This window comes from Agrobacterium leguminum, assembly GCF_005144435.2.
GTDB classification, from domain to species: domain Bacteria; phylum Pseudomonadota; class Alphaproteobacteria; order Rhizobiales; family Rhizobiaceae; genus Agrobacterium; species Agrobacterium leguminum.
The window spans coordinates 2450172-2506850 of the sequence record NZ_CP120211.1 but is presented as its reverse complement, the minus strand read 5'-3'; the positions used below and the strand labels follow the sequence as shown (position 1 = coordinate 2506850).

The 56679-nt window shown below is 59.7% G+C and carries 51 protein-coding genes (2 of these 51 running past the window's edge); 37 read left to right on the top strand and 14 right to left on the bottom strand.

What is annotated here, in order from left to right:
- Positions 1 to 529: the 3' portion of a class I SAM-dependent methyltransferase gene (locus CFBP4996_RS12050; protein ID WP_080853025.1), read on the top strand. The gene continues 116 nt to the left of window position 1, outside the view; only the last 529 of its 645 coding nucleotides appear in the window; its start codon lies off the left edge, out of view; the stop codon is at positions 527 to 529.
- Between the two features lie 53 nt (positions 530 to 582).
- Here CFBP4996_RS12050 and CFBP4996_RS12045 read toward each other — a convergent pair whose 3' ends face one another.
- Positions 583 to 963: a hypothetical protein gene (locus tag CFBP4996_RS12045; protein WP_162935966.1), complete on the bottom strand. Its 381-nt coding sequence runs from the start codon at positions 961 to 963 to the stop codon at positions 583 to 585.
- Between the two features lie 306 nt (positions 964 to 1269).
- Here CFBP4996_RS12045 and sdhC point away from each other — a divergent pair, with 306 nt between their 5' ends.
- The 17 genes from sdhC to CFBP4996_RS11960 all read left to right on the top strand — a co-directional run bounded on the left by sdhC (position 1270) and on the right by CFBP4996_RS11960 (position 18543).
- A complete protein-coding gene (sdhC, locus tag CFBP4996_RS12040) occupies positions 1270 to 1662 on the top strand; it encodes a succinate dehydrogenase, cytochrome b556 subunit (protein WP_003523506.1) in 393 nt (130 codons plus the stop codon).
- Positions 1663 to 1673: 11 nt separating this feature from the next.
- Positions 1674 to 2054, top strand: coding sequence for a succinate dehydrogenase, hydrophobic membrane anchor protein (gene sdhD, locus CFBP4996_RS12035; RefSeq protein WP_020811956.1), 381 nt, complete (start codon positions 1674 to 1676; stop codon positions 2052 to 2054).
- A 7-nt stretch (positions 2055 to 2061) separates the two neighbouring features.
- A complete protein-coding gene (gene sdhA / locus CFBP4996_RS12030) occupies positions 2062 to 3903 on the top strand; it encodes a succinate dehydrogenase flavoprotein subunit (protein WP_080853027.1) in 1842 nt (613 codons plus the stop codon).
- A gap of 2 nt (positions 3904 to 3905) precedes the next feature.
- Positions 3906 to 4241 (top strand): succinate dehydrogenase, encoded by a 336-nt coding sequence (locus CFBP4996_RS12025; RefSeq protein ID WP_080853028.1) that lies wholly within the window; start codon positions 3906 to 3908, stop codon positions 4239 to 4241.
- A 9-nt stretch (positions 4242 to 4250) separates the two neighbouring features.
- Positions 4251 to 5030, top strand: a complete 780-nt coding sequence (locus tag CFBP4996_RS12020; RefSeq protein ID WP_003523509.1) for a succinate dehydrogenase iron-sulfur subunit — start codon at positions 4251 to 4253, stop codon at positions 5028 to 5030.
- A 205-nt stretch (positions 5031 to 5235) separates the two neighbouring features.
- Positions 5236 to 5778: a protease inhibitor Inh/omp19 family protein gene (locus CFBP4996_RS12015; RefSeq protein WP_080853029.1), complete on the top strand. Its 543-nt coding sequence runs from the start codon at positions 5236 to 5238 to the stop codon at positions 5776 to 5778.
- A gap of 92 nt (positions 5779 to 5870) precedes the next feature.
- A complete protein-coding gene (gene zapE, locus CFBP4996_RS12010; RefSeq protein WP_035263522.1) occupies positions 5871 to 7034 on the top strand; it encodes a cell division protein ZapE in 1164 nt (387 codons plus the stop codon).
- A 178-nt stretch (positions 7035 to 7212) separates the two neighbouring features.
- Positions 7213 to 8175 carry a malate dehydrogenase gene (mdh, locus tag CFBP4996_RS12005; protein ID WP_003523512.1) on the top strand — a complete coding sequence of 321 codons (963 nt, stop codon included), beginning with the start codon at positions 7213 to 7215 and terminating at the stop codon, positions 8173 to 8175.
- Between the two features lie 31 nt (positions 8176 to 8206).
- The gene (sucC, locus tag CFBP4996_RS12000) at positions 8207 to 9400 is read left to right on the top strand and encodes an ADP-forming succinate--CoA ligase subunit beta (RefSeq protein WP_080853030.1); all 1194 of its coding nucleotides are present in this window, start codon (positions 8207 to 8209) and stop codon (positions 9398 to 9400) included.
- A gap of 17 nt (positions 9401 to 9417) precedes the next feature.
- Positions 9418 to 10320, top strand: coding sequence for a succinate--CoA ligase subunit alpha (gene sucD, locus CFBP4996_RS11995; protein WP_003492390.1), 903 nt, complete (start codon positions 9418 to 9420; stop codon positions 10318 to 10320).
- Between the two features lie 178 nt (positions 10321 to 10498).
- Positions 10499 to 13495 carry a 2-oxoglutarate dehydrogenase E1 component gene (locus CFBP4996_RS11990; protein WP_035263524.1) on the top strand — a complete coding sequence of 999 codons (2997 nt, stop codon included), beginning with the start codon at positions 10499 to 10501 and terminating at the stop codon, positions 13493 to 13495.
- Between the two features lie 53 nt (positions 13496 to 13548).
- The gene (odhB, locus tag CFBP4996_RS11985; RefSeq protein WP_080853031.1) at positions 13549 to 14784 is read left to right on the top strand and encodes a 2-oxoglutarate dehydrogenase complex dihydrolipoyllysine-residue succinyltransferase; all 1236 of its coding nucleotides are present in this window, start codon (positions 13549 to 13551) and stop codon (positions 14782 to 14784) included.
- A gap of 23 nt (positions 14785 to 14807) precedes the next feature.
- On the top strand, positions 14808 to 15218 hold the full coding sequence (locus CFBP4996_RS11980) for an MAPEG family protein (protein WP_003523517.1): 411 nt from the start codon (positions 14808 to 14810) through the stop codon (positions 15216 to 15218).
- Positions 15219 to 15228: 10 nt separating this feature from the next.
- On the top strand, positions 15229 to 15873 hold the full coding sequence (locus CFBP4996_RS11975) for a LysE family translocator (protein WP_121490289.1): 645 nt from the start codon (positions 15229 to 15231) through the stop codon (positions 15871 to 15873).
- Positions 15874 to 15940: 67 nt separating this feature from the next.
- Positions 15941 to 17347, top strand: a complete 1407-nt coding sequence (lpdA, locus tag CFBP4996_RS11970) for a dihydrolipoyl dehydrogenase (RefSeq protein ID WP_065656960.1) — start codon at positions 15941 to 15943, stop codon at positions 17345 to 17347.
- Between the two features lie 127 nt (positions 17348 to 17474).
- A complete protein-coding gene (locus tag CFBP4996_RS11965) occupies positions 17475 to 17975 on the top strand; it encodes a cytochrome b (RefSeq protein WP_078052379.1) in 501 nt (166 codons plus the stop codon).
- 79 nt (positions 17976 to 18054) lie between these two features.
- Positions 18055 to 18543, top strand: a complete 489-nt coding sequence (locus CFBP4996_RS11960) for a DUF2867 domain-containing protein (protein WP_080853032.1) — start codon at positions 18055 to 18057, stop codon at positions 18541 to 18543.
- On the opposite strand, the gene CFBP4996_RS11955 is transcribed toward CFBP4996_RS11960, so the two are convergent.
- Both CFBP4996_RS11955 and CFBP4996_RS11950 read right to left on the bottom strand, forming a co-directional pair.
- Complete coding sequence (locus CFBP4996_RS11955; RefSeq protein ID WP_078052381.1) at positions 18527 to 19624, bottom strand: TraB/GumN family protein; 1098 nt, start codon at positions 19622 to 19624, stop codon at positions 18527 to 18529. The two genes, CFBP4996_RS11960 and CFBP4996_RS11955, sit on opposite strands and share 17 nt — an antisense overlap.
- Before the next feature lie 80 nt (positions 19625 to 19704).
- Positions 19705 to 20652 carry a tyrosine recombinase XerC gene (locus CFBP4996_RS11950; protein WP_080853033.1) on the bottom strand — a complete coding sequence of 316 codons (948 nt, stop codon included), beginning with the start codon at positions 20650 to 20652 and terminating at the stop codon, positions 19705 to 19707.
- 121 nt (positions 20653 to 20773) lie between these two features.
- Here CFBP4996_RS11950 and CFBP4996_RS11945 point away from each other — a divergent pair, with 121 nt between their 5' ends.
- The 8 genes from CFBP4996_RS11945 to fdhD all read left to right on the top strand — a co-directional run bounded on the left by CFBP4996_RS11945 (position 20774) and on the right by fdhD (position 29904).
- On the top strand, positions 20774 to 22990 hold the full coding sequence (locus CFBP4996_RS11945) for a primosomal protein N' (RefSeq protein ID WP_080853308.1): 2217 nt from the start codon (positions 20774 to 20776) through the stop codon (positions 22988 to 22990).
- An 80-nt stretch (positions 22991 to 23070) separates the two neighbouring features.
- A complete protein-coding gene (locus CFBP4996_RS11940; protein ID WP_035221626.1) occupies positions 23071 to 23457 on the top strand; it encodes an AGROH133_08824 family phage infection protein in 387 nt (128 codons plus the stop codon).
- A 261-nt stretch (positions 23458 to 23718) separates the two neighbouring features.
- The gene (locus CFBP4996_RS11935) at positions 23719 to 24285 is read left to right on the top strand and encodes a F0F1 ATP synthase subunit delta (RefSeq protein WP_170988551.1); all 567 of its coding nucleotides are present in this window, start codon (positions 23719 to 23721) and stop codon (positions 24283 to 24285) included.
- Positions 24285 to 25814 (top strand): F0F1 ATP synthase subunit alpha, encoded by a 1530-nt coding sequence (gene atpA, locus CFBP4996_RS11930; protein ID WP_004443771.1) that lies wholly within the window; start codon positions 24285 to 24287, stop codon positions 25812 to 25814. Before CFBP4996_RS11935 ends, atpA begins: the two co-directional genes overlap by 1 nt.
- A gap of 30 nt (positions 25815 to 25844) precedes the next feature.
- Positions 25845 to 26723, top strand: coding sequence for a F0F1 ATP synthase subunit gamma (locus CFBP4996_RS11925; RefSeq protein WP_035263533.1), 879 nt, complete (start codon positions 25845 to 25847; stop codon positions 26721 to 26723).
- A 23-nt stretch (positions 26724 to 26746) separates the two neighbouring features.
- Positions 26747 to 28201 carry a F0F1 ATP synthase subunit beta gene (atpD, locus tag CFBP4996_RS11920; protein ID WP_003523533.1) on the top strand — a complete coding sequence of 485 codons (1455 nt, stop codon included), beginning with the start codon at positions 26747 to 26749 and terminating at the stop codon, positions 28199 to 28201.
- 130 nt (positions 28202 to 28331) lie between these two features.
- Positions 28332 to 28742, top strand: coding sequence for a F0F1 ATP synthase subunit epsilon (locus tag CFBP4996_RS11915; RefSeq protein ID WP_003492358.1), 411 nt, complete (start codon positions 28332 to 28334; stop codon positions 28740 to 28742).
- Positions 28743 to 29088: 346 nt separating this feature from the next.
- Positions 29089 to 29904 (top strand): formate dehydrogenase accessory sulfurtransferase FdhD, encoded by an 816-nt coding sequence (fdhD, locus tag CFBP4996_RS11910; RefSeq protein WP_080853034.1) that lies wholly within the window; start codon positions 29089 to 29091, stop codon positions 29902 to 29904.
- Between the two features lie 45 nt (positions 29905 to 29949).
- On the opposite strand, the gene CFBP4996_RS11905 is transcribed toward fdhD, so the two are convergent.
- From CFBP4996_RS11905 to CFBP4996_RS11885, 5 genes are all read right to left on the bottom strand, one after another.
- On the bottom strand, positions 29950 to 31725 hold the full coding sequence (locus CFBP4996_RS11905) for a methyl-accepting chemotaxis protein (RefSeq protein WP_080853309.1): 1776 nt from the start codon (positions 31723 to 31725) through the stop codon (positions 29950 to 29952).
- A 331-nt stretch (positions 31726 to 32056) separates the two neighbouring features.
- Entirely contained in the window at positions 32057 to 32533 is a 477-nt protein-coding gene (locus tag CFBP4996_RS11900; RefSeq protein ID WP_003504949.1) for a chemotaxis protein CheW, read from the bottom strand.
- 266 nt (positions 32534 to 32799) lie between these two features.
- Complete coding sequence (locus CFBP4996_RS11895; protein WP_080853035.1) at positions 32800 to 36960, bottom strand: translocation/assembly module TamB domain-containing protein; 4161 nt, start codon at positions 36958 to 36960, stop codon at positions 32800 to 32802.
- Between the two features lie 45 nt (positions 36961 to 37005).
- Positions 37006 to 38931: an autotransporter assembly complex protein TamA gene (locus CFBP4996_RS11890; RefSeq protein WP_080853036.1), complete on the bottom strand. Its 1926-nt coding sequence runs from the start codon at positions 38929 to 38931 to the stop codon at positions 37006 to 37008.
- A gap of 175 nt (positions 38932 to 39106) precedes the next feature.
- The gene (locus CFBP4996_RS11885; protein WP_003504940.1) at positions 39107 to 39358 is read right to left on the bottom strand and encodes a YMGG-like glycine zipper-containing protein; all 252 of its coding nucleotides are present in this window, start codon (positions 39356 to 39358) and stop codon (positions 39107 to 39109) included.
- A gap of 370 nt (positions 39359 to 39728) precedes the next feature.
- Between CFBP4996_RS11885 and hemA the strand changes: the two genes are divergently transcribed.
- On the top strand, positions 39729 to 40946 hold the full coding sequence (hemA, locus tag CFBP4996_RS11880; protein ID WP_003521261.1) for a 5-aminolevulinate synthase: 1218 nt from the start codon (positions 39729 to 39731) through the stop codon (positions 40944 to 40946).
- A 35-nt stretch (positions 40947 to 40981) separates the two neighbouring features.
- Here the strand turns inward: hemA and dxr are convergent, their stop codons facing one another.
- Positions 40982 to 42175 carry a 1-deoxy-D-xylulose-5-phosphate reductoisomerase gene (gene dxr, locus CFBP4996_RS11875; protein ID WP_080853037.1) on the bottom strand — a complete coding sequence of 398 codons (1194 nt, stop codon included), beginning with the start codon at positions 42173 to 42175 and terminating at the stop codon, positions 40982 to 40984.
- Positions 42176 to 42363: 188 nt separating this feature from the next.
- Here dxr and CFBP4996_RS11870 point away from each other — a divergent pair, with 188 nt between their 5' ends.
- Positions 42364 to 43065 (top strand): phosphatase PAP2 family protein, encoded by a 702-nt coding sequence (locus CFBP4996_RS11870; RefSeq protein ID WP_080853038.1) that lies wholly within the window; start codon positions 42364 to 42366, stop codon positions 43063 to 43065.
- Positions 43066 to 43096: 31 nt separating this feature from the next.
- Positions 43097 to 44350, top strand: coding sequence for an FAD-dependent oxidoreductase (locus CFBP4996_RS11865; RefSeq protein WP_080853039.1), 1254 nt, complete (start codon positions 43097 to 43099; stop codon positions 44348 to 44350).
- A 6-nt stretch (positions 44351 to 44356) separates the two neighbouring features.
- Here CFBP4996_RS11865 and CFBP4996_RS11860 read toward each other — a convergent pair whose 3' ends face one another.
- From CFBP4996_RS11860 to CFBP4996_RS11845, 4 genes are read right to left on the bottom strand one after another with little or no spacing between them, the layout of a single operon-like run.
- Positions 44357 to 45283 (bottom strand): ROK family protein, encoded by a 927-nt coding sequence (locus tag CFBP4996_RS11860; RefSeq protein ID WP_080853040.1) that lies wholly within the window; start codon positions 45281 to 45283, stop codon positions 44357 to 44359.
- A 3-nt stretch (positions 45284 to 45286) separates the two neighbouring features.
- Entirely contained in the window at positions 45287 to 46459 is a 1173-nt protein-coding gene (nagA, locus tag CFBP4996_RS11855; RefSeq protein WP_080853041.1) for an N-acetylglucosamine-6-phosphate deacetylase, read from the bottom strand.
- A complete protein-coding gene (locus tag CFBP4996_RS11850) occupies positions 46456 to 47478 on the bottom strand; it encodes an SIS domain-containing protein (RefSeq protein WP_080853042.1) in 1023 nt (340 codons plus the stop codon). Before CFBP4996_RS11850 ends, nagA begins: the two co-directional genes overlap by 4 nt.
- A gap of 28 nt (positions 47479 to 47506) precedes the next feature.
- The gene (locus tag CFBP4996_RS11845; RefSeq protein ID WP_003521268.1) at positions 47507 to 48259 is read right to left on the bottom strand and encodes a GntR family transcriptional regulator; all 753 of its coding nucleotides are present in this window, start codon (positions 48257 to 48259) and stop codon (positions 47507 to 47509) included.
- 153 nt (positions 48260 to 48412) lie between these two features.
- On the opposite strand from CFBP4996_RS11845, the gene CFBP4996_RS11840 reads away from it, so the two are divergent.
- From CFBP4996_RS11840 to CFBP4996_RS11815, 6 genes are all read left to right on the top strand, one after another.
- Complete coding sequence (locus CFBP4996_RS11840) at positions 48413 to 48595, top strand: hypothetical protein (protein WP_059759935.1); 183 nt, start codon at positions 48413 to 48415, stop codon at positions 48593 to 48595.
- A 115-nt stretch (positions 48596 to 48710) separates the two neighbouring features.
- On the top strand, positions 48711 to 49892 hold the full coding sequence (locus CFBP4996_RS11835) for a Gfo/Idh/MocA family protein (protein WP_059759936.1): 1182 nt from the start codon (positions 48711 to 48713) through the stop codon (positions 49890 to 49892).
- Positions 49893 to 49904: 12 nt separating this feature from the next.
- Positions 49905 to 50789: a carbohydrate ABC transporter permease gene (locus tag CFBP4996_RS11830; protein WP_003521273.1), complete on the top strand. Its 885-nt coding sequence runs from the start codon at positions 49905 to 49907 to the stop codon at positions 50787 to 50789.
- Positions 50786 to 51643, top strand: a complete 858-nt coding sequence (locus CFBP4996_RS11825) for a carbohydrate ABC transporter permease (RefSeq protein WP_020809501.1) — start codon at positions 50786 to 50788, stop codon at positions 51641 to 51643. Before CFBP4996_RS11830 ends, CFBP4996_RS11825 begins: the two co-directional genes overlap by 4 nt.
- Before the next feature lie 38 nt (positions 51644 to 51681).
- Entirely contained in the window at positions 51682 to 52914 is a 1233-nt protein-coding gene (locus CFBP4996_RS11820) for an ABC transporter substrate-binding protein (protein ID WP_003521275.1), read from the top strand.
- A 187-nt stretch (positions 52915 to 53101) separates the two neighbouring features.
- Positions 53102 to 54214 (top strand): ABC transporter ATP-binding protein, encoded by a 1113-nt coding sequence (locus tag CFBP4996_RS11815; protein ID WP_080853043.1) that lies wholly within the window; start codon positions 53102 to 53104, stop codon positions 54212 to 54214.
- Between the two features lie 152 nt (positions 54215 to 54366).
- Here CFBP4996_RS11815 and CFBP4996_RS11810 read toward each other — a convergent pair whose 3' ends face one another.
- Positions 54367 to 54852, bottom strand: coding sequence for a hypothetical protein (locus tag CFBP4996_RS11810; RefSeq protein ID WP_003521277.1), 486 nt, complete (start codon positions 54850 to 54852; stop codon positions 54367 to 54369).
- Positions 54853 to 55095: 243 nt separating this feature from the next.
- On the opposite strand from CFBP4996_RS11810, the gene CFBP4996_RS11805 reads away from it, so the two are divergent.
- A complete protein-coding gene (locus CFBP4996_RS11805; RefSeq protein ID WP_003504906.1) occupies positions 55096 to 55959 on the top strand; it encodes a MurR/RpiR family transcriptional regulator in 864 nt (287 codons plus the stop codon).
- A gap of 82 nt (positions 55960 to 56041) precedes the next feature.
- A protein-coding gene (locus CFBP4996_RS11800; protein WP_080853044.1) for an SDR family oxidoreductase crosses the window boundary here: on the top strand, positions 56042 to 56679 show its 5' portion. The gene runs 145 nt beyond the window's last position; only the first 638 of its 783 coding nucleotides appear in the window; it begins with the start codon at positions 56042 to 56044; its stop codon lies off the right edge, out of view.

Below are 56679 nucleotides of genomic sequence, written 5' to 3'. Positions count from 1 at the left end.
GGAGGAGGAGCTGGAAGCGATCGGCCTGCCGCCGCCCTTCTGGGCCTTCGCCTGGGCCGGCGGGCAGGGGCTTGCCCGCTACGTTCTCGATCATCCTGAAAGCGTTTCCGGCAGGCGCGTGCTGGATTTCGCCAGCGGCTCCGGTCTAGTCGCCATCGCTGCGGCAAAGGCGGGCGCGGATACTGTTCTGGCGGCCGATATCGATCCGTGGACAGAGACGGCCATTCGGCTGAATGCGGCTCTCAATGGCGTGGACGTTGCTTTCACCGGGCTCGATCTGGTTGGGAAAGCGGTTGAAGCGGATGTTCTGCTGGCCGGCGACGTGTTTTACGACCGCGCCTTTGCCGAACTTCTCGTACCGTGGTTTCTGGAACTGACGGAAAAAGGCGTGACCATCCTCGTCGGCGATCCCGGACGCGCTTATTTGCCCAAAGAGCGGCTCCGCGCGGAGGCGACCTATCAGGTGCCGGTGACGCGGGCGCTGGAAGACAGCGAAGTGAAGAAGACCACGGTGTGGCGTTTCATCTGATCAGCGCATCGCGCATTTGCAGTAAAACGCTTCATGCTTTTACCGGAAATACTCTATGGCCGGATAATGCAGACACCATGCTCGTAGGCGCAGGCGTCGCCAGCTGTTTCAGCACGGACATTGATGATTTTCGCCTTTGGCGCAAGCTGCGTGCCCGTCGCAAGCGCTGCGCCTTTCCGTGAAAGCCCGCCGCCAATCGCGAAATAATTGCCGTTGCCGCGAACGCGCAGCGCCGATATCGCACCGACGTAAGTACCGCCGGAGAGGGTGGATGGCAGCCCGTCCGTCGAGAAGCTTACCTGCGATTGACGATGTTGATAGTTGTGCTGATAATCACGGCGGCCATAAGAATTCTCTGCCGCCGCTGAAGGCACCGCGGTGAAAATGACGCCTGCGACCATCATGGTCAAAGCGGCGATTCGGCGCTGTAACATGAGCCTCATTCTCCGGATTTTCTTGGTTAACCAAAGGTAAATTACACGATTCATGAATTACGTAAAGGTAAATATTTTAGGGGCGTAAATCTTGGAAACGCTCGATTTTTTATTTTGACGCAAAAAAATTCCAAAAAAAATTCGTGAACCAATCGATTAAATTGGAATCGGCCATGAAATGTGCTTGTCGTGATGCTCCCATGTGATTAAACGTCGCGGTTGGTGCAATGCACATTCTTTCGTCATGTGCTGTTGCTTGGGGGCGTCCTGTCTGATGGGCGCACGGGAAAACGCCGCGAGGTTCTGATGGCGAATGCGACTAATAACCGGCCTCTGTCGCCGCATCTTCAAGTTTACAAGCTGATTCCAACGATGGTTGCATCCATCGTGCACCGCATCACGGGCGGCGCGCTTTATTTCGGAACGCTTCTGGTTGCCTGGTGGCTGATCGCTATCGCCTCGGGTCCTGCCTATTACGATTGGGTCAACTGGGCGATGGGTACGATCATCGGCAGGCTCATCCTGATCGGATACACCTGGGCTCTGGTCCATCACATGCTTGGCGGCCTTCGCCATTTCATGTGGGATCTGGGCTACGGCTTCGAAAAGCACTTTACCACCAAGCTGGCAAAGGCCTCGTGGGTGGTGTCGATCTGTCTGACCGCGCTGATCTGGGTCATTGCCCTGATCGTGCGCTGAGGAGATTTTTCATGGATATGCGTACACCTCTCGGAAAGGTTCGCGGCCTCGGCTCCGCCAAGGAAGGCACCGACCATTTCTGGCGTCAGCGCGTGACTGCGGTCGCCAACGTTCCGTTGCTCATCTTCTTTGTCGTCTTCCTCATCAGATATGCCGGCGCGCCCTATCCTGAAGTCGTTGCGGCGCTGTCGAACCCGCTCGTTGCGGTCATCATGGCTCTGGTTTTGGTTTCCGGCCTCATCCACATGAAGCTCGGCATGCAGGTCATCATAGAAGACTACATTCACGCCGAGGTTTCGAAGCTCGTTCTTCTGATGCTCAATATGTTCTTCGCGGTTCTCATTGGCGGTCTTTGCATCTTCGCCATTCTGAAAATCGCATTCGCAGGATAATCCCGCCATGGCATCGATCAGTTCACCTTCCCAGAATGGCAAGGCTTACACCTATGTCGATCACTCCTATGACGTGATCGTGGTGGGCGCCGGCGGCGCGGGTCTGCGCGCAACGCTCGGCATGGCGGAACAGGGTTTCCGCACGGCCTGCATCACCAAGGTTTTCCCGACGCGCTCGCACACGGTTGCGGCGCAGGGCGGCATTGCCGCATCGCTCACCAACATGACGCCCGACTGTTGGCAGTGGCACCTTTACGACACCGTAAAGGGCTCCGACTGGCTCGGCGACGTCGATGCGATGCAATATCTCGCCATGGAAGCGCCGAAGGCGGTCTATGAGCTGGAACATTACGGCGTGCCTTTCTCGCGCAACGAAGAAGGCAAGATCTACCAGCGCCCGTTCGGCGGTCACATGCAGAATTACGGCGAAGGCCCGCCGGTGCAGCGCACCTGCGCCGCCGCCGACCGTACCGGCCACGCCATTCTGCACACGCTTTATGGCCAGTCGCTGCGCAACAATGCGGAATTCTTCATCGAATATTTCGCGCTCGATCTCATTATGGCGCCCGATGGCCGTTGCACCGGCGTCGTCGCCTGGAACCTCGATGACGGCACGATCCATCGCTTTGCCGCCAAGATGGTGGTTCTGGCGACCGGCGGTTACGGCCGCGCCTACTTCTCGGCGACCTCGGCCCATACCTGCACCGGCGACGGCGGCGGCATGATCGCCCGCGCTGGCCTGCCACTTCAGGACATGGAATTCGTGCAATTCCACCCGACCGGTATTTATGGCGCAGGCTGCCTGATCACCGAAGGTGCACGTGGCGAAGGCGGTTATCTCGTCAACTCCGAGGGCGAACGCTTCATGGAGCGTTATGCGCCTTCCGCCAAAGACCTTGCCTCGCGCGACGTTGTCTCGCGCTGCATGACGATGGAAATCCGTGAAGGCCGCGGCGTCGGCAAGAACAAGGACCACATCTTCCTGCATCTCGATCACCTCGATCCTGCGATCCTGCATGAGCGTCTTCCGGGCATTTCCGAAAGCGCGAAGATTTTCGCCGGTGTCGACGTGACCCGCGAGCCGATCCCGGTCCTGCCGACGGTTCACTACAATATGGGCGGTATTCCGACCAACTATTGGGGTGAAGTGCTGAATGCCGATGCCAACAACCCGGAACGTATCGCGCCCGGCCTGATGGCTGTTGGCGAAGCGGGTTGCGCCTCGGTTCACGGCGCCAACCGCCTCGGTTCCAACTCGCTGATCGACCTCGTGGTCTTCGGCCGTGCAGCCGCGATCCGCGCCGCTCAGGTCATCAATCGTGACGAGGCTGTTCCCGCTCTCGATACGGCTGCCTGCGACAAGATTATGGAGCGCTTCAACGGCCTGCGTTACGCCAACGGCTCGACGCCGACGGCGGTGCTGCGCGACAAGATGCAGCGCGCCATGCAGGACGATGCGGCCGTGTTCCGCACGCAGGAATCGCTGGAAAGCGGTTGCCAGCGTCTTTCCGCCATTTGGAAGGAACTGCCTGACGTCAAGGTCACCGACCGTTCGATGGTCTGGAACTCCGATCTGGTCGAGACGCTCGAGCTGCACAACCTCATGGCCAATGCGATCACCACGGTCTATGGCGCGGAAGCGCGCAAGGAAAGCCGCGGTTCGCACGCCCGCGAGGATTTCGTCGACGGTCCGTTCGCCGGTCGCGACGACGTGAACTGGCGCAAGCACACGCTTGCCTGGGTCAGTCCGGAAGGCGACGTCAAGCTCGACTACCGCCCTGTTCACACCGACCTCATCGCTGACGGCATCGATCCCAAAAAGATCGAGCCGAAGGCGCGAGTATATTGATCATGGGAAAGCGCATCGGTCTTGTTTTTTTGATTGGTGTTCTAGCGGCTGCCGCACCTGCGGTGGCTGCTGAGCGCTACAAGTTGCGTGCTCCCGGTGGGAATACTGCTGCGGTTTTCAACGACGTCGGCGTATGGAAAACCGCCAAAGCAGCGATGAATGCCCGTATCTCGGTTGGTAATCCGGTTACGGCGCAGAATTTGGAATGCGTCGCCAGACCTGGCACAAAAGCCGAGGTCATAAAGCGCGAAGGCTCGGTCGCTTATGTGCGAGCCAGCGACGCGCTGTTCGGTGGTTGCAAGGGTTATGTGAAGTCCGAATTCCTGTCGGCATACTAGGATTTTATCATGGTTGAACTCGCTCTCCCCAAGAATTCCCAGATCAGCGAAGGCAAGGTCTGGCCGAAGCCGGACGGCGCGAAGAATGTGCGCGAATACCGCATCTATCGCTGGAACCCGGATGACGGCCAGAACCCGCGCATCGACACCTATTATATCGATGTCGACGATTGCGGGCCGATGGTTCTCGATGCGCTTCTCTACATCAAGAACAATATCGACCCGACGCTGACGCTGCGCCGCTCCTGCCGCGAAGGCATCTGCGGCTCCTGCGCCATGAACATCGACGGCACCAACACGCTCGCCTGCACCAAGGGCATGGAAGAGATCAACGGCACGGTAAAGGTTTATCCGCTGCCGCACATGCCCGTCGTGAAGGACCTCGTTCCCGATCTGTCGAACTTCTACGCCCAGCATCGTTCTATCGAACCCTGGCTGAAGACGGTTTCGCCGACGCCGGCCAAGGAGTGGAAGCAGAGCCATGAGGACCGCCTGAAGCTGGACGGTCTTTATGAGTGCATTCTCTGCGCCTGCTGCTCCACCTCCTGTCCCAGCTACTGGTGGAATGGCGACCGTTATCTCGGTCCGGCCGTTCTGCTGCAGGCCTATCGCTGGCTGATCGACAGCCGCGATGAGGCAACCGGCGAGCGTCTCGACAATCTCGAGGACCCGTTCCGCCTTTACCGCTGCCATACCATCATGAACTGCGCGCAGGCTTGCCCGAAGGGTCTGAACCCGGCCAAGGCCATCGCGGAAATCAAGAAGATGATGGTCGAGCGCCGCGTTTAAAGGCGATTCGCTGACGACAGAAAATTTAGCGGGCCGCGGTCTCGACCGTGGCCCTTTTTACAACCCGGCGTGGGAAAATTCGGTAAAAATCGACCGAAATGGTAATTATCCCGGCCATCGCTTGCGCAAGATAAGGCTTTGGTAATAATTCAGCCTTCTTGTTTGATCATGATCTTTCCGGAAGCGAGAGAATCGGGAGCTTGATATGCAATTCAGATATGTGGTGACGGGCCTTGCGGTTGTGATGACTCTCGCCGGTTGCCAACGTACCTCCTACGATTACAACAACAACGGCAGCAACAATCCCGGTTATACGCCGCCTTTGCAGGCGCAGCCGGTGCCCTCCGTCCAGTCCGGCGCTCTGCCGCCGCCCGGTGGCGCCACGGGCGGCCAGTTCCCGTCGGCACCTGCCTCGGCCGCTCCTGGCGGAACCAATGTCGCTTCTGCCGCTCCGCCGGCAGCCGCACTTGACGTTACCAAGGAATCCATGGTCGGCAACTGGCGCGTTTCCAATGGCGGCGCCAATTGCGACATGTTCCTGACGCTCACCAACCTCGGCAGCGGTTCGCGTGGTGGCACGCGTGGATGCTCCGGCGAGCTGACGGCGATGGGGTCCTGGGAAGTGTCCGGCAAGATGGTTCTCTTCAAGAACCGTTCGGGTGACACGATTGGCCGCGTCTACAAGAGTGCCGATGCGCGCTTCGATGGTACAACCAATAGCGGCCAGCCGCTCAGCCTCAGCCGATGAGTCTTTCCGGTGCAGCCGGAACGCTCTTTTCGCTCTAAGCCTGTCCATTCGTCGCGGGTGCCTTTGTGCGCCCGCGCCCGAGGCGTTTATCCATGAAGCCCTTGCCTGATTACAATCATAGTGTCGTTGAACAGCTCAACGCATTGACGGCAGCTGGCACCTTGCAGGCCGATGCCGCCCAGCTTGGTGTGGCGGCGCATCTGGACCGTATCCTTGCCGATCTGAAGGCACGCAAGCCCGCCAAGAAGAAGAGTGCGCTCGGCTGGATGTTTGCGCGCAAGTCCGGACCTGCGGCAGCCGTCAAGGGACTATATGTCTATGGCAGCGTCGGCCGCGGGAAGACGATGCTGATGGACATGTTCTACGAGATGGCGCCAGTTTCCTCCAAACGGCGCTGCCATTTTCATGAGTTCATGGCGGATGTGCATAATCGCGTGCATGCGCATCGGCAGAAGCTGAAGAATGGCGAAACCAAACAGGCAGATCCGATTCCGCCTGTCGCGGCGCAGCTCCTGGCGGAAGCGGAGCTTCTGTGCTTCGACGAGTTCACCGTCACGGATATTGCCGATGCGATGATCCTTGCGCGGCTGTTCAGCGAGCTGTTCGCCAATGGTTGTACATTGGTGACGACCTCCAACGTCGTGCCGGACAATCTCTACAAGGACGGTCTCAATCGCGGCCTGTTCCTGCCCTTCGTCGATCTCTTGAAAAAGCATGTGGAGGTGGTGACGCTGGATAGCCCCACCGATTACCGGATGGAGAAGCTGGAAAGCCTGCCCGTCTATGTCACGCCGCTCGACGGTTCGGCGGATCAGGCGATGGACATGGCCTGGCGGCACATGATTGCCGGTCACCTCGTTGCGCCGACCGAGATACCGATGAAGGGCCGTTCCATTCTGGTGCCGCGCGCCAGCGGCCGGGTTGCCCGTTTTTCCTTTTCCGATCTTTGCGAAAAGCCGCTTGGGGCTTCCGACTTCCTTGCCATCGCCAATCGTTTCGATACGGTCTTCATCGACCATATCCCGTTCTTGAACGCGGACAAGCGCAACGAGACCAAGCGTTTCATCATCCTCATCGATGCGCTTTACGACCACAGCGTCCGGCTTTTTGCCTCCGCTGCCGCCATGCCGGAAGACCTGCTCGGCAAGCGCAAGGGGACCGAAGGTTTCGAGTTCGATCGCACCGCCTCGCGCCTGTTTGAAATGCGCAGTGCGGATTATCTCGCGCTGCACCACGAAAAACGCCAGAAAGTTTGACACTTTCGTGACGTATTTTCTTACGTTTACGTAAGAAAATAATGATCTAAACGATTGAAAATATTCACCAGAAAAGAATCTGTTGCCAATTTTAGCCAATGGGGCTAATCGGAGTGCGACAATTTGGCTGCCGGTTTGGCGCGGTGAAATTGAATTGAAGCTCAAGAGGAAGCATTCGATGGCTCGCAAAAAAATTGCACTTATTGGTTCTGGCATGATCGGCGGCACGCTGGCGCATCTCGCCAGCCTGAAGGAACTGGGCGATATCGTCCTCTTCGATATTGCCGACGGCATCCCGCAGGGCAAGGGTCTGGATATTGCCCAGTCCGGCCCGGTTGAAGGCTTCAATGCAAAGCTCACCGGCGCTTCCGATTACGCCGCCATCGAAGGTGCTGACGTCTGCATCGTCACCGCTGGCGTTGCCCGCAAGCCGGGCATGAGCCGCGACGATCTTCTCGGCATCAACCTCAAGGTCATGGAGCAGGTCGGCGCCGGCATCAAGAAATATGCCCCGAACGCTTTCGTCATCTGCATCACCAACCCGCTCGACGCGATGGTCTGGGCGCTGCAGAAGTTCTCCGGCCTGCCCAAGAACAAGGTCGTCGGCATGGCCGGCGTTCTCGACAGCGCCCGTTTCCGCCTGTTCCTCGCCGAAGAATTCAACGTTTCGGTTGAAGACGTCACCGCCTTCGTTCTCGGCGGCCACGGCGACACCATGGTGCCGCTCGCACGCTATTCCACGGTTGCCGGCGTTCCGCTGACCGATCTCGTCAAGATGGGCTGGCTGACCGCCGAGCGCCTTGAGCAGATCATCCAGCGCACCCGTGACGGCGGCGCGGAAATCGTCGGCCTGCTGAAGACCGGTTCGGCCTATTACGCGCCGGCTGCTTCGGCAATCGAAATGGCTGAATCCTACCTCAAGGACAAGAAGCGCGTTCTCCCCGCCGCTGCCCACCTCTCGGGCCAGTATGGCGTCGACGACATGTATGTCGGCGTGCCGACCATCATCGGTGCCGGCGGTATCGAGCGCATCATTGAGATCGAACTCAACAAGGAAGAAGAAGCCGCCTTCCAGAAATCTGTCGGCGCTGTCGCTGGTCTTTGCGAAGCCTGCGTCAACATCGCTCCGTCGCTGAAGTAATAGCCTAGCGGCTCCAAACAGGGATTATTCCATGAATATTCACGAATATCAGGCCAAGGCTCTTCTGAAGGGCTACGGCGCGCCGGTTGCTGAAGGCGTCGCCATTCTCAAGGTCGAAGAAGCCGAAGCTGCCGCCAAGCAGCTTCCCGGCCCGCTCTACGTCGTCAAGAGCCAGATCCACGCTGGCGGCCGCGGCAAGGGCAAGTTCAAGGAACTCGGCCCGGACGCCAAGGGCGGCGTTCGTCTGGCGAAGTCCATCGACGAAGTCGTTTCCCACGCCAAGGACATGCTCGGCAACACGCTGGTAACGGCGCAGACCGGTGAAGCCGGCAAGCAGGTCAACCGTCTCTACATCGAAGACGGCGCGGACATTGCCCGCGAGCTCTACTGCTCGCTGCTGGTTGACCGTTCCGTCGGCCAGGTCGCGTTCGTGGTTTCCACGGAAGGCGGCATGGACATCGAGGCTGTCGCCCACGACACGCCGGAAAAGATCCACACCATCGCCATCAACCCGGAAAAGGGTGTGAGCGATGCCGACGTTGCTGCGATCTCCAAGGCTCTCGAGCTTGACGGCGTTGCAGCCGAAGACGCCAAGGCGCTCTTCCCGATCCTTTACAAGGCCTTCAACGAGAAGGACATGGCTCTCCTCGAGGTCAACCCGCTGATCGTCATGGAAAATGGCCATCTGCGCGTTCTCGACGCCAAGATGTCCTTCGACGGCAATGCGCTGTTCCGCCACGACGACGTCAAGGCGCTGCGCGACGAGACCGAAGAAGACGCCAAGGAAATCGAAGCCTCCAAGTGGGACCTCGCTTACGTCGCCCTCGATGGCAACATCGGCTGCATGGTGAACGGCGCCGGTCTCGCCATGGCGACGATGGATATCATCAAGCTTTACGGCAAAGAGCCGGCTAACTTCTGCGACGTCGGCGGCGGCGCCGGCAAGGAGAAGGTTGCGGCAGCTTTCAAGATCATTACGGCCGACCCGAAGGTCGAGGGCATCCTCGTCAACATCTTCGGCGGCATCATGAAGTGCGACGTCATCGCCGAGGGCGTAATCGCCGCGGTGAAGGAAGTCGGTTTGCAGGTTCCGCTCGTCGTTCGCCTCGAAGGCACCAACGTCGAACTTGGCAAGAAGCTTCTCAACGAATCTGGTCTTGCGATTACGGCTGCTGACGATCTGGACGACGCAGCCAAGAAGATCGTCGCGGCGATCAACGGCTAATTGAGGGACCGGAAATAATGTCTATTCTTGTTAATAAAGACACGAAGATCCTCGTTCAGGGTCTGACCGGCAAGACCGGCACCTTCCACACCGAACAGGCGCTTGCCTATTACGGCACGCAGATGGTTGGCGGTATTCACCCGAAGAAGGGCGGCGAAACCTGGACCGGTTCCAAGGGTGAAAGCCTGCCGATCTTCGCAACTGTTGCCGAAGCCAAGGAAAAGACCGGCGCAGACGCGTCCGTGATCTACGTTCCGCCGGCAGGTGCAGCAGACGCCATCATCGAAGCCATCGATGCGGAAATTCCGTTTATCACCTGCATCACCGAAGGTATCCCGGTCATGGACATGGTTCGCGTCAAGGCTCGCCTCGACCGCTCCAAGTCGCGCCTGCTCGGCCCGAACTGCCCGGGTATCCTGACGCCGGAAGAATGCAAGATCGGCATCATGCCGGGCTCCATCTTCCGCAAGGGTTCGGTCGGTATCGTTTCGCGTTCGGGCACGCTCACCTATGAAGCCGTGTTCCAGACCTCCAACGAAGGCCTCGGCCAGACCACGGCTGTCGGCATCGGCGGCGACCCGGTCAAGGGCACCGAGTTCATCGACGTGCTGGAAATGTTCCTCGCCGACGACGCCACGCAGTCGATCATCATGATCGGCGAAATCGGCGGCTCGGCTGAAGAAGATGCGGCGCAGTTCCTGATCGACGAAGCCAAGAAGGGCCGCAAGAAGCCGATGGCTGGCTTCATCGCAGGCCGTACGGCTCCGAAGGGCCGCACCATGGGCCACGCCGGCGCTGTCGTTTCCGGCGGCAAGGGTGACGCAGAGTCCAAGATTGCGGCAATGGAAGCAGCCGGTATCAAGGTATCGCCCTCTCCGGCGCGCCTCGGCAAGACGCTGGTTGAAGTCCTCAAGGGCTGAGACCACATGACATCGGTAACGGGCGGCGTGGCTTCAATGCCACGCTGCCCGATGCCGCAAGGAACGACAGACAGAACGGCATACCGCCCCGGCGGCAGACAGCAATAATCAAAGCGGCAGGCCGGCGAACGGCCCTAACGGCATCGAGGAGGCGGACGGATAAGTCCGCAAGAACACAATGGCAAGGCAAGAAGCGAACGAGCAGTTTCAGATCACGTCGTTTCTGGACGGCGCGAATGCAGCCTATATCGAGCAGCTCTATGCCCGGTACGAAGAGGACCCCTCTTCCGTGTCGCCGGAGTGGCAGAGCTTCTTCAAGGCGTTGTCCGATAATCCGGAAGACGTGAAGAAGGCGGCCAAGGGCGCCTCCTGGAAGCGCGCCAACTGGCCGATCCCGGCGAATGGCGAACTGGTATCCGCACTCGACGGCAACTGGGCCACGGTCGAAAAGGCCATCGAGAAGAAGGTTCAGGCGAAAGCCGAGGCCAAGAGCGCCGACACCGGCAAGCCGGTCAGCCAGGCGGAAGTTCTGCAGGCGACCCGTGACAGCGTTCGCGCCATCATGATGATCCGCGCCTACCGCATGCGCGGCCACCTTCATGCCAAGCTCGATCCGCTCGGCATCGCGGTCGCGGTTGAGGATTACAACGAGCTGTCGCCGAAGTCCTACGGCTTCGAGGAAAGCGATTACGACCGCAAGATTTTCATCGATAACGTGCTCGGCCTCGAATATGCGACCGTGCGTGAGATGATCGATATTCTGGAGCGCACCTACTGCTCCACCATCGGCGTCGAATTCATGCACATGTCCAGCCCGGAAGAAAAAGGCTGGATTCAGGAGCGCATCGAAGGTCCGGACAAGGGCGTTGCCTTCACGGCGGAAGGCAAGAAGGCCATTCTGTCCAAGCTGGTCGAGGCCGAAGGCTACGAGCAGTTCCTCGACGTGCGTTTCAAGGGCACCAAGCGTTTCGGCCTCGATGGCGGTGAATCGCTGATCCCTGCGCTGGAGCAGATCATCAAGCGCGGCGGCCAGGAAGGTCTGGAAGAAGTCGTTCTCGGCATGGCCCACCGCGGTCGCCTGAACGTTCTGACCAACGTGATGGGCAAGCCGCATCGCGCCGTGTTCCACGAGTTCAAGGGCGGTTCGTTCAAGCCTGACGATGTCGAAGGTTCGGGCGACGTGAAGTACCATCTCGGTGCCTCCTCCGACCGCGAATTCGACGGCAATAAGGTTCACCTGTCGCTGACGGCCAACCCCTCGCACCTTGAAATCGTCAACCCCGTTGTCATGGGCAAGGCCCGCGCCAAGCAGGACCAGCTGGCCAAGGTGTGGGACGGCGACATCATTCCGCTGTCGGAACGCGCCAAGGTGCTGCCGCTCCTGCTGCACGGCGATGCTGCTTTCGCGGGCCAGGGCGTTGTTGCGGAAATTCTCGGCCTTTCCGGTCTGCGCGGTCACCGCGTTGCCGGTACCATGCACTTCATCATCAACAACCAGATCGGCTTCACGACGAACCCGGCGTTCTCGCGTTCGTCGCCCTATCCGTCCGACGTCGCCAAGATGATCGAAGCGCCGATCTTCCACGTTAACGGCGACGATCCGGAAGCGGTTACCTATGCGGCCAAGGTTGCGACCGAATACCGCATGAAGTTCCACAAGCCTGTCGTCATCGACATGTTCTGCTACCGCCGCTTCGGCCATAACGAAGGCGATGAGCCGGCGTTCACGCAGCCGAAAATGTACAAGGTTATCCGTGGTCACAAGACAGTCGCGCGCATCTATGCCGACCGCCTGATCGCGGAAGGCCTGATGAACGAAGGCGAATTCGAGAAGATGAAGGCCGACTGGCGCGCTCATCTGGAACAGGAATTCGAGGCAGGCCAGTCCTACAAGCCCAACAAGGCCGACTGGCTGGACGGTCAGTGGTCGGGTCTGCGCGCCGCCGACAATGCCGATGAGCAGCGTCGCGGCAAGACCGGCGTGCCGATGAAGCAGCTGAAGGAAATCGGCAAGAAGCTGTCGACCATTCCGGAAGGCTTCAGCGCCCACCGCACGATCCAGCGCTTCATGGAAAACCGCTCGCAGATGGTCGAGACGGGCGAAGGCATCGACTGGGCAATGGCGGAAGCGCTTGCGTTCGGTTCGCTCGTTGCCGATGGCCACAAGATTCGTCTTTCCGGTCAGGATTGCGAACGCGGCACCTTCTCGCAGCGTCACTCGGTCCTCTACGATCAGGAGACCGAAGAACGTTATATTCCGCTTGCCAATCTTTCGCCGACGCAGGCCCGTTACGAAGTCATCAACTCGATGCTTTCGGAAGAAGCCGTTCTCGGTTTCGAATATGGCTACTCGCTGGCCCGCCCGAACGCGCTGACCCTTTGGGAAGCCCAGTTCGGCGACTTCGCCAACGGCGCGCAGGTGGTGTTCGACCAGTTCATCTCTTCGGGTGAACGCAAGTGGCTGCGCATGTCCGGTCTCGTCTGCCTTCTGCCGCATGGTTACGAAGGTCAGGGCCCGGAACACTCGTCCGCCCGTCTGGAGCGCTGGCTGCAGATGTGCGCCGAAGACAACATGCAGGTTGCCAACTGCACGACGCCGGCCAACTACTTCCACATCCTGCGCCGCCAGGTGAAGCGCGACTTCCGCAAGCCGCTGATCCTGATGACGCCGAAGTCGCTGCTGCGTCACAAGCGCGCCACCTCTTCGCTGGCCGAGCTTGCAGGCGAGTCCTCCTTCCACCGTCTCCTGTGGGACGATGCTGAAGTCATCAAGGACGGTCCGATCAAGCTGCAGAAGGATTCGAAGATCCGCCGCGTCGTCATGTGCACGGGCAAGGTCTATTACGATCTGCTCGAGGAACGCGAAAAGCGCGGTATCGACGATATCTACCTGCTGCGTATCGAACAGCTTTACCCGTTCCCGGCCAAGGCGCTCATCAACGAGCTGTCGCGTTTCCGCAATGCGGAGATGGTCTGGTGCCAGGAAGAGCCGAAGAACATGGGTGCGTGGTCGTTTATCGATCCCTACCTGGAATGGGTCCTGGCGCATATCGACGCCAAGTACCAGAAGGTCCGTTACACGGGCCGTCCGGCTGCCGCCTCTCCGGCGACCGGCCTGATGTCCAAGCACCTGGCGCAGCTTGCTGCGTTCCTGGAAGACGCGCTGGGAGAGTGAAAACTCTCCCGCACCGCCCCGCAAAAAAGACACCTGAATAACGGAACTAGATCATGGCCACTGAAATCCGCGTACCAACCCTCGGCGAATCCGTAAGCGAAGCGACCGTCGGCACCTGGTTCAAGAAGGTCGGCGATACCGTCAAGGCCGACGAACCGCTCGTTGAACTGGAAACCGACAAGGTTACCGTCGAAGTCCCGGCGCCTGCGTCCGGCGTTCTCACTGAAATCGTTGCGCAGAACGGCGAGACTGTCGGTCTCGACGCGCTTCTCGGCCAGATCGCCGAAGGTGCCGCCGGTGCAGCGACCTCTGCACCTGCCGCAGAACCGGCAAAGCCTGCTGCGGCTGCCGCACCGGCACCTGCCGCCGTTGCCGCGCCGGCAACCGGCTCCATGCCGCCCGCACCTGCCGCCGGCAAGCTGCTTGCCGAAAACAACCTGTCCGCCGATCAGGTCGACGGTTCGGGCAAGCGTGGCCAGGTCCTGAAGGGTGACGTTCTCGCCGCTGTCGCCAAGGGCGTTTCGGCACCGGCCGCCGCGCCGGCTCCGGTTGCTGCTGCTCCCCGTCCGGTTTCTGCCGAGCAGGATGCCGTTCGCGAAGAGCGCGTGAAGATGACCCGCCTGCGCCAGACCATCGCCCGTCGTCTGAAGGATGCGCAGAACACCGCCGCCATGCTGACCACCTATAACGAGGTGGACATGAGCGCCGTCATGGACCTGCGCAACCGCTACAAGGACGTGTTCGAGAAGAAGCATGGCGTCAAGCTCGGCTTCATGGGCTTCTTCACCAAGGCCGTGACCCACGCGCTGAAGGAATTGCCGGCCGTCAACGCTGAAATCGACGGCACGGACATCATCTACAAGAACTATTGTCACGTCGGCATGGCCGTCGGCACCGACAAGGGCCTCGTCGTTCCGGTCATCCGCGATGCCGACCAGCTCTCCATCGCCGGTGTCGAAAAGGAACTTGGCCGCCTCGCCAAGGCAGCGCGTGACGGTTCGCTCGGCATGGCCGACATGCAGGGCGGTACCTTCACCATCACCAATGGCGGTGTCTACGGTTCGCTGATGTCCTCGCCGATCCTCAATGCACCGCAGTCGGGCATTCTCGGCATGCACAAGATCCAGGAGCGTCCGGTCGCCATCGGCGGTCAGGTCGTCATCCGTCCGATGATGTATCTTGCGCTCTCCTACGATCACCGTATCGTTGACGGCAAGGAAGCCGTGACCTTCCTCGTTCGCGTCAAGGAAAGCCTGGAAGATCCGGAACGTCTGGTTCTCGATCTCTAAGACTGAAACAGGGGAGAAGAGGGATGGAAAACCTGGCCGGCGGGAATGGACCTTTCGTGTTCCTGCTGGCGCTCAGCGTCATTCTTCTTCTCCTGCATATCTGCCTTCAGGCCATGTCCGCGACGCGGGAACTCGGCCTTGCCTGGAATGCGGGCGCGCGCGATACGCGGCAGGACCTCAAAGGGGTGTTTGCTGGACGTGCGCAGCGCGCCTCGGATAATTTTCGCGAGACCTATCCGGCTTTCGTCGGTCTCACTCTCGCTCTTGCGATCGCCGGTGACGCTTCCGGCTGGGGGCTGACGGGCGGCTGGATATGGACCATGGCGCGCATCGTCTACATCCCGCTTTATCTGGCAGGCGTCCCCTATGTACGGTCGATCGCCTGGGTCGTGTCCCTTGGCGGTCTGGTCCTCATGCTTGTCGCGCTGATCTGAGGTCGAGCCTATGCATCAATATCTCATCGAACTTGCATCCCTGATGGCGATCTTCTCCTTTGCGATCGTCTCGCCCGGCGCGGATCTCGCGATGGTCATGCGCCAGGCCATGGTGCACGGTCGCAAGCAGGCCATCATCACCAGCTTCGGGGTGGGGACGTCTTTGATGTTCCACGTCACCTATACGATCCTCGGACTTGGCCTCATCATCTCCCAGTCGATCTATCTCTTCAACATCGTCAAATGGCTGGGCGTCGCCTATCTGATCTATATCGGCATCAAGGCGCTGCGCGCCGGCAAGACCGAATTACCCGCCGCCGCTGAAGGTGAAGGCGTTCAGGCGAAAAGCAGCCAGACGGCGCTTAAGGCTTTCACGCTCGGTTTTGCCGCCAATGCGCTCAATCCCAAGCCGGTGTTTTTCTTCCTGTCGATCTTTTCGACGGTGGTTCACGCTCACACGCCGGTCGCCATCAAGTTCGGATACGGTCTTGTCATGGCGAGCTGCCTTATCCTGTGGTTCGTCGGTGTCAGCCTGTTCATGACGACGCCGCGCATGCGGGCCGCATTTCAGCGCGCCAGCCAATGGATCGACCGCACCAGCGGTGTGGTCTTCATCGCTCTCGGTATAAAACTCGCAACGGAAAAAGCGGCCTGAGTTTCAGGTCAAACGCAAGCAGGGCAATGATCCGGCATCTTGCCCGACATCAATCAGGAAAACGAACATGGCATATGATGTAGTTGTAATCGGCACAGGCCCCGGCGGTTATGTTTGCGCGGTCAAGGCGGCACAGCTCGGCCTCAAGGTCGCTGTCATCGAAAAGCGCGCGACCTATGGCGGTACCTGCCTCAATGTCGGCTGCATCCCCTCCAAGGCGCTGCTGCACGCGTCCGAAACCTTCGCCCATGTCGCCCATGGTGTCGATTCGCTCGGTATCGAAGTCGCCGCGCCGAAGCTGAATCTTGAAAAGATGATGGGCCACAAGGACGGCGTGGTGAAGGCCAATGTCGACGGCGTTTCCTTCCTCTTCAAGAAGAACAAGATCGATGCCTTCCAGGGCACGGGCAAGGTGGTTTCCGCCGGCAAGGTTTCCGTCACCAACGACAAGGGTGAGACGCAGGAGATCGAAGCGAAGAACATCGTCATCGCCACGGGTTCGGATGTTGCCGGCATTCCGGGCGTTCAGGTCGATATCGATGAAAGCGTCATCGTGTCCTCTACCGGTGCGATCGCTCTTTCCAAGGTTCCGGAAAAGCTCATCGTCGTCGGCGGCGGCGTCATCGGCCTCGAGCTCGGTTCGGTCTGGTCGCGTCTCGGCGCGAAGGTCACTGTCGTCGAATATCTCGACAATATTCTCGGCGGCATGGATGGCGAAGTTTCCAAGCAGGCCCAGCGTCTGCTGGCTAAACAGGGTCTCGATTTTAAGCTCGGCGCCAAGGTGACGGCTGTTGAAAAGACCGCCGCCGGTGCAAAGGTCGTGTTCGAGCCGGTCAAGGGCGGCGCTGCCGAGACGCTGGAAGCAAACGTCGTGCTGATCTCCACCGGTCGCAAGCCCTACACCGAAGGTCTCGGCCTTGCGGAAGCGGGCGTCGTGCTGGACAGCCGCGGCCGCGTTGAAATCGACGGCCACTACAAGACCAATGTCGACGGCATCTATGCGATCGGCGACGTGGTGAAGGGTCCGATGCTGGCGCACAAGGCGGAAGACGAGGGCGTTGCGCTTGCGGAAATCCTCGCCGGCCAGCGCGGCCATGTGAATTACGACGTCATTCCGGCTGTGGTCTATACGCAGCCTGAAATCGCTTCCGTCGGCAAGACCGAAGAAGAACTGAAGGCCGCAGGCGTCGCCTACAAGGTCGGCAAGTTCCCCTTCACCGCCAATGGCCGCGCCCGCGCCATGCAGGTGACGGATGGTTTCGTGAAGATCCTTGCCGACAAGGAAACCGACCGGGTTCTTGGCGGTCACATCGTCGGCTTCGGCGCTGGCGAAATGATCCACGAAATTACCGTACTGATGGAATTCGGCGGTTCCTCGGAAGATCTCGGCCGCACCTGCCATGCGCATCCGACCATGTCGGAAGCCGTGAAGGAAGCGGCGCTGGCTACCTTCTTCAAGCCGATCCACATGTGATCGGTGTTGGAGCGCGCTGCTCCAACATTAAATTTCAGTCATCTGCCAAACCCCGGCTTGCCATGCAGGCCGGGGTTTTCCATACTCGCGCCACAGCCTGTCTAACCTTTTGATAAAAGGCAATAAAATGGCGTTTCCAAGTCAAGTTTCCTTCACCGTTCCGCAGCGCATCATTCATTGGGCGATGGCGCTTCTGATCTTCTTCAACCTGTTGTTTCCCGATGGCATGGAACATGCCTACCGGCTGATGCGGCGGGGCGAAACACTGACGCCGGAACAGGTATCTTCGGCCAATATTCACGCCTATGTCGGCTTCACCATTCTGTTGCTTGCGGTGCTGCGGCTCTGTCTACGCTTCTTCCAGGGCGTGCCGCCGCATCCCGCCGAAGAACCGCGGCCGTTTCAGATTGCGGCGAAGGTGGCGCATTTCACCTTTTATGCCCTGTTCCTCGTCCTGCCCCTGTCCGGTATTGCCGCTTATTACTTCGGTGCCCAGCCGGCCGGGCAGTTGCATTCCGGTCCCTTCAAGGCGCTGATGTGGGTGTTGATCGCCGGTCACGTCGTCGCCGTTCTGGTTCACCAGTTCTACTGGCGCACCAATGTCCTGAAGCGTATGACGCACGGCTAAGCGGCGGTTTGTCGCGTTTCCGGTTTCTCGGAAAAAGAGGAAGGTGACCCTCGCCGCATCGTGCGGCCGGGGTTCAGGAATGCAGGATTTCGAAGACATATTGCCGGGCGCCGACTGGCGGGATCGCTATCAGGGAGAGATGGTGACGCCGGAGCCGTCCTCACTCGATGTGAGCAGGCTCCTTCTCGATCATCCTCCGGCGTGGATCCGCAGCCTTATGGCGCTTCGAAACCGCGTGGTGGCGCTTTTCGGTTTAAGAACGGTCGAAATGGTGGCTGGCACATCGGCGGGTGGTTTTCCCGTCCTGTCCTCCACGCCACAGCGGACTGTGCTCGGCTTTGACGACCGCCATCTCGATTTCCGGATCGTCGTCGATCTCGAAGAGAAGGAAAACCGCCAGCTGGTGAGTGTCACCACCATCGTCAGGCGCAAGAACCTGTTCGGGCGGCTTTATCTTCTTGTCGTCGGACCGTTTCACCGCCGCATCGTGCCGGCGACGATGCGGCCGTTCTGCGCGAATGTCCGGTCCGTCAGCATCGGGAGTGAGCGGGTCAATCGACCCGCGTGAGGGTGAAGCCTTCCGCGCGCAGCAATTCGACAAGGCCTTCCTCGCCCGGCAAATGCAGTGCGCCGACGGCCATGAAGACATTGCCCCTGGCAAGCTCGGGGGCTGCCCGTTCCGCCATGACGTGGTTGCGGTCGGTGATGATGCGCTGCTCGAAGGCGGCGTAGCCCTGTTCGCTTTCGGCTGCCGCCTTCTTGGGGTCCAGGCTTTTCAGCATGGGCATGGTCATGCCGATATCGCCGGCGACGTAAAGATCGGTCATGGTTGTCATGATGTCATCCATGCGGTCGCCCAGTTCGAGCGTTTCGATCAGCGCCTGAAGATGAAATTCCATCGGCAGCTCGGACATGGCCGTCAGCTGCTCCACCATGGTCTCCAGCCCGACAAGGTGTTTTCCGTCCGCGATGGCATCTTCGGCCAGCTTCTTGTCCAGAAAGGAGAGGCCGGTGGCCTTGCGGGCGAATTCACAGGCAGGAAGGGCGACGAAGCTCGAAAGCATCCACGGCTTCATGCGCGAAACGGCGTTCAGCGGAATGCCGCGTTCCTTGAGGCCCTTTTCCAGACGCGCGACATTTTCCGGCGACAGGATGTCGGTGATCGATTTGCCATCCAGAAACATGGTGAGTTCGGGCTTGCTCAGCAGCGAGGCCGCGACCTTCTTGTCATCGACGATTTCGTCCGATTCCACGATCACCGTCGCGGCTTTTTCGAAGGCGGGGCTGGCGGCGGCAGGCATTTCCAGAACACGTGGATCGGTCACATGCATGGTGCCGAGAAGATAGGACGTGGGCGTTCCCGCCTTTTCGATGCGCCAGAAATTGCCCTTGCCGTTCGGGATCGCGGCCGCTTCCTGTTCGATCTTTGCGAAGGCCTGCGGATCGGTCTTGCGCATTTCCACGAGAATGTCGCTGCCGGTGCAGGTGATCTGCTGCTGCGCGGCTTCCGCTTGCCCCAGCGAAAGCAAGGTCATGAGCAGGATTGCGACGGCGGTGACATGCAGGGCGGCAAGCAGCCACAGCAGGGCGTCGCCGGTCTTGCCCATCAGGGTGGCGGTGAGGTTTTGCGGTTTTATCAGGCTGTGCATCGGTCCAATCCGGTTATCGTTCGCTTATAGAACGGCGGCTTGGATGTCTGGTTAATGATTATGGTTAACCATTTCCTGCTTCATGCGCGCGGATGGGCGTTGTCGTAGATTTCCAGCAGTCTCGCGGTGTCGACCCCGGTATAGACCTGTGTGGTGGAGAGGCTCGCATGGCCGAGCAGTTCCTGAATCGTGCGCAGGTCGCCGCCGCCGGCGAGAAGGTGCGTGGCGAAGGAGTGGCGCAGCGCATGCGGCGTGGCGTTTTCCGGCAGGCCGAAAGCGCCGCGCAGTTTCTGCATTTCCCTCTGGATGATGGCGGGCTGCAGCTTGCCGCCGCGTGCGCCGAGGAACATGGGCTCATCCGCCGACAGGGCATAGGGGCAAAGCTTCCTGTAGGTATCGACAGCTTCCGTCACCACCGCCAGCAGGGGCACAATCCGCGTCTTGTTGCCTTTGCCGGTAATGCGCAGGCTGCGGGCGCCGGGCGGGAAATCGGCCGGGGTCAGACCGAGCGCCTCGGAAATGCGAAGGCCGCAGCCATAAAGCAGGGAAAGGACTGCGGCATTGCGCGCGGCGATCCATGGTTCGTCGTTCAATTGCGCTTCAGTCGTGGTGATTTTCAGCGCCTGCCGGTCGGTCAACGGTTTCGGTAGCGATTTCGGCTGTTTTGGCGCGCGCATGGCGGTGGCGCCTGCGGCATTCACCAGACCTTTTTTCTGCAGGTGATGGAGCAGGGAGCGCAGGCCTGCCAGATGCCTGCCCAGCGAACGTGCGCCGGCACCTTCCTTGCGCCGGTTGGCCAGAAACGCGCGAAGATCCACCGGGCGCAGATCGGCAATATCGGTGATGGAGGCCGGTTTGCCGATATAGCCGGTCAGGAATGTCAGAAATTGCCTGGTATCGCGCTCATAAGCCTCGACGGTATTGTCCGAAAGCCGGCGTTCGCCTGCGAGGGCGGCGAGCCAGGACTGGCGCTCGGCAAGAAGATCGGCTTGGGCAAATGTCAGGATTTCGGTCACGTGGCGCTCCATTCCATGCTTCGAAACTATGCGCTTATGGTCAGCATTTGGTTAAGAGGTGGACTTTGCAAGGCGCGCCCACTACATCCGGGCGGTTTCCTTTTTCCTGTCGCCGGGGCATGGTCGCCACATCATGGCAAAAGATTCGTCTGATCTGTTTGGGGCTCTGTTCGACCCGCCGTCGCCTACGCGCACGGTGCCCGTTCTCGTGCCTATGCCGGCGCCCGGGCCCTACAGCTACTCGGTGCCCGAGGATATGGTGGTGGAGACGGGTTCCGTCGTGCAGGTGCCGCTCGGCCCCCGACAGGTCTTCGGCGTGGTGTGGGACGATGCGGGCGAGAAGGGCGTCGATCCGAAGAAGCTGCGGCCCATCACCAAAAGTTTCGAGTGCCCGCCGCTGAAGGCGGAAATGCGCCGCTTCGTCGACTGGGTCGCCGCCTATACGCTGTCTCCGCCCGGCCTCGTGGCCCGCATGGCGCTCAGAGCACCTGCCGCCTTCGATCCCGAGCCGATGATCGAGGGGCTGCGGCTGACCGAAGGCCGGCCGGAGCGCCTTACCCCCGCCCGAGAGCGGGTGATGGAACTGGCGGCTGAAGGGCATGGCTGGACGAAGAGCGGGCTTGCCCATGCCGCCGGCGTTTCGACCAGCGTTATCGACGGTCTCGTCAAGCAGGGCGTATTCGAGACGGTGTTTCTGCCGGCGCCGCCTGTCGTGGCCGAACCCGATCCTGATTATGTCGAGCCGCGTCTGGAAGGCCCGCAGAAACAGGCCGCTTCGGAAATCCTTGAAGATGTGCGCAAGGGCGGGTTTCATGTCTCGCTGATCGATGGCGTGACCGGCTCGGGCAAGACCGAGGTCTATTTCGAGGCAGTGGCGGAGACGCTCCGGCAGGGCAAGCAGGTTCTCATCCTGCTGCCCGAAATTGCGCTGACGGCGGCCTTCCTTGAACGTTTTCAGGACCGTTTCGGTGCGAAACCGGCGGAATGGCATTCGGACCTGTCGCCGCGCATGCGCGAAAAAGTCTGGCGGCAGGCGGTGACGGGCGAGGTGAAGGTGGTGGCCGGCGCACGCTCCGCACTTTTTCTGCCTTTCGACAATCTCGGTCTGATCATCGTCGATGAAGAGCACGACCCGGCCTATAAGCAGGAAGACCGCGTCTATTATAATGCCCGCGACATGGCGGTGGTGAGAGCGCGGATCGCCGAGTTTCCTGTCGTGCTGGTGTCGGCCACGCCATCGGTCGAAAGCCAGGTCAACGGCAGTTCGGGGCGTTATAACACCATTCATCTGCACACGCGTTTCGGCGATGCGGCGATGCCCGATCTGCACCTTGTCGATATGCGCCGTCATCCGCCAGAGAGGGGAGGGTTTCTGTCACCCGTCCTGCTGCGCGGCATCGGCAAGACCATCGAGAAAGGCGAGCAGGCGCTGCTCTTCCTCAATCGTCGCGGTTATGCGCCGCTGACGCTCTGCCGGGTTTGCGGCCACCGTTTTCAGTGCCCGCAATGTTCCAGCTGGCTGGTGGAGCACCGGTTCCGCAATCAATTGCAGTGCCACCAGTGCGGCCACAGCGAACCGACGCCCGATCATTGCCCGGAATGCGGCACCTTCGATCATCTGGTGGCCTGCGGGCCGGGTGTGGAGCGCATCGCCGAGGAGGTGGAGAAACATTTCCCGGAAGCCCGCACCATCGTGCTCTCCTCCGATCTCATGGGCGTCAAACGCCTGCGGTTGGAGCTGGAGGCGATCGTCAAGGGCGAGGCCGATATCGTTATCGGCACGCAGCTCGTCGCCAAGGGACATAATTTTCCGCTGATGACACTTGTGGGCATCGTCGATGCCGATCTCGGCCTTGCCAATGGTGATCCGCGTGCAGCGGAGCGAACGTTTCAGCTATTGTCGCAGGTGACGGGGCGCGCAGGGCGCACGGGGTTGAAGAGCCATGGCCTGTTGCAGACCTACCAGCCGCAGCATCCCGTCATGCAGGCGATCGTTTCAGGTGATGCCTCGGCCTTTTACGAAAGGGAGATCGTCGAGCGGGAAAAAGCCGTCCTGCCGCCCTTTGGGCGTCTTGCCTCGGTTATTGTCTCCGCCGATACGCGCGGGGAGGCCGAAACCCATGCGCGGGGCTTGAGGGCGGCGGCACCGCAGGTGACGGGCATCATGCTGCTCGGCCCGGCGGAAGCGCCGCTGGCACTCATCCGCGGCCGTCATCGTTTCCGGTTGCTGGTGCACGGGCGGCGCAATTCCGACATGCAGTCCTTTCTCCGGACGCTTCTCGCCAATGGCCCGAAGGAGCGGGGCAGCGTCCATGTTCAGCTGGATATCGATCCGCAAAGTTTCCTCTGAACATTGTCAATGAAGGCGTTTTCCCGCTGTCATGGCCGTGTCATAACGCAGCAGGCGAAAAGAACGATTTGGGGAACGAGATGGAGTTTTATTTTCCGGCCGAATTCGGCGAGCAACTGGCCTTTGGAGCCGCGGTGATATCGGCCGCGATCGGTCTGTTTTTCATGTTTGCACCCGGCATTACCCTTCGCGCCTTCGGCCTGCAGCCGGCTGGCGAGAGCAGGGATGGTTATGCGCTGGTGCGCTCGTCGCTTGCCGGGTTTTATCTCGGTCTCGGCGCGGCCGCGCTGCTTCTGGCGCAGCCCATGGTCTATCTTGCTTTCGGTGCGGCCTTTTCTCTCAGCGTGTTCGGCGGCATCCTCTCCATTCTGTCAGATGGAGGCGCAACCATGCGGAATTGCTTACTCATGGTTGTGCATTTTGTCCTGGCCGCATTGTCGTTGAGCTATGTCTTCGGACTGGTCTAAGCCGGGCTTTTTGGCTTTTGTGCCGCACCAGACCCGCATCCTGAGCGAAATAGGAAAATTTAAACGCATTCCCCCTTGCCCAAACGGCGCTTTCCGCTATTACGCGTGTTGCGAGTCCCGGCGTCCTATGCTAGACGGACCGCGAAATTGGGAAAAGGCAGGGGGGAATTCCGGTCTTTTTCGGGGAAATTGAAACGATTTCAAGAATTTGATGCGGTGGATCGCCACCGTTGATAATCTTGGACGATTAGCAGGGAAAAAGTGCCCGTGGCAGACACCTCCCATGGAACATCCGGTGTAGCGGAAAGGTATGCGTCGTCGCTTTTCGAGCTTGCTTTGGAAGCGGGTGCGGTCGAAGCGGTTCAGGCCGATCTGGATAAGTTCGGCGCACTTCTCGACGAAAGCGACGATTTGAAGCGTCTGGTTGCGAGCCCGGTGTTTTCCGCCGAGGATCAGTTCAAGGCAATCACCGCAATCTGCGAAAAGGCCGGCATTGCCGGTCTCGCTCTCAATTTCCTCAAGGTCGTTGCGAATAATCGCCGTCTCTTTGCCGTTCCCGGCATGATCCGCGCCTACCGCACCATTGCCGCCGCCCACCGCGGCGAAATCACCGCCGAGGTTACCTCGGCACATGCGCTCGACGAGGCGCAGGAAACTGAACTGAAGGCGGCGCTGAAGAGCGTTACCGGCAAGGATGTGGCGGTTTCCGTTACCGTCGATCCGTCGATCCTCGGCGGCCTGATCGTCAAGGTCGGCTCTCGCCAGATCGATACGTCTCTTCGCACCAAACTTTCCACCCTTAAGCTTGCACTGAAAGAGGTTGGCTGATGGATATCCGCGCCGCGGAAATTTCCGCAATTCTGAAAGATCAAATCAAAAATTTCGGCAACGAGGCGGAAGTCTCGGAAGTCGGTCAGGTGCTTTCCGTCGGTGACGGTATCGCCCGCGTCTATGGCCTCGACAATGTTCAGGCCGGCGAAATGGTCGAGTTTCCCGGCGGCATTCGCGGCATGGCGCTCAACCTCGAAGCCGACAACGTCGGTGTGGTTATCTTCGGTTCGGACCGTGACATCAAGGAAGGCGACACCGTAAAGCGGACTGGCGCTATCGTTGACGTTCCGGTCGGTCCGGAACTGCTCGGCCGCGTCGTTGACGCGCTTGGCAACCCGATCGACGGCAAGGGCCCGATCAATGCCGCCAAGCGTTCGCGCGTTGACGTCAAGGCTCCCGGCATCATTCCGCGCAAGTCGGTTCATGAGCCGATGTCGACCGGCCTCAAGGCCATCGATGCGCTCATCCCGGTTGGCCGCGGCCAGCGCGAGCTCGTCATCGGCGACCGCCAGACCGGCAAGACCGCAATCATTCTCGACACGATCCTGAACCAGAAGGCCATTCACGACAATGGCCCGGATGGCGACAAGCTTTATTGCGTCTACGTCGCTATCGGTCAGAAGCGTTCGACCGTCGCCCAGTTCGTGAAGGTTCTGGAAGAGCGCGGCGCGCTGCAGTACTCGATCATCGTTGCTGCTACCGCTTCCGATCCGGCTCCGATGCAGTACCTCGCTCCGTTTGCCGGTTGCGCCATGGGCGAGTACTTCCGTGACAACGGCAAGCACGCTCTCATCGGCTACGATGACCTTTCCAAGCAGGCCGTTGCCTATCGTCAGATGTCGCTTCTGCTGCGCCGCCCGCCGGGCCGCGAAGCTTATCCGGGCGACGTTTTCTACCTCCACTCCCGTCTTCTCGAGCGCGCTGCAAAGCTCTCCGACGAAATGGGCGCTGGTTCGCTGACGGCTCTGCCGGTCATCGAAACCCAGGGTAACGACGTTTCGGCCTTTATTCCGACCAACGTGATCTCGATCACCGACGGCCAGATCTTCCTTGAAACCGACCTGTTCTATCAGGGCATTCGTCCGGCCGTTAACGTCGGTCTGTCGGTTTCGCGCGTTGGCTCCGCCGCTCAGATCAAGGCGATGAAGCAGGTTGCCGGTTCGATCAAGGGTGAACTTGCCCAGTATCGCGAAATGGCTGCCTTCGCCCAGTTCGGTTCGGACCTCGACGCTTCCACGCAGCGCCTGCTCAACCGCGGCGCCCGCCTGACCGAGCTTCTGAAGCAGCCGCAGTTCTCTCCGCTCAAGACGGAAGAACAGGTCGCGGTGATCTTCGCCGGTGTCAACGGTTACCTCGACAAGGTTCCGGTCGCGCAGGTCGGCAAGTTCGAGCAGGGTCTGCTTTCCTACCTCCGCTCGGAAGGCAAGGCGATCCTCGACACCATCCGCACGGAAAAGGCTATCAGCGACGATACCAAGGGCAAGCTCAAGGGCGCTCTTGATAGCTTCGCCAAGTCTTTCTCGTAATCAGGGCTCTTTTACTCGGACGGATAACGGATGCCTTCACTAAAGGATCTGAAAAACCGCATTGCCTCCGTAAAGGCGACGCAGAAGATTACCAAGGCGATGAAAATGGTCGCCGCGGCGAAGCTTCGGCGCGCCCAGGAAGCTGCGGAGGCCGCCCGGCCTTATTCTCAGCGCATGAGCGCCGTTCTCGCCAACATCGCCAAGGCGGTCGAGGCGGACGTTGCTCCGGCGCTGATGACCGGCACCGGCAAGGACGACGTGCATTTGCTCGTCGTCTGCACGGCTGAACGTGGCCTTTGCGGCGGTTTCAACTCGCAGATTTCCCGTTTTGCCCGCGATCACGCCCGCAAGCTGATTTCGGAAGGCAAGACGGTCAAGATCATCACGGTTGGCAAGAAGGGTTACGACAGCCTTCGCCGCGAATTTGCAGCCAACATCATCGAGCGCATTGAACTGCGCGACGTGAAGAAGGTCGGTTTCGAAAATGCCGACCAGATCGCCAAGAAGGTGATCTCGCTCTTCAACGCCGGTGAGTTCGATGTCTGCACGCTGATCTATTCGGAATTCAAGTCCGTCATCAGCCAGATCCCGACCGGCCTGCAGCTCATTCCGGCCGCAACGCCTGTTGTGGAAGAGGATGCCGCGACGCAGAACGCCGTCTACGAATATGAGCCGGATGCGGCTTCTATTCTGGAAGACCTTATTCCGCGCAACATTTCGGTGCAGGTTTTCCGGGCTCTGCTCGAAAACGTTGCCGGTGAAATGGGCGCCAAGATGAGCGCGATGGACAATGCAACGCGCAATGCCGGTGAGATGATCAACAAGCTGACGCTATCCTACAACCGTCAGCGTCAGGCTCAGATCACCAAGGAACTCATTGAAATCATTTCGGGCGCGGAAGCGCTCTGAGGTAAGGAAAGAGGGTAAGGATAATGGCTAAGGCAGCTACCCCCAAGAAAACCGCAGCGGTGAACGGCGCGGGCAAGGTTACCCAGGTTATCGGCGCTGTTGTCGACGTGGCGTTCGAAGGCGAACTGCCTCCGATCCTGAACGCGCTCGAAACCGAGAACAATGGCAACCGCCTCGTTCTGGAAGTCGCACAGCATCTCGGCGAAAACGTCGTTCGCACGATCGCCATGGACTCGACCGAAGGTCTGGTTCGCGGTCAGGGCGTTGTCAACACGGGTGCGCCGATCGAAGTTCCGGTCGGTCCCGAAACGCTCGGCCGTATCATGAACGTCATCGGCGAGCCGGTTGACGAAGCCGGTCCGATCACCACGGCCAAGAAGCGCGCCATCCACCAGGATGCACCGTCTTACGTCGAGCAGTCGACCGAAGCGCAGATCCTCGTCACCGGCATCAAGGTCGTCGACCTTCTGGCTCCTTACGCCAAGGGCGGTAAGATCGGCCTGTTCGGCGGCGCCGGCGTTGGCAAGACCGTTCTCATCATGGAACTCATCAACAACGTCGCCAAGGCGCACGGCGGTTACTCGGTATTCGCCGGTGTTGGTGAGCGTACCCGCGAAGGTAACGACCTCTATCACGAAATGATCGAGTCGAACGTCAACAAGCTCGGCGGTGGCGAAGGCTCCAAGGCAGCACTCGTTTACGGCCAGATGAACGAACCGCCGGGCGCTCGCGCCCGCGTCGCTCTGACCGGTCTGACGATCGCTGAAAACTTCCGTGACGAAGGCCAGGATGTTCTGTTCTTCGTGGACAACATCTTCCGCTTCACGCAGGCTGGTTCGGAAGTGTCGGCTCTGCTCGGCCGTATTCCTTCGGCCGTGGGCTACCAGCCGACGCTCGCAACGGACATGGGCCAGATGCAGGAACGCATCACCACCACGACCAAGGGTTCGATCACCTCGGTTCAGGCCATTTACGTTCCCGCCGACGACTTGACCGACCCGGCTCCCGCAACTTCGTTCGCGCATCTTGACGCAACGACGGTTCTGTCGCGTTCGATCGCTGAAAAGGGTATCTACCCGGCTGTTGACCCGCTCGACTCCACCTCGCGTATGCTTGACCCGATGATCGTCGGCGAAGAGCACTATGAAGTGGCTCGTAAGGTTCAGTCGACCCTGCAGCGCTACAAGGCTCTCCAGGACATCATCGCCATCCTCGGCATGGACGAACTGTCGGAAGAAGACAAGCTGACGGTTGCCCGCGCCCGCAAGATCGAGCGTTTCCTGTCGCAGCCGTTCTTCGTTGCTGAAGTCTTCACCGGTTCGCCGGGCAAGCTGGTCGCTCTCGAAGACACGATCAAGGGCTTCAAGGGCCTGGTCAACGGCGAATATGACAACCTGCCGGAAGCTGCTTTCTACATGGTCGGTTCGATGGAAGAAGCCATCGAAAAGGCAAAGAAGCTGGCTGCCGAGGCTGCCTGATCATGAATTGGCGGGCGCGTGGCTCTAGCCGCGCGCCCTGCCGACAATGGTGGCGAACCGGAACGGCTTTCGCCTGCGTTGTAAAAGACAAGTCCGTGACGCCCGCGTAATTGAAAAGAAGTGAATAGCCATGGCTGACAGTTTCAAATTCGATCTCGTTTCCCCGGAGCGTCTGCTCGTTTCCGAAACGGTTACGGAAGTCGTCATCCCGGCTACGCTGGGTGAGATGACCGTTCTGGCCAATCATGCGCCGACGATGACCACGATCAAGCCGGGTCTGGTAACGGTGAAGTTCGCTTCCGGCGAGACGCATAAATATGTCGTCTTCGGTGGTTTTGCCGATATTCTGCCGACCGGCTGCACGCTTCTCGCCGAATCCGCCGTTTCGGCCGATGACATGTCCCCCGACACGCTGCAGAAGCGTATCGATGCGGCCAAGGCCGAAATCGAAGAGGGCAATCATCATCACGAACATCTGACCAAGCTTGAAAAGCACCTTTATGAACTGACGAACCTGCATGAGGTTCTCGTCGCTGCTTGAAAGCACCGGGCGGGTTCGAAAGAATGACTGCCCACAAAAAACCTAAAGCAGAAAGCGGCCGCTTCGGTCGCTTTTTTGTTTTGGGCTGTTGCCTCCCCATATCAGGCGAAGCATGGCTGCTTTCGCATAGAAACCCGTCACCTGGCCTAATCTGAGATTCCGAATGGCGTTGGCGGGATTGCATCAGTGATGGACGTGCGGAAAATGGGTAAGGCAAGGAGTGCCTTCAACGGGTGCACCCGGGAAACCGATTCCGATTTTTAGGGCTTTCGGTTAGATGTGATACCGGGAAGAAATGCTGCTTTGAGATCGTGAGAGAGACGAAGCGGATTTTCGTCATGGAGGAGTGATCGGCGTGTCGGCAAAGGCAAGTTACCGAAGGGTCGCAAGAACCGCTTTGCGCGAAGGGGCCATAGTGAAGGGCGAGAGGGCGGTGCCCGAGGAGGTGCCGGTTGCCTTTTCCTATGGCGGCAGCACCCATGCCGTGATGATGGCCAGCCCCGCTGATCTTGTCGATTTCGCGGTCGGTTTCAGTCTTACGGAAGGCATCATATCCACAAGGGCGGAAATCCGTTCCATCGAGGTGATCGAGGCCGGGCAGGGCTTCGATGTTCAGGTGGATTTGCAGGATGCCAATGCGGATGCGCTGAGGGCAAGACGGCGGCATATGGCAGGCCCCGTCGGCTGCGGTCTTTGTGGCATCGAATCCATAGAACAGGCGGTCCGCGTGGTACCGGAGTTGAGCGGCGTGGAAGTCTGCGTTGACGGCGATGATATCGTTGCTGCGGTGAAAGCGCTGAGTGAAGCGCAAAGCCTCAATCGCGAAACGCGGGCAGTTCACGGCGCGGGTTTCTACAATCCTCAAAAAGGGCTGCTTGCTGTCCGCGAAGATGTTGGCCGCCACAATGCGCTCGACAAGCTCGCAGGTGCGGTTGTCAATGCGGACCTATCGCCCGATAAGGGTATTGTGGTGGTCACCAGCCGACTGTCGGTGGAAATGGTCCAGAAGACGGCCATTCTTGGCAGCCCCATTCTGGCGGCGATCTCCGCGCCCACTGCGCTCGCCATCGAAACGGCCGAGAGTTCGGGTGTCACACTTGTGGCGCTGGTGCGGGGTGAAGATTTTGAAATCTTCACCCGGGCGGATCGTATCATTCTATAACATTGAGGCCGCCGTTTCCCGGCGGCCCTTGGTTTCAGAGCGGGCCTAGAATTCCGCCCATTCGGCGGCTGCGTTTCCATGAGACCTTGGCGCGGCGGCATATCGCGGTTGCGGCGTGGGGAGCCTAGTGACGACGGCCGGTTTTTTGTCGGCCGGGCGGGCGGGCGATGCCGGTGCCTCATGCGATATTCTGAACTGCCGCAGCAATTCGTGCAGATTTTCCGCTTCCGTGGCGAGGCCGTGGCTGGCGGCGGTGGTTTCCTCCACCATGGCGGCGTTTTTCTGGGTGGCCTGATCCATGACGTTGACCGCCTGATTGATTTCGCTGAGGCCATTCGCCTGTTCGCGTGAGGCTTCAACGATAGCCGAGACATTGGTGTCGATCTCGCTCATCTGCGACTGGATATCCCGGAGCGCGCCGCCGGTTCTGCCCACCAGATCCACACCGTTGGCGACCTGCTCGCGGGAGGTGTTGATGAGGGATTTAATTTCCTTGGCCGCAACGGCGGACCGTTGTGCGAGTTCGCGGACCTCCTGCGCCACAACGGCGAAACCCTTGCCAGCGTCGCCAGCCCGGGCGGCTTCGACACCCGCATTCAGAGCCAGAAGATTGGTCTGGAAGGCGATGTCGTCAATGACGCCGATAATGTTGGTGATTTCACCCGAGGACCGGGAAATCGCATCCATGGCGGAAATTGCCTGCTGGACAATATCGCCGGAATGTTCGGCATGTTCTCTCGTTCGCAATACCAGCTTTCCGGCCTCGCCGGCGCGCTGGCTGGCATCGGTAACGGTGGTGGTGATTTCCTCCAGCGCGGCTGCGGTCTCTTCCAGCGAGGCGGCCTGCTGTTCGGTGCGCTGCGAAAGCTGATCGGCGGCGATGCGGATTTCACCGGAGCCCGAGGCGATTGTCGAGGCATTGTGGGCGATGGTCTGCATGGTGGCCTGCAGCTTGGCGACGACTTCGTTGAAGTCCGCGCGCAGCTTTTCCATGCTGGGCACGAAGCTGTTGTCGAGGCGCTGCACAAGATCACCTTCGGCCAGCGCCCGCAGGGCATCGGCAAGCACACTGATGGCGCTCATGCGCGGCGTGACATCGGTGGCGAATTTCACCACTTTGACCACCTTGCCGGCTTCGTCCAGCACCGGATTATAGGCGGCCTGGATCCATATTTCCTTGCCGTTCTTTCCATAGCGGACGAATTCATCCGAGATGAATTCCCCTGCCGCCAGTCGCGGCCAGAAATTGCCATAGGCGGGCGAGGCGGCATAGGCCGGATCGCAGAACATGCGGTGATGCCTGCCCTCGATTTCTTTGAGGTCGTAATTCACCGTGGCGCAAAAATTCGGGTTGGCGGTAATGATGGTGCCGTCCGGGAAAAATTCGATTGTGGCCTGCGAACGGGAGAGCGCCTCCAGCTTGCCCGCATCGTCCACGGCCCTGATTTTCTTGGCGGTGATGTCGGTGGCGATCTTCACGACCTTATAGGGTTTGCCGGAACGGAAAACCGGGTTGTAAGAGGCCTCGATCCAGATAACCGAGCCGTCCTTGCGAATACGGCGATATTCCCTGGCCTGGAATTCGCCACGGGCGAGAGACTCCCAGAATTCCTGATAGGCCCGCGACCCGGCAAGCTCGCTATCGCAGAAGATACGATGGTGCTTGCCGACGATCTCGGTGAGATCGTACCCCAGCGCCGTGCAGAAATTTTTATTCGCGGTGAGGATATTGCCCTTGAGATCGAATTCTATGACCGCCTGCGATCTCGATATCGCATCGAGCATATTTCTGTTATCTGCGCTTTTCCCTAACCCCAGCATTATACGTCCCCCAAAAACGGCCCACGGCGCGGCGAGCCGCACAGGATATGCGGTCCGCGTCGTATCATGTTGAACAACGAACAGGTTTGCCGCCGAAGGCAGCAATGCAGGCACTTCCGTCTCTCCGCCTCGGTCAGGTATCGGGCCAGCGTGATATTCGTGCCGGCGCGATACTGTTCCATGGCCTTTAATATTAGATATCCATAATATTAAAATGTTCTTATTTAATAAGACGAGGTAAAGAGGAAAAACAAAACCGCCGGGCAGGTGCACCGGCGGTCTGGATTGATCGATAGTCTTCGTGTGGCGTGGCCTGACAAAAAAGGCCTGATTAGGCCGCGAGATCTTCCGCTTCGGTTCCCTTGAACATTTTCGCAAGGTTAAGGAAGCAGATCATGCCATGTTCGTTAGCGATAATGCCTTCCGAATAGGACTTGTCGAAGGAGGCCGAGATTTCCGGAACCGGCTGAACCTGATTTGCCGGGATCGTCAGAATGTCGGAAACGCGGTCGACGAGCATGCCGATGACCATGTTGTGCACTTCCGCCACCACGATGGCGCTTCTCTCATTGGCAACGGTGCTCTTCATGCCGAGCTTGTGAGCCAGATCGATGATTGGAATAACAGAGCCGCGCAGGTTCATGACGCCGATGACGTCTTTCGGCGCGTGGGGAATGGGCGTCGAAGGCGCCCAGCCGCGAATTTCGCGGATGGTCGTCGTCTTCACGCAGAATTCCTGATCATGCAGACGGAACGCGATGATTTCGAGCGTCTCACCGCCAAAATTGGTAGAGTTAATCATTGCCATCAGAATTCTTCCCAATGCTCGCTGTGGAGGCCGGCGCAAGTGCACCGACACTTGCATATGCGGATTTGGCGTTCTGCCTGGTGCCTGAACAGCCGGAAACAATATTTCCGTCTTCAATGGATGATTTGTATCATCAGATGGTTTCGCAAACCTAAATGCGAAGCGGCGCTGGAGTATTTTCGCTTTTCTTCGAAACGCGAAAATACTCTCTTTGATTTTACGCATTGTCCGGACGTAAAAACCGCCACGCACTTTTACTCGAAATGCTAATATTCTTTCTCGTAAAATATGCCGGCTGCGCCTTCGCCATCGCCGCCCGCTTCCCCGCGTAGCTTCACGCCCCGTCCGACATCGAGGTTGATGATGGCTTTTGCGCCGGATTCGCCGCTTTGCTGCAGCTCGAGATAGGTTCTTTCGTTCAGATATTTACCGGCGGAAACACGGGCCTGCCCTTCGGAATCTGTCGAAATATCGAGATCGTCGACGCCGAGATTGCTTCTGAGCTTGTCGAACAGCGAGGTGGAACGCCCGCCGGCCAACTGGGCGGCGGCATCGGCCAGCCTTGCGATCTGCAGAGCCGAGAGTTTCGACATGGATTGGCCGAAGATCAGCTGCGCCATCACCTCATCCTGCGGCAGGGCGGGCGCGGAGGAGAAAGCAAAGGTCGGATCGTTGGCGTTGCCGGAAACGGCCACGGTGATGGTCGTCGAACCGACCGTCGAGTCGGCCTTCATATCGAGGACCGGAACGAGGCCGCCACCGAAACTGATATTGCCGGTGGTGAAATCGAGGCGGCGAGTGAGGATTTCGAGCCGGCCACGGCGCATTTCGAAGCCGCCGGAAATGACGGGAACGGCTGCCGTGCCACGGATCGTCAGATTGCCCGTGAGTTCCGCATCGATGCCGCGCCCGCGCACGAAGATGCCGCTCGGTGCGTTCACCTGCAGATCGAGATTGATGGTGGACGAACTGCCGCTGCCGCCCTGATCAGCCCCGAGCGCCTTGGCCTGCGCGCGCACCTTCGGCGGGGCGTTCTTGTGCTTGACATCGATCTCCGTCAGCGAGGCCGGAAGCTTTTCCGGAATGGTGATGGCGCTTCTGTCCAGCGTCAGGTTGCCGCCCAGCACGGGGGAATTCAGCAGCGGGCCTTTCAGCGTCAGCGTGCCGCTTACCACTGTCGTCACCAGCGTGCCGTCATTATAACCCGCGCGATTAAGGGTGATCGATATATCGGCGGGGAAACCCGAACCACCGGCTATGCCGACGCTGCCGGTTCCCGAGATCGTTCCGCCGCCCGCCAGCTTGCCCGTCAGTCGCGAAATGACGGCACGGTCGCGGTCGAAGGTGATGGTGGCGCCCAGATCGTTGATGGTCAGGTTCCGGCGCACATCGGTCAGGCGCGTACCATCGGTGGTGATGCTGCCGGTAACGACAGGTGCGGAAGCGCTGCCGGAAATCTTCACATCGATGGCGGCGGTGCCGTCCACATCGAGGCCCTGCGCTGCGGTTTGCGCCGCGACGGCGGAGAAGGGCAGCCTGCCGGAAAACGCCATCGAAAGCGGACGATTGCCGGCGATGCCGAGCGAGCCGCCGCCGGAAAGCGACATGCCGCCCTGGCCGGATACATTGGTGTCGATCTGCAAGGTGCCACCGGCAAAACGGCCGTTCGCCTTGATGCCGAGCGCGGCAAGGCCCGCCGCACGTGTCTGCGCGACCTCGGCATTGGTCCAGTTCAGATTGTAATCGACCGCGGGGTTCGATGCCGCACCCTTGGCGCTCACCGTGCCGGAGATGCTGCCTGCCGCATCCAGTCCGGTGGCGAAGGCATTTGCGAGACTGGCGGGCAGCGAACGGATATCGGCATTGATGTCGAGCGTCGACCCGGCGCTGCCGTTGACCTCGACGCGTCCTTCACCCGTGATGATGGTCAGATCGGAGATGCGGGCCGTGCCGTTCTGGATGGCGATGGTGCTCGGTTTTTCAAGGCGAACCGCAATGCCCTTGGGAGCGGCGGAAAAGGCGTCGACGCGCACTGTCATCGGTGATCCGCCGGTCTCAGCGCTGCCCTTTACCACCAGCGGCGCATTGTCGTAACGGCCATTGACGTCGAACTGCGTCGTCGTACCGGAATGGCCGATGGTGGCATTCAGGCCCGATATCGCGGCGGCGCCGGCATTGACGCTATCGGCGCTGACCTTGCCATTGATGGCGAGAGCCTGAAGATCGTCGATGGAAATATCGGCGGCGAGTTTGGAGATCGTTGTCGTGCCCTGGCGGATGCTGCCGCCATTGGCCTTGATCGTCGCGGCAATCCGGCCATTGGCGTTGCTCAGGGCGATATCGCCGGCAATATCGCCATCCGCCTGCTGCGCGGCGAGGGCGGCGAGCAGGGCAAGGTCGGGGAAATTGAAGGAGAGATTGCCCGATGGCAGGAATTGCTGCGAGAATTGCAGCTGGCCGTTCAAGATATTCCGGCCTACGGCCACGTGCAGCTCGGGGATGGCCGTGCCGTTTTCGGTCTGCACCACATCGGCATTGGCGTCGATCTTCTGTCGGTCGAGGCTGCCGCTGGCGGTGAGCTTTGCCTGAGGCGCGGCGGGATCGGCCTTGCCCGTTGCATTGACCTTCAGCGATTCGAGTGTTCGTCCGGCAAGGATTGCGCTTTCGGAACTCAGGGTGACGTTGAAATCCGGTGCTGCCAGCGCGCCGCTGGCCTCGATTGCAAAATCGGCGACGCCCTTCGCCTGTGGCGTCAGTTTTTCAAGAGCGGGAAATTTACCCGTCAGGCTGGCGCTCAATGCATCGTTTTCGAGGCCGACATTGCCGGTTGCTTCGATGGTTCCCGACTTGACGACGAGGTTTTCAAGGCTGGTGCGTCCGCCGATGGTCACGTCGATATCGCCCTGGAGGGCGATGGTGGTGTCGAATTTTTCCGCGAGAGCCGGTGGAAGGGTGGCGGGCAGCGCGAAGAGCTGCACGCTGGAGGTCAGGCGATTGCCGCTGAGATCGAAACTGCCGTTCAACGTCCCACCGACACTGGCGCTTTCCAGCGTTGCGCCGTCGAAGCCGATGGCGGACGAAGTGAGGCTGAGCGGCGCCTTGACGGTGAGGGGCGCCCGCACCAGCCGGTCGATATCGGGGCTGACGAAGGAGGATTGCGCCACGGACAGCACTGTCGCGATCGTGCCGCTGCGGTTGGCGATGTTGAGATCGGCGCTCTCGGCCGTCAGCTTGACGTCATCGAGCCTGCCTTGCGGCAGGGAAAGGCTGCGCAACGATACCGTCGTGTTGAGATGCGCGGCGTCTGCACCGCCCTTGAGGGAAAGATCGAGGCCGTTGATGAGGGCCTGAACCTCGCCATTCTCCAGCGGCCAGCGAAAATCCACGGGGCCGGCGGTGCCGATGAGATTGGCGGCGAGATCGTTCTGACCGTTCGGATCGACCGTGCCTGACGCCGTCAACAGCAGGGTGCCGGTCTCCAGCGTGCTGCTGCCGATTTCGATGCGGCCCTGCGGCGAAAGGGTTGCATTTGCGTCGAGCTTTGTCTCGCCAGCAAAAAGCTGACGGAAGGCCGGAGGCAGAAGCAGATCGGGCTGGCCACCGCCTGCAATTTCGATACGGCGGGTGCCATCATCTGCAAGAAGGTGGCGGCCGGTGACATTGACGACAGGGTTGCCGGCGACATTGCCACGCAGCGTGCCCGTCCAGTTGGAAAGCGGGCCTTCGCCGTTGAGGTCTATCGCCACCGCAGGTGTTCCCGGAAGAGAAAGCAGCGTGGCGAGAAGACCGCCCTCTGGCTCCTTCATCTCCGCTTTCAGCTTCAGGACATTCTCATTCGGAAGGAAGGCTATGTCGGCATTAACCTCCGCATCCGGCGCATTGAGTCGATGGGCGGTGAGCGATAGCCGCATATCGTCCTGGGCAGCCGTCAGGTTGCCTTCCGCGTTCAGGTCGAAGGGACGGCCGAGAAGCGATTGGCCAAGGCTGATATCGGGAAAGCTGAACTTGTCGACGGCGATTTCGATCGGCAGCGAGGAATTGCCGGAGCTCTTGGTCGATGTCTGCTCCGGGGCAAGCGGTTTGCGCTCGACATCGATCGATCCGGCCGAGACCCGGTCGGCATGGAAGGTGCCGGCAAGCAGCGAGAGCGGCGACCAGTCGACGGCGATCTGGTTCACGCGGGCATAGGGCCCCTGCCGGTCTGAAAGCGTGACATTGTCGAGCCGCAGGCGGCCGGTCAAAAGGCCGCTCGGGGGCGAAATCTCGATTACCTGATCGGGCGTGGAAACGAGCGATGAAATCTGCTTTGCGGCAATTCTTGCGCCCATCGGGGTAAAACCGACGAACAGAACCGCAAGCAACACCAGCACGACGCCGCACAATGCAGCGTAGCCCAGCCATTTCAGCAATCGAATCAACGTTTTCATAAAGGGTAATCTACACTCTGTTGCAAGGGTGTTCGACTGCGGCGTTTAAAAAGACTGACCGATGCCAGCATAAATGCCGAAACTGTTGCCGCCATCGTATTTGTCGAGCGGCATGGCGACATCGAGACGCAGAGGCCCGAAGGGCGTTGCGTAACGCAGGCCGATACCGGCGCCAGCCCGGATATCGGAAAAATCGGGTGTCACGTCTTCCGAAACCACACCCGCATCGATGAAGGGGACGATGCCGATCGTATCGGTGACCTTGATGCGGGCCTCAATGGAGCCGACGACATAGGAGCGGCCGCCCGTCGCGTCGCCGGCGGCATTGTAGGGCGATATTTCCTGATAGCTGTAGCCGCGCACCGATCCGCCGCCGCCGGCATAAAAGCGCCTGGTGGTGGGTATGTCCTGCAGATCGCTGCCGCCGACCAGCACACCGCCGGAAAGCTTTCCGGCCATGATCAGCCGGTCCTCGGCGCCAAGTCCCTTGTAGCCCGAAATGGAGCCTTCGAAAGAGGAAAAGAAGGTGCCGTTCAGTGCTTCATAGCTCGGCTTGGCGGCCACCGAGGCGCGAAAGCCTTCGGTCGGGTTCAGCTTGTCGTCGCGTGTATCACGAACGAATTCCAGTGGGATGGAGGTGGTGAGATATTCGTTCTTGCCGAACGCGTCTTCCGTATCGGCCCATTGCACCTCGAGGCCGGCTGCGGCTGTATCGGTATCGTTGAGCTCGTAGGCGAAACCGGCGGTTCCCGTCACGGTCTTGGCGTCGTATGTATCGGGGTGTTCGGTCTTGGCAATCAGGCTGGTCTTGAAGGTGGTGCGCGGATTGAACATGCCGGGCTTGGTGAAAGTGATACCCGCCGAATAATCCATGCCTTCGACGCTCGATGCTTCGGCGATGCGCGAAACCGAACCTTCGATACGCAGCGATTCGGCCTGCCCGAACAGGTTTCTGTGGCCCCAATAACCCTGAAGACCGATACCTTCCGTGGTGGAATATTGCGCGCCGACGCCGAAATAGCGGTGCTTGCCTTCCGAAACCTCGATGGTAAGCGGAATTGTGCCGTCGCGCGCCAGCGTTCCCGCTTCCTTGATGGTCAGGCTGGAAAAGACGCCCAGCTGCCGCAGCCTGTCGGCGGCCTTGCGCAGTTTTTCCGGCGAATAGGGCTCTCCGCCATTGAGGCGCGAATAACGGCGGATAAAATCGCCATCGACGGTTTTTTCACCCGTGACGGTCACCGTGCCGAGGGGCGCCACGGGACCGCCTTCGGCCGCCATGGTAATGTCCACCGTGCTTGTCGCGTGGTTGGCGACTGCCTCGCGTTTCGTCAGCTTCGCAAGCGGACGGCCTTCGGCCTTCAGATCATCGATCAGCTTGTTGCCGGCGCGGATGATGGCGAGAGAACCGGCGTCGCCGCCGGTCGTCAGACCATATTCCTCAAGGTTGCGGCCGGTGACATCGCCTTCAAGCCTGACATTTCCAAGTTTGAAGACCGGGCCGGGCGTAACCGTAATGACCACGGGCACCGGAGCGGAATGATCGAACACCGGATTGGGCGGCAGGCTATCCACATCCTTGCCGGCGACGGTGACCCTGACGATGCCGCCATAGCGGGCGTTTTCATAAAGCGCCGCGATCAGCCTGTCCCGGTCGTCTCTTGCCTTTATCAGAAGGCCAAGATCACCGGAGGCCGGCTTGTCCTTGTCGGCAAGAAGAAGCGAACTGTTTTCCAGGCTGTCTTTCAGGGATTTATCGGCGTCCGCGGCATCGAGCGTGACGGCGTATTTAACGGGGTTGATAACCTCGACCTCCGGCTCTTCCGAACCCCAGAGGCGCATGCCGAACAGTTTGAAGGCAAAGGCGTCACGGGTAAACGCCGGATACAGGGCGAACGTCACAGCAACCGCAAGCGCGGTGCCAGCTTTCCGATACGCAATACCTGTCTTCGGGTTAGTTCGTGTTCTTCGCATAAGCTGCTTTATGGTTGAGCCTTTATTGTCGCCCTAACCCGTTTCCTGTCCGTTAACATTGCAATTTAATCATAAATAAACGGCTTTGAGGACCCTTCGACTGGTGTTTTGCCGCCCAAAACGCAAAAAGCCCCGGGTGACCGGGGCTTCTGTGCAACGGTATCTCGCGAAGCGATTAGCGGCAACGTGCCGTGTAACGCTGACCGTACTGGTCGCGATAATAGCAATAGCCCGGCTCGGAAGCATTGCCGATGAGGGCACCGCCGACGCCGCCGATTGCCGCACCCACTGCCGCGCCACGAACGTTGCCCGTGATAGCTCCACCAATAACAGCACCGGAAACGGCGCCGATGGAAGCTCCCTTTTCAGTCTGCGTGCAGCTTGCAAGCGACAGGCCGACGAGCGCAAATATGATTGCCTTTTTCATGAAACTCTCTCCAACGTTACAATGAGCTCTTCGGCTCGGTAGGCGTCCCATATTTATCTGCGGCGACTGCTACCTCCGACCGCCACAGATAACTAACAATTCGATGTCGTTTAGGGAAGCCTCCTCTTTCGGCATTCCTCCGAGCGTAAATCGATTGCGTCCCAAACAACGGCGCGGCGTAAAAAAGGTTCCAAAAATCCGGGTTTTTTGATGTGAATCAATTTTGTACTTTCCATCAGCTTCTATAAACGGTTTATTGGAATGGTTCAAAACAACGGCGAATTGACGCAGACGCGGTTAATGTGACCCGCAAGGGTTGACGGTCCCGGTGTCGAGGCAGAAAACGATCTGGTCAATTCTGGAGCATGGCATGGACTTCGAGGCATTTTTCACGACGGAACTGCAAAGCCTGCATTCTGAGGGACGCTATCGCGTTTTTGCGGATATCGAGCGCCAGCAGGGCAATTTCCCCCGTGCGACACGGTATAACGCCAATGGCGAGCGCAAGGATGTGACCGTCTGGTGCTCCAACGACTATCTCGGCATGGGCCAGAACCCGAAAGTCATCGAAGCCATGAAGGCCGCCATCGATCACTGTGGCGCGGGTGCGGGAGGCACCCGGAATATTTCTGGCACCAACCACTATCACGTCCTGCTCGAGCGCGAACTTGCCGATCTCCACGGCAAGGAATCGGCGCTGATTTTTACCTCGGGTTATGTCTCCAACTGGGCCACCCTCGGCACGCTCGGTCAGAAAATTCCGGGCCTGATCATTTTCTCGGATGCGCTCAACCATGCATCGATGATCGAAGGCATCCGTTACGGCCGCTGCGAGCGGGTGATCTGGAAGCACAACGATCTCGAAGACCTCGAAGCCAAGCTCAAGGCGGCGGATCCGAATGCTCCGAAGCTGATCGCCTTCGAATCCGTCTATTCGATGGATGGCGATATCGCTCCGATCAAGGAAATCTGCGATCTGGCCGACCGTTATGGCGCCATGACCTATCTCGACGAAGTTCATGCCGTTGGCATGTATGGACCGCGCGGCGGCGGCATTGCTGAGCGCGAAGGCCTGATGGATCGCCTGACGATCATCGAGGGAACGCTCGGCAAGGCCTTCGGCGTCATGGGTGGCTACATCACCGGCTCCACGGCGGTTTGCGACTTCATCCGCTCCTTCGCTTCCGGTTTCATCTTCACGACGGCCCTGCCGCCGTCGCTTGCCGCCGGCGCGATTGCGTCGATCCAGCATCTGAAGGCAAGCCCCTTCGAGCGCGCCCGCCATCAGGACCGGGTGCGCAAGCTGCGCGGCCTTCTCGATGCGCGTGGTATTCCGCATATGGACAACCCAAGCCACATCGTGCCTGTCATGGTGGGCGATGCCGCCAAGTGCAAATGGATTTCGGATATCCTGCTCGACAATCACGGTGTCTATGTGCAGCCGATCAACTATCCGACCGTGCCGCGCAAGACCGAGCGCCTGCGCATTACGCCGACGCCGCTGCACAGCGATGCCGATATCGAGCATCTGGTCGGCGCGCTGCACCAGCTCTGGTCGCATTGTGCGCTGGCGCGCGCGGTGGCGTGAGACCGCAGTTTAGATAAGAGAAGACCGGGCCGCGTTTACGCGGCCTTTTCTTTGGTGGCGATCAATTCGCGGGCGTGACGACGGGCCTCCTCATCCGCTGCGAACACATCTTCAATCGTGGCGGCGGAGCGGCCGTCATGCAAACGGTCCATGACCGTTTCGACGATCTCGGCCATATCGAGAAAACCGATATTGCCCGCAACGAAAGCGTGAAAGGCGGTCTCTTCGGCGGCATTCAGGGCGGCGCCCTGCAGACCGCCGCGCTCCAGCGCGGTGCGGGCCAGGCGGATCGCCGGGAAACGGGCCTCATCCGGCGCTTCGAAATCGAGCCGCGCCAGTTTTGCGAAATCCAGCCGTTCGACACTCAGATTGCCGCGTTGCGGATAGGTGAGGGCATAAGAAATAGCGGTGCGCATGTCGGGAGAGCCGAGCTGGGCGATATAGGAGCCGTCGGTGTAACCCACCATCGAATGGATGATCGACTGCGGGTGGACGATCACCTCCACCTGATCGGGCCTCAAATCGAAGAGATATTTCGCCTCGATCATTTCCAGCCCCTTGTTGAACATGGAGGCGCTGCCGATGGAGACCTTCAGCCCCATCGACCAATTGGGATGGGCGCGGGCGATATCCGCCGTGACATTGGCCATCTCCTCGCGCGACCAGGTGCGGAACGGGCCGCCGGATGCGGTCAGCACGATGCGTTCCACGGCCTGCTTATGTTCGCCCGTCAGGCATTGGAAGATTGCGCTGTGCTCGCTGTCGACCGGGATCAGCCTGCCGCCGCCCTGCTTGACCGTGCGCAGAAAAACATCGCCAGCCGAAACCAGGCATTCCTTGTTGGCGAGCGCTATGTCTGCGCCACGTCGCGCGGCTGTAAGAGTAGGTGCAAGGCCGGGGGTTCCGGCAATCGCCGCCATCACCCAGCCGGCATCCGTCGAAGCGGCCTCTTCGAGGCCGGATTTGCCCGCCGCAGCCTCGATACCGGCGCCGGCAAGGGCCGATTTCAGCGCTTCATATTTGTCGTCCTCGGCGGTAACGGCCAGCCGCGCGCCGAATTCCCGCGCCTGTTCCGCCAGAAGAGCGATGTTGCCCGCGCCGGTCAAAGCCGTGATCTCGAACGCGTCGCGGCCACCCAGCTGACGGACGACATCCAGCGTATTGGTGCCGATCGAACCGGTCGAACCCAATATTGTCAGCTTGCGTGGCATTTCACTGGCATTCGTCATTTTCAGTCCGTCGGTCGTTTCCGGTTCGCACCTCTCGGTGCACGTCGTTTTCCCGAAAACGCTATGCATTTTCGGGCAACATTCCTTAGCCTCTACCCGCGAAAACCAGCCATAACAAGGACAAAGCCGGGGCTATTGTTTTTGCGGAAGGCAAAGCCATATGCAAGAAAAACAATGAGAGGATATCGATGCGACGTTTTCTGGTTTCCAGCGGGTGGATTTTTGCGGCAAGCCTTGTGCTGGTCCTTGTTTTCATTCCTTTTGATCCGCGTCTTTCCGAAAGCGCGCAGGCGCTGCCAGGGGGCGTGGTTTCCTTCAATCGCGCCATTACCGATTTCGGAACCTTCCGCTGGATGCTCTATTCTACCGGCCTTCTGGCGATATTGGCCTATGTCGCCGCACGGGTTTTAAAGGCGCAGACCTATAATGGACGGCTGAGGATGGCATGGCGGCTTCTTACCTATTTCTTCCTGACGATCGGAACGGCGAGCATTCTCGTCCATACGCTGAAATTCCTGATAGGACGGGCACGGCCGGAGCTTCTGCTGGAAATGGGCGCCTATAGCCTCACCCCATTTACCGGCGACAATCTCTATGAAAGTTTCCCCTCAGGCCATTCGACCGCCGCCGGGGCGTTTTTCGGCGCTTTCGCCATGTTGATGCCGCGCTTCCGCTGGGCGTTTCTCCTGCTTGCCCTTGTCATCGGCGTTTCGCGTGTCATCGTCGGCGCACATTATCCAAGCGATGTCGCCGCCGGGCTGTTGCTCGGCATGTGGACGGCCATGGCCTTCGCCTTTATCTTTGCCCGGTCCGAAATGCTGTTCCGGTTCGATGCGCAGGGCTGGCCGCAGCCGAAGAATGCAAACCTCCCGGCGGCGGATACACGATGAGGACTTCAAGCGGGAGGTAAGGGGGAAGGTGATGGAAGAAGCGACAATCGCTCCGGAAAATGACGGCAGGGTCGTTCAGCACATCCGCACGTCCGTCGCCGTGGCCGGTGGCGGGCCGGCTGGCATGATGCTTGGCCTGTTGCTTGCGCGCAGCGGTATCGATGTCGTCGTCGTCGAGAAACACGGGGATTTTCTCCGGGATTTTCGCGGCGACACCATCCACCCTTCGACGCTTGAATTGATGGAGCAACTCGGTTTCATCGATGAGTTTCTGAGCCTGCCGCATACGCGTGCGCCAAGGCTGAATGCGGTTATCGGCGGCGAGCGTATCACGATAGCGGATTTTTCCCGCCTGCCGGTCCGCCATCGCTTCATCGCCTTTATGCCGCAATGGGATTTTCTCAATTTCATCGTCGGCAAGGCGGGACAATACGAAAATTTCCGATTGCTGATGAATGCCCCGGTGACCGGACTGATCGAGCGCGGCGGGCATGTCGGCGGTCTCACGGTCAGCACACCGGAAGGCATCATCGAGATTGAGGCCGATCTGGTGGTGGGGGCGGATGGGCGTAACTCCACCGTCCGAGAGGCGGCGGGGCTGGAAGTGCAGCGCTTCGGCATTCCGACCGAGGTGCTGTGGATGCGCCTTTCGAAACAGCCCGACGATCCGACGGAGACCATGGGGCATGCAGGCTCGCGGCAGGGTTTCGTCATGATCAACCGGGGCGATTACTGGCAATGCGGTTATGTGGTGCGAAAGGGGTTTTTCGCCGACATAAAGCTACAGGGAATTGAAGCCTTCAGGGACAGGGTTGCGGAAATCTGCCCTTTCCCACGCGAAAGGCTCGATGAGCTCAAGAGTTGGGACGATGTGCATCTCCTGACCGTCCGTATCGACCGGCTGAAGCGCTGGTGGAAACCCGGCCTGATCTGCATCGGTGATGCGGCCCACGCCATGTCCCCCGTCGGCGGTGTCGGCATTAATCTGGCCATTCAGGATGCGGTTGCGGCGGCCAATATATTGGTGCCGGTGCTCGTGTCCGGCCGGGCCATTGCCGATGATGATCTCGCCGCAATTGAAAAGCGGCGATCCTTCCCGACCAAGGCCACGCAATTTCTGCAGCGGATGATGCGTATCGGCGGCAAAAAGGGACGGGCAGATGCGGAAAAACCGAAGGGACCGCCAGCCTTTGTGCTGGCCATCATGCGGTTTCCGCTTCTTTCCCATTTGACCGGCCGGCTGGTGGGGCTGGGTTTCCGCCGGGAAAAGATCGAGACGATGTGATGCCGCTCAGGCAGTGCCGGCGGCTTCTTTCTCATACTTCAGCCCGATAACGGCGGATCCGATCAACCCCGGCTCGATGCGGCAGATGGCGGGCACGACTAAGGGGCGGTCGAAGCGCCTCAGAATGCGGCTCCTTACCACCTCGTCCAAAGCGGCGAGAAGCGCCTTCGAATTCGAAAGTCCGCCGCCCACCGGCACGATGGTTGCGCCGGTAACGTTGATCACCATTGCCAGAGGCGAGGCGAGAATATCGATAAGGACATCGATGGTTCTTGCCGCCTTCGGATCGCCCGCCTGCCAGGCTGAAATAATATCCTCGCTGGTCATCGCCTGCTGGTGGAGATGCGAATGCAGTTTTTCCATGCCACGGGCGCTGCCGATTGCATCGACGCAGCCGGTAAGCCCGCAACCGCATTCGAAACGCGGCAGCGAAACCGGCGGATTTCCGGCCAATGTCGCGGCCACCGGCCCGTGTCCCCATTCGCCGGCGAAACCGCCGTCGCTGTTGATGAGCTTGCCGTCGATCACCAGCCCGCCGCCGACACCCGTTCCGAGGATGACGCCGAAGACCACGCGATGACCCCGTCCGGAACCGATTTCCGATTCGGCGATCACGAAGCAATCCGCATCGTTCGATACGATGACGGGAAGGTTCAGCGCCTTTTCCAGCTCGTCCTTCAAGACCCTGCCATGGATGCTCTGGATATTGGCGACAGTGGCTTTGCCGGTGTCGGGATCGATGACGCCGGCAATCGACAGCGACACGCAGGCGGGTGTGTCGCTGCTATTGTCGATGACGGATTTCAGGCCGGCGGCGAAGTCTTCGAAACTGGTCTTGGGCGTCGGGATGCGCGGCACGGGCCGAATATCGTCGGGAGCATGGGCAATAGCGCCCTTGATGGTCGTTCCGCCTATATCGAAACAAACGATCATGATTCAGGCTCCGGAACGGGTGGCATCGTGGATTTTTTCTGCACCGATCCATGTCGAATGCATCTGAAGGTCGGGCGTCAGCATGACGAAATCCGCATCGAAGCCGGGCAGGAGCTTACCCTTGCCGGAAGCGCCGATTGCCTCGGCGGGATAAGCGGACGCCATTCTCAAGGCTTCTTCCAGCGGTGTGTCCAGCTTTTCATGCATGAAGCGTATGCAGGAGAGCATATCGATATCCGCTCCCGCCAGCGTGCCGTCGGCCAGCGTCAGCCTGCCGCCGTTGCGATAGACGCGCCTGCCGTTCAGTTCGAAACCGTCATCATCCGTGCCGATGGTGGACATGGCGTCGGTGACGAGGAAAATGCGGCCGGGATTATTCTTGGCGCGAAGCGCAATGCCGATCGCTGCAGGATCGACATGGAAGCCGTCAGCGATCAGCCCGCAATCCAGCTTGCCGTTCGAAAGTGCCGCCCCCACCAGTCCCGGCTCGCGATGGCCGAGCGGACTCATGGCGTTGAAGAGATGTGTCACCATGGATGCGCCGGCCTCGGCATAGGCCGTCGCCACGCCAAGGCCCACATCGGTATGGCCGAGGCTGACGACGATGCCGGCTTTGTGCAGCGCTGTGACCTGCGCTTCGGTTACGTTTTCCGGGGCGATGGTTGTGAGCACGAAAGGAAGCTTCGCCTTGCAGCCCGTCAGAACCGCAAGATCGGCAGTTTCCATCTTTCGGATCAGCGCCGGATCATGGGTGCCCTTGCGTGCGACGGAAAGATGCGGCCCTTCGAAATGCAGGCCGAGAAAGCCGGGCACCCCTGCCTTGTGGGCGGCGATGCCTGCTTCGGCGGCTTGGGTTGTGATATCCGGCCGGTCGGTGATGAGTGTGACCATCAGCGCCGTAGTGCCGAATTGCGCATGGGCCGAGCAGATGCGGGCAATGCCTTCCACATCCGGCTCGTTGTTGAACATCACGCCGCCGCCGCCATTGACCTGAAGGTCGATGAAGCCTGGCGCAATGAACAGTCCTTCCGCATCGATGATTTCGGCGTCTGCGGGCACGGATACGCGGTCGACGATGTTGGCAACACGGCCATCACCGGTCACGAGCGCTTTGCCATCGTGCCACGCGGCGCCATCGAAAATACGGGCGCCGACAAATGCCTTGCTGCTGCTCATTGGGTTTCCGTCACCTTCTTCAATGCCACGGGTGCATCCGGGTTGAAGCCGCGGGCGCGCGACAATTGCTCGATGAAGCCGTAAAACGGGGCGATCAGCAACAGCGCGTCGGTCAGTGGGTGATTGGTTTCCACAAACGGCAGGGGCTTGGCCGGGCTGCCTTTTGCGGAGGTGACGAAAACACTTGCGCCCTTGCCGGCGAGACCGGCCGCGATATCCGTCACGGAGGTTTCGGCGCGGTCACGCGCGGCAAAAGCGATCACGGGGAATTTCGGCGCGACCAGCGAAACGGGGCCGTGCATCACTTCCGCCGATGAATAGGCCTCCGCGTGGAGTTCGCAGGTTTCCTTGCATTTCAGCGCGGCTTCCGCGGCAATGGCCAGCGCCGGACCGCGGCCCAGCATATAGAGCGATTCCTCACCCTTGACCGCTTCGCCGATCTGGCTCCAGTCGAGCGCGATGGCCTTGGCGAAATTCTGCGGTAGGGCGCTGACGGCTTTGGCGAGCAGGCTGTCTTCCGTCCATTCGGCAAGGATTGCGAGGCCGGCGACGATGGAGTTGACGAAAGATTTGGTTGCGGCCACCGCTTTTTCAGGGCCCGCCTGGATATTGATGGCGTGATTGGCCGCATCGCCGAGCGGGGAGGGCAGGGTGTTGACCAGCGAGAAGGTGAGCGCGCCGCCCTTGCGGGCGCTTTCCGCCAGAGCGACGATGTCAGGGCTTTTACCCGATTGCGAGACGGCGAAGGCCGCCGCCCGGTCCAGCCGTAGTTTCGTCTGGTAGATCGAGGCGAGCGAGGGGCCGAGCGAAGCGACCGGAAGCCCGGTCTGCAATTCGATCGCATATTTCAGGAAATGCGCAGCGTGGTCGGATGAGCCGCGTGCAATGGTGACGATAACGGCCGGGTCACGGGCCTTCAGGTGAGCGCCGGCTTCGTGGAAGTCGGCATTGGCATTGTCCAGCAGGCGGGCGACTGCATCGGGAATCTCATCGATTTCCTGGCGCATCAGGGTTGTCATCGTTTCGTGTCCTTGATCAAGAGATTTGTCACTCAGGCCCCATCGTCAGTTCGGCGACGAGGTCATAGGCGTCGCTGCGGTACAGCGCGCGGGATATTTCCATGAGGCGCCCGCTTTCCAGATAGGCCATTCGCTGAACGGAAAGCGCTGCCGAGCCCGGCGGAACCCCAAGCAGCAATGTTTCCTCATCGGTGAGGTTACGGGCGGAGATGCGCTGAATGGCGCGCACCGGGCGAATGCCGTTTTTCTCAAGCTCCAGATAAAGCGAGTTTTCCACCAGTTGCGGGTCAGGCAGGATATCGCCCGGCAGGCTGGTGACTTCGAGTGCGATAGGCTGGTCATTGGCAAGACGCAGACGCGTGAGCCGCGCCACCATGGCGGATTGGGAAAGGCCGAGTGCCATCATCTCGTCGCCGGTCGGGTGGAACAGGCCTCTGTCCAGCCAGCGGGTGCTCGCCGTCATTCCACGCCGGCGCATGTCCTCGGTAAACGAGGTGAGCTTGGTCAGGGGCTGCTGCATGCGGGTGATGGGCTTGACGACGAAAGTACCCGAACCGTGCCGGCGAACGAGAAGGCCGTCGCGGACAAGATCGTCCACCGCCTTGCGCACCGTGACGCGGCTGACGCAGGCGCTTTCGGCGATATCCCGCTCCGGCGGCAAGGCGTCGCCGTGCTTCAGGCGGCCGCCATTGATGGCGTCTTCAATCGTCTGGCGCAGTTTCAGGTAAAGCGGGCCGCCGCCTGATTGCAGGTCGTCCAGATTAAGCGCTGCCCCGTTCATCCATAACCTCTGTCACGATCCATGTGGTCGGCGATATGGCCGGCTCTGGCTATATCATATGCCGCGCAATCGGCAATACCAAAATAGAACCATTGCTAGATTTGTACGATTAATCGGTGGTTTTTTCGATATTTTGCCGAATAATAAGGCTTCATGCTTGATATTTTCGCATTAACCAAAAAAATTTTCTCGATAACGGAATTGCTCTGGACGATTGGCATTTTTTTGGTATTGTTTTTTGCATCGGTGGTCGGCGGCGATCCGTTTCGCATCCGTCGCGCCGGAAAAATCGGTTTCCGACTCGCGGCAGCGTTTGCGAAATCGAATTTAGCTTGACCGTTGTGAAAATTAATTTCATCGTGGCAGGAAATTATCGCAGATAACTGGATGGCCAGCACAGAAATGGTCGCTTCTGCGAAAATGAATTACGAATGAACAGGGAACAAAGTTCATGAAGGTGGGAATTATCGGACTCGGATTCCGTCTCGGTTATCTGGGCTACGTTTTTCATGAGATCGACAAGGATTTCGAGATCGTCGGTTACGTCGATCCCGCGCCGGCGGGCCTGCCGGGCCTGCAGGAAAAGGGCATTTCGGCCGGCAAGGCTTACGATAGTCCCGAGGCGCTGATCGCAAACGAAAAATTCGATCTCTTGATGATCGGCTCACCGAACCACATGCATCTGGAGCATATTCGTATCGGGCTTGAGGCCGGCTGCACCATCTTCTCGGAAAAACCCATCGTCGTCAGCATCGAGGAAAGTCTTGAGCTCGCCCGGCTGCTCAACAAGCACGGGCATGAGCGGCTGCTCGTCGGTCTGGTTTTGCGTTATTCCCCGCTCTACCGCGATCTGCGCGCCGCGCAGGCGGAAGGCAAGCTGGGCGATGTCGTTTCCATCGAGGCCTCGGAGCATATCCCGCCCTATCACGGCGCATTCTTCATGCGCGACTGGCGGCGCTACGAGAATTATTCCGGCTCCTTCATGCTGGAAAAATGCTGCCACGACCTCGATCTCTATAATGGCGTGGTCGGTGCGCGGCCGCGTTTCGTCTCGAGCTTCGGCGGGCGCAAGAGCTTCACGCCGGCAAACGCGCCGCAGCATGACGGCATCAACGACATGGAGGTGTACCATCGCAAGCCGAGCGGCTGGATGGGTTCCGACAAGGTCTTCGACAGCGACGGCGACATCATCGATTACCAGACGGCGATCGTCGAATATGAGAACGGCGCATCGCTCGCCTTCCATACCAATCTCAACGTTCCCGACGATTTTCGCCGTTTCTGCGTCATCGGCGCCAAGGGCATGGCCGAGGGCGATTTCGTGCGCGGCTTCCTGAACGTGCACAATGCCCGGACCAATGAGAAGACCGTGGCCAAGACCTATTCGGCGGCGACCGCGCTCTCGCAGCATTATGGTGCGGACGAGCAGATGGCCGAGGACGTGATCGCCCATATCGTCAAGGGTGCGGCCCTTCCGGTTTCCGCGCTCGATGCGATCGAGGCCGGTATTCTGGCGCTTGCCATGGACGAAGCGCGCCATGGCCGTAAAGTGATCGATCTCAAGCCGGTGTGGGAGGAATACGATCTGGCGCTGCACGGGCAGCCGAAATCCCCCGCTGTGAAATCGGCTTGAGGGGGCGGCGCGATGGATGCGAAACGCAGCGCGGTCGTCTTTGCCTGGCTTCTTCTTCTGCCGGCGCTTTTATACATCACAGTTATCGTTGCTTATCCGCTCGTCGATACCTTCATCCTGTCCTTTACCGATGCGTCGCTTAGAAAAACGACGAATTGGGTCGGCTTCATCAATTACGAGAAGATTTTCAACGCGACTTTTGCCGATGTCATCACGCGGACCTTTATCTGGACGTTCTTTTCCGTCTCGATAAAGATGATCATCGGCACATTCGGTGCGGTCTTGCTGAATTCGGCCGTGCCTGGCCGAGCGCTGTTCCGTATCCTGACCATGCCGCCATGGATCGTGCCGATGGCTATTGGCATCTTCATGTGGGGCTGGATGTATAACGGCCAGTTCGGCATGATTTCCGGGGTGCTCCAGAACCTCGGCCTGGTGGATGGTCCGGTCGCGTTCCTCGCCTATGGCAGAACGGCCTTCTGGGCGACGATCGTCACCGACGTCTGGATCGGCGTGCCGATGGTGACGCTCTATCTGTTGGCGGCCATCCAGGCCATTCCGCAGGATCTCTACGAGGCCGCGTGGACAGACGGGGCAAGCCGCTTCTATCGCTTCCGCCGTATCACGCTGCCGTTGATGCTGCCGGCCATGATCACAATGTCGATGATATCGCTGATTTCGACCTTCAATTCCTTCGATATCATCTGGATCCTGACGCAGGGCGGTCCGACCGGCCAGACGACGACCATGATCATCGACACGTACAAGACGGCGATCGGCTCCTATAAATATGGTGAAGGTGCGGCCCGCGCCGTGCTGATCTGCATCTTCCTGTCGATCTTCACCTATTTCTACTTCCGCATCACCAGCCGCATCTCGCAGGAGGCCAGCCGATGAGCGACAAGAATGCGATGATCAACCGCTACAGGTGGTATGAAATCGTCGGGATTTATTGCGGCATCGCCGTGTTCCTGACCTTCGTGCTGGCGCCCTTCGTGGAAGGATTTCTGGTTTCGCTGAAGCCGCTCAGCCTGCTTTTCTCCTCGCCCTACAAGTTCTGGCCGGAAAACGGTTCCTTCGAGGCCTACCGGACCATGTGGGTCAGCGTTCCGGGCTTTGCCCGTTACGTTTTCAACTCCTTCTTCATCTCCACCATTTCGACCATCATCGTCCTCATCCTGGTGGTGCCGGCCTCCTATGCTTTCGCCCGTTTCGAGTTTCGTGGACGTGGGCAGTTGCTCGGCGCATTTCTGGCGATCAATATGTTTTCGGGCGCGGTGCTTCTGATCCCGCTTTACCGGCTGATGCGCAACATGGGTGTGCTGAACACCTATCTGGCGATGATCATTCCCGGCGCGGCCTTCCTGATCCCCACCGCCATCTGGCTGTTGCGCACCTATATGCTGCGTATCCCGCGGGAGCTGGAAGAGGCGGCCTATGTGGACGGTGCGAGCTATTTCTATACCTTCCGCCGGGTGATCCTGCCGCTGGCGATGCCGGGCATCGCAGTGGTCTCGATCACCACTTTCATCGGCGCCTACGCCCAGCAGTTCATCTTCGCGCTCACCTTCAATTCCAAGACCGAATATATGCCGCTGCCCATCGGCCTCTTCGCCTATTTCGGTCGCCAGGAAGTCATCTGGAATGAGTTGATGGCGGCCAGCTTCGTCGGCATTGCGCCGGCCATGGTCGTGATCTTCTTCATGCAACGATATCTCGTCAGCGGCCTTACCGCCGGCGCGGTGAAATAATCAACAACCGGAACGACCACCAAAACGGGAGACTACCTATGGCACTGAAACATTACGGATTGGCGCTCTGCGCTTTCGCATTTGCCGGTTCCACTGCCCTTACGACGGTGACGGCGCACGCTGCCGACAAGGAGATCAGCTGGATCTATTGCGGCGACAAGATGGACCCCATCCATGAGAAATACATCAAGGAATGGGAAGGCAAGAACGAGGGCTGGAAGGTCGTGCCTGAGGTCGTCGGCTGGGCCCAGTGCCAGGACAAGGCGACCACACTCGCCGCTGCCGGCACCCCGGTCGCCATGGCCTATGTGGGTTCGCGCACGCTGAAGCAGTTCGCGCAGAACGATCTCATCGTTCCAGTGCCGATGACCGAAGACGAAAAGAAAAGCTATTACCCCAACATCGTCGACACCGTGACCTTCGAGGACACGCAGTGGGGTGTGCCGGTCGCATTCTCGACCAAGGCGCTCTACTGGAACAAGGACCTGTTCAAGCAGGCGGGTCTCGATCCGGAAACGCCGCCGAAGACCTGGGCCGAAGAGATCGCGTTTGCCAAGCAGATCAAGGAAAAGACAGGCATCGCCGGTTACGGTCTGCCCGCCAAGACCTTCGACAACACCATGCACCAGTTCATGCACTGGGTTTACACCAACAACGGCAAGGTGATCGACGGCGACAAGATCACCGTCGACAGCCCGCAGGTTGTTGCAGCGCTGAAGGCCTATAAGGACATCACGCCCTATTCTGTCGAAGGCCCGACGGCCTATGAGCAGAACGAAATCCGCGCCATCTTCCTCGATGGCAAGGTCGGCATGATCCAGGCCGGTTCGGGCGCCGCCACGCGCCTGCAGGAAACCAAGATCAACTGGGGCATCGCCACGCTGCCGCTCGGCCCGGAAGCAAAGGGTCCCGGCACGCTGCTCATCACCGACAGCCTTGCGATCTTCAAGGGAACGGGCGTGGAAGAAAAGGCGACCGAATTCGCCAAGTTCATCACCTCGCCAGGCCCGCAGGGCGAATACGAGTTGCAGGGCGGCGCTGGCCTCACCCCGCTGCGTCCGTCGCCGAAGGTCGATGAATTCATCGCCAAGGATCCCTTCTGGAAGCCTCTGATCGACGGTATCGCCTATGGCGGTCCCGAGCCGCTCTTCACGGACTACAAGGGTTTCCAGGATACGATGATCGAGATGGTGCAGTCTGTCGTCACTGGCAAGGCAACCCCGGAAGATGCCGCGAAGAAAGCGGCTTCGGCTCTCGAGCAGTATAAATAATCTTTCATGAGCACGGATGCGGGCGCTGGCCGTCCGCATCCGGCAAGTTTCGCCGTGGGAATGCCTTGTGTCTTCCGGGATGCTCTTTCCCCTGTTTTCAACGGTTCCGATCCGGTGTGGCTTTGCCCCTGTTTCGGAACATCTCTGAACGTGGCCAGATGTCGGCCGCTGACGGGAGAGGCAAGTCTTGGGTCAGCTTTATCTCAACAACGTCCGCAAGAACTATGGACATTTCGAAGTCATCAAGGGCGTTCAGCTCGACATCAGGGATGGCGAGTTCGTCGTTTTTGTCGGCCCCTCGGGATGCGGCAAATCCACATTGCTGCGCATGATCGCCGGCCTTGAGGATATTTCCGGTGGCGACGTCGTCATCAATGGCGTGAAGGTCAATGACTTGCCGCCGGTCAAGCGCGGCATCGCCATGGTTTTCCAGTCTTATGCGCTTTATCCGCACATGACGGTTTTTGAAAACATCGCTTTTCCGCTGCGCGTCGAGAAGATGGAGGAGGACAAGATCAAGCAGAAGGTCGAGGGCGTCGCCAAGATTCTCCAGCTCGATCAGCGTCTGCAGCAGCGCCCCGGCATGTTGTCCGGCGGTCAGCGCCAGCGCGTGGCGATCGGCCGCGCCATCGTTCGCGAGCCGAAAATCTTCCTGTTCGATGAGCCGCTTTCCAACCTTGATGCGGCGCTCCGCGCCGATATGCGCATCGAACTTACCAATCTTCACCGGACCCTGAAGGCGACGATGATCTATGTCACCCACGACCAGGTGGAGGCCATGACCATGGCCGACCGCATCGTGGTGCTGAATGCCGGCGAAATCGCCCAGGTCGGTGCGCCGCTCGAGCTTTATCACAAGCCGGCTAACCTCTTCGTGGCAGGTTTCATCGGCAACCCGAAAATGAATTTCCTGAAGGTCACCTGCAAATCCGTCAGCGCCGAGGGTGCGACGGTGGAATATGAGGGCCAGACGATCACCGTGCCGGTGGAGCCCCGCGCCGGTCTTGAAGGCGCGCAGCTGACGCTCGGCATCCGCCCGGAACATACCGGTCTCGAAACGGCCGACCTCAATGTCACGGTCGCGCCCAGCGTGATCGAGCGGCTTGGGGTCAATACCATCGCCTATGGCGTCGCGCCGACGGGTGAGAATTATTGCGCGCTGCTTTCCGGCTCCGCACCTGTGGTCGTGGATGAGCCCATCGTCACCGGTATCAAGGCATCGGATTGCCATCTGTTTGATGAGAGCGGCATTGCGCTGGCGCGGCGCGTCGATCTTTCAGTTCTCAAGCTGATCCAATAAGGTGCAGGAGCCGGGCCATGTTATCTGTTTTTCTATGCCCGGCTGTTCCTGATGCGATCCGTCTCCGGCAGCATTTTTCCGCCCCTTCCAGACGAAAAAACAACGCCGGGCTTTCGGCCCGGCGTGCGAAGCTTTTTCAGATGTCCGCTGGATCACGGCATGGGGTTGGGCATGTAGCCGGTGAAACCGCTGATCTTCCAGCGTCCCTGATGCAGCCGGCAATAATAGAGCGTCTGCCATTTCATGACGTCGAAGCTGCCATCGGCCTTGCGAAGCCCACCGTCGAACTTCTTGCGCACCAGCGCGGTCTCACCTTCCACTTCGATTTCTTCCAGCGTGGTGGTCGCAAAGATCGCATCGCGCGGGTTATCTGCGAATTGCTGGGTTTGAAAATCCTGCGCCTGCCGCAGCCACTCGTCGCGATAGGCGCTGAGCGAAGGGAACGACAGGCGCCAATTGTCCGGGTTCGCATCCCGGTTGGCGTTGATGCCGAGAAAGCCGTCCTCGACGAAATCGTCCGCGACCTTCGACCAGTCGGCGGCAAGGAAAGCGTCGATGTCCCGCGTTACCAGCATCTCCCAGATGGAATGGCGGGCGATGTCTGTTTCGGGAAAGGGGTTTTTGAAGGGATCACGCATGGTTTGGGTCCATTATTGAAATTATTTTCAAGATTTGGAGATTTCTCTGGTGTTGATTGTTGGCATATGCTCATCTCTCAATCAACAGAGAAAATAATTTTCAAATCAAAGGGGTGCGTGGTGTCGTCAGCAAGACGAAACATCCTCGATTCATGGATCTATGCGGTTGACGGGCGCGCTTTCTTAGGGTGCATCGGAAACGGGGCCAAGCCTTAAGTTTTGGCGGAACGGAGACCGGTGAACATGGATATTTTCGCAAGAATACAGGAAGACAGGGGACAATTCTCGCAGTCGGAGCGGCGGATTGCCGATATTCTGGTTTCGGACTTCGAATTCGCCGTCAATGCCTCGATCATCGAGCTGGCGGCCCGCGCCGAAGTGTCGCCGCCGACCGTGACGCGGTTCTGCCGTCGGCTGGGGTGCCAGAGCTTTTCGGATTTCAAGGTCAGCCTCGCCAAGACGGCCTATGTGGGTATTCGATACCTCACCTCCGAACCCTCCAGCACCGGTCCCTCGGATGTGGCGGAAGAGGTGCTCGCCAAGGCACAGGAAGCGCTTTTCCTGTTGCACAGGACGCTCGATCCCGCCCTTGCCGATGAAGCGGCGATCAGGATCGCCAATAGCGGCATGATCTATGCCTTCGGCGCAGGCGGCAACTCCTCGATGATCGCTTCGGAAATTCAGAATCGGCTGTTCCGCTTGGGCCTGCGCGTTTCGACCAGTGCCGATCACAGCATGCAGCTGATGATGACGGCTGCGGCGCGCAAGGAAGACGTCATCATCGGTTCGTCCTTTTCCGGCCGCAACATGGAACTGGTGAAATGTTTCAGGCTGGCGCGGGAAATGGGGGTCACCACCATTGCGCTTACCCAGAGCGACACGCCAGTCGCTGCGGCCGCCGATATGGTGGTGGCCGTCAATGTGCCCGAAGGAAACAATATCTTCCGCCCCACCTCATCGCGCTACGCCTATCTGGCCGCCGTCGATGTTCTGGCGACGCTTGCTGCCTATCATCAACGGCAACGATCGATGGTGACGTTGCGTCATATCAAGCAGCAGCTCGTGGAACATCGTGACCCGGATGACAAGCAATTGCTCGGTGACTGAGGCGGGCTGACGAAAAATACAGGCTGCTTTGCCTGAGACCCGCTTTGCGGTGGGTCGGAAAGCTTCAAGGGAGTTGTAGGAGATGAAGGACAGGAAAGGCCAGCTCGCCGTCGTTACCGGCGCGGCAGGTGATATTGGCCGGGCAATTGCCACGGCGCTGGCTGAAAGCCATGCAAAGGTCGTGTTGGTCGATATCGACCCCGGCGCCCTTTCGAGCGCGCTATCCCTGCTTTCCAGTCCCCGCTTCGTTGCGAAAACCTGCGATGTCACCGATCCGCAGGACCTTGCGAGGCTGGCCGCCGAGGTCGCGGAGCTGGGCGATGTTGTAACCCTCGTCAACAATGCGGGTGCGGCAAGAGCGGTCAGCCTGCACGACACGACCGCTGATATATGGCGCAGGGACAATGCCCTCAATCTGGAAGCGCCGTTTCTCTGCTTCAGGGCTTTCGAAGAAGCGCTGAAGCGGACCCAGGGGTCGGTGGTCAATATCACGTCCGTCAACGGTATGGCGGTCTTCGGCCACCCGGCCTATAGCGCCGCAAAGGCTGGGTTGATCCACCTGACCAAGCTGATCGCCGTGGAATACGGCAAATTCGGCATCCGTTCCAACGCCGTTGCGCCGGGCACCGTGCGCACCCAGGCATGGGAGGCGCGGGCCGTCGCCAATCCTCAGGTCTTCGAAGAGGCGAAGCACTGGTATCCGCTGCAACGCATCGTGAG

Bases quoted from the DNA above. Each gene is read 5' to 3' on its own strand.
- CFBP4996_RS11860 (WP_080853040.1), bottom strand. From the start codon at position 45,283: ATGATCGTTTGTTTCGATATAGGCGGAACGACCATCAAGGGCGCTATT.
- CFBP4996_RS11885 (WP_003504940.1), bottom strand. From the start codon at position 39,358: ATGAAAAAGGCAATCATATTTGCGCTCGTCGGCCTGTCGCTTGCAAGC.
- CFBP4996_RS11950 (WP_080853033.1), bottom strand. From the start codon at position 20,652: ATGGAGCGCCACGTGACCGAAATCCTGACATTTGCCCAAGCCGATCTT.
- CFBP4996_RS11820 (WP_003521275.1), top strand. From the start codon at position 51,682: ATGGCACTGAAACATTACGGATTGGCGCTCTGCGCTTTCGCATTTGCC.
- nagA (WP_080853041.1), bottom strand. From the start codon at position 46,459: ATGAGCAGCAGCAAGGCATTTGTCGGCGCCCGTATTTTCGATGGCGCC.
- CFBP4996_RS11830 (WP_003521273.1), top strand. From the start codon at position 49,905: ATGGATGCGAAACGCAGCGCGGTCGTCTTTGCCTGGCTTCTTCTTCTG.
- CFBP4996_RS11835 (WP_059759936.1), top strand. From the start codon at position 48,711: ATGAAGGTGGGAATTATCGGACTCGGATTCCGTCTCGGTTATCTGGGC.
- CFBP4996_RS11870 (WP_080853038.1), top strand. From the start codon at position 42,364: ATGCGACGTTTTCTGGTTTCCAGCGGGTGGATTTTTGCGGCAAGCCTT.
- CFBP4996_RS11825 (WP_020809501.1), top strand. From the start codon at position 50,786: ATGAGCGACAAGAATGCGATGATCAACCGCTACAGGTGGTATGAAATC.
- CFBP4996_RS11965 (WP_078052379.1), top strand. From the start codon at position 17,475: ATGGCGTTTCCAAGTCAAGTTTCCTTCACCGTTCCGCAGCGCATCATT.
- CFBP4996_RS12020 (WP_003523509.1), top strand. From the start codon at position 4,251: ATGGTTGAACTCGCTCTCCCCAAGAATTCCCAGATCAGCGAAGGCAAG.
- zapE (WP_035263522.1), top strand. From the start codon at position 5,871: ATGAAGCCCTTGCCTGATTACAATCATAGTGTCGTTGAACAGCTCAAC.
- CFBP4996_RS11925 (WP_035263533.1), top strand. From the start codon at position 25,845: ATGCCTTCACTAAAGGATCTGAAAAACCGCATTGCCTCCGTAAAGGCG.
- sucD (WP_003492390.1), top strand. From the start codon at position 9,418: ATGTCTATTCTTGTTAATAAAGACACGAAGATCCTCGTTCAGGGTCTG.
- CFBP4996_RS11955 (WP_078052381.1), bottom strand. From the start codon at position 19,624: ATGCACAGCCTGATAAAACCGCAAAACCTCACCGCCACCCTGATGGGC.
- hemA (WP_003521261.1), top strand. From the start codon at position 39,729: ATGGACTTCGAGGCATTTTTCACGACGGAACTGCAAAGCCTGCATTCT.
- CFBP4996_RS11900 (WP_003504949.1), bottom strand. From the start codon at position 32,533: ATGGCAATGATTAACTCTACCAATTTTGGCGGTGAGACGCTCGAAATC.
- CFBP4996_RS12025 (WP_080853028.1), top strand. From the start codon at position 3,906: ATGGGAAAGCGCATCGGTCTTGTTTTTTTGATTGGTGTTCTAGCGGCT.
- CFBP4996_RS11850 (WP_080853042.1), bottom strand. From the start codon at position 47,478: ATGACAACCCTGATGCGCCAGGAAATCGATGAGATTCCCGATGCAGTC.
- CFBP4996_RS11990 (WP_035263524.1), top strand. From the start codon at position 10,499: ATGGCAAGGCAAGAAGCGAACGAGCAGTTTCAGATCACGTCGTTTCTG.
- CFBP4996_RS11865 (WP_080853039.1), top strand. From the start codon at position 43,097: ATGGAAGAAGCGACAATCGCTCCGGAAAATGACGGCAGGGTCGTTCAG.
- CFBP4996_RS11940 (WP_035221626.1), top strand. From the start codon at position 23,071: ATGGAGTTTTATTTTCCGGCCGAATTCGGCGAGCAACTGGCCTTTGGA.
- CFBP4996_RS11845 (WP_003521268.1), bottom strand. From the start codon at position 48,259: ATGAACGGGGCAGCGCTTAATCTGGACGACCTGCAATCAGGCGGCGGC.
- CFBP4996_RS11895 (WP_080853035.1), bottom strand. From the start codon at position 36,960: ATGAAAACGTTGATTCGATTGCTGAAATGGCTGGGCTACGCTGCATTG.
- CFBP4996_RS11890 (WP_080853036.1), bottom strand. From the start codon at position 38,931: ATGCGAAGAACACGAACTAACCCGAAGACAGGTATTGCGTATCGGAAA.
- sucC (WP_080853030.1), top strand. From the start codon at position 8,207: ATGAATATTCACGAATATCAGGCCAAGGCTCTTCTGAAGGGCTACGGC.
- mdh (WP_003523512.1), top strand. From the start codon at position 7,213: ATGGCTCGCAAAAAAATTGCACTTATTGGTTCTGGCATGATCGGCGGC.
- sdhD (WP_020811956.1), top strand. From the start codon at position 1,674: ATGGATATGCGTACACCTCTCGGAAAGGTTCGCGGCCTCGGCTCCGCC.
- lpdA (WP_065656960.1), top strand. From the start codon at position 15,941: ATGGCATATGATGTAGTTGTAATCGGCACAGGCCCCGGCGGTTATGTT.
- CFBP4996_RS11980 (WP_003523517.1), top strand. From the start codon at position 14,808: ATGGAAAACCTGGCCGGCGGGAATGGACCTTTCGTGTTCCTGCTGGCG.
- sdhA (WP_080853027.1), top strand. From the start codon at position 2,062: ATGGCATCGATCAGTTCACCTTCCCAGAATGGCAAGGCTTACACCTAT.
- CFBP4996_RS11805 (WP_003504906.1), top strand. From the start codon at position 55,096: ATGGATATTTTCGCAAGAATACAGGAAGACAGGGGACAATTCTCGCAG.
- CFBP4996_RS11945 (WP_080853308.1), top strand. From the start codon at position 20,774: ATGGCAAAAGATTCGTCTGATCTGTTTGGGGCTCTGTTCGACCCGCCG.
- dxr (WP_080853037.1), bottom strand. From the start codon at position 42,175: ATGACGAATGCCAGTGAAATGCCACGCAAGCTGACAATATTGGGTTCG.
- CFBP4996_RS11975 (WP_121490289.1), top strand. From the start codon at position 15,229: ATGCATCAATATCTCATCGAACTTGCATCCCTGATGGCGATCTTCTCC.
- CFBP4996_RS11840 (WP_059759935.1), top strand. From the start codon at position 48,413: ATGCTTGATATTTTCGCATTAACCAAAAAAATTTTCTCGATAACGGAA.
- CFBP4996_RS11915 (WP_003492358.1), top strand. From the start codon at position 28,332: ATGGCTGACAGTTTCAAATTCGATCTCGTTTCCCCGGAGCGTCTGCTC.
- atpD (WP_003523533.1), top strand. From the start codon at position 26,747: ATGGCTAAGGCAGCTACCCCCAAGAAAACCGCAGCGGTGAACGGCGCG.
- CFBP4996_RS11905 (WP_080853309.1), bottom strand. From the start codon at position 31,725: ATGCTGGGGTTAGGGAAAAGCGCAGATAACAGAAATATGCTCGATGCG.
- CFBP4996_RS11960 (WP_080853032.1), top strand. From the start codon at position 18,055: ATGCAGGATTTCGAAGACATATTGCCGGGCGCCGACTGGCGGGATCGC.
- atpA (WP_004443771.1), top strand. From the start codon at position 24,285: ATGGATATCCGCGCCGCGGAAATTTCCGCAATTCTGAAAGATCAAATC.
- CFBP4996_RS12045 (WP_162935966.1), bottom strand. From the start codon at position 963: ATGTTACAGCGCCGAATCGCCGCTTTGACCATGATGGTCGCAGGCGTC.
- CFBP4996_RS11810 (WP_003521277.1), bottom strand. From the start codon at position 54,852: ATGCGTGATCCCTTCAAAAACCCCTTTCCCGAAACAGACATCGCCCGC.
- odhB (WP_080853031.1), top strand. From the start codon at position 13,549: ATGGCCACTGAAATCCGCGTACCAACCCTCGGCGAATCCGTAAGCGAA.
- CFBP4996_RS12015 (WP_080853029.1), top strand. From the start codon at position 5,236: ATGCAATTCAGATATGTGGTGACGGGCCTTGCGGTTGTGATGACTCTC.
- sdhC (WP_003523506.1), top strand. From the start codon at position 1,270: ATGGCGAATGCGACTAATAACCGGCCTCTGTCGCCGCATCTTCAAGTT.